Raw genomic sequence first — 57,671 nt, forward strand, 5'->3', positions numbered from 1 at the left:
TCTTCGCTGTAATAACCCAAAATTATTCCTTTTTTCTCTTTGTCTGAGCTTATCCTAATTTGCACAAGTTATTTATTTTTCATTCCTTACTAACTGAAGATTGGACTCTTACCTGAAAACAAAAGGATCGCGAATGACTATTTTGTTTACTTAAGCACTATGACGGTTGCTATGGTAGCGTTGCTACAGTTGAATAAAGTCAGTAGCATGGAGAACTCATGGAAGAGCGATCGCAAGCGCTGCTGAGCTTAGCAAAAGCAAAACTATCGCGACGAATTGCCTTTTGGATCTTTGTCAGCATTGTTGTTATCGAGGCGATTCTTCTGGTTCCGTCGTATTTTCGGCGTGAACAAGAATTGATCGATCAAGTAGAAAATGTCTCAGCTATTCAAGCGAGATTTTTTTTGCAAACCTCTAAATCTATGCAAACAGAGGCTGAATTCGCAGATTTAGCAAAATCAATCAAGCGAGAAACGAATGTCACAGGATGGGCAGTAGAAAATGCCAAAGGTCAACGCCTTACTCAAATGGGCGAAGTCCCAACCCTAACCTCTACCGATGTGCGCGATCAGCCAATCGCTCGGTTTCGCAGTGCCAATGGCAATCGCTACGATGTCGCATGGAATGGCAAACAGCTTGGCAGTGAATACATATTAATAATTCGCCACAATGTCGAGTTTATTCAGCAAGAACTAGTTAATTATGTATGGCGGATTATTGGTTTAGTTGCCATTATTTCCCTCTTTGTAACGGCAAGTACTTTGGTGATTTTGGGGGCGATCGTGATTTTACCCATCTTGAAATTGCGCGAAGATTTAGAACTGGTTGCCGACTCGATCAGTCAAGATCAAATGAATTTGCAATTTCATTCAATGGTGACATCGCGAACCGATGAAGTGGGCGATGTCATGACAGCTTTTAGTCAGATGTATGTACGGATTATCAAAGAGATATCAGAACGCAAACGCGCTGAAGCCCTGATTCAGCAGGAAAAGGATACTTCTGAAAATCTGCTGTTAAATATTCTGCCCTATGCGATCGCTGATCGTCTAAAGCTAGGAGAAAAGATTATTGCTGATGGCTTTAGCGAAGCTACAGTTTTATTTGCGGATATTGTTAGTTTTACAGAGCTCTCGGCAAAGGTTCCACCAGTTAAATTGGTTTGCTTGCTGAATGAAATTTTTTCTGAATTTGATGGTTTAGCTGAAAAATATGGCCTAGAAAAAATTAAAACCATTGGTGATGCCTATATGGTGGTGGGAGGACTACCCATGTATCGTCCCGATCATGCAGAGGCGATCGCCGATATGGCTTTGAATATGCAAGATGTGATTGGTAAATTTGCGAGTGATCTCGGTGAGCCTTTCAAAATTCGCGTTGGCATAAATACTGGGCCAGTTGTGGCTGGGGTAATCGGAATCAAGAAATTTATCTATGATCTGTGGGGAGATGCCGTTAATGTCGCGAGCAGGATGGAGTCTCATGGAATGCCTGACCATATTCAAGTCTCTGACTCGACCTACACAATTTTAAAAAACAAATATAACTTTACAGATCGTGGAAAGATTATGATTAAAGGTAAGGGAGAAATGCAAACATACTTTTTAATTAATAAGATAGGGGGCTAGCAAGAACTAGTTTTTTGTAGTGCGGCTTTACCCTGTCACAAAAAACTAGTTCTTGCATAATTCATATAAAACCAATTAAACAAGAAGTCTTTATTATTGCTCAATATTCATCAATCAAATGAAATGAGCGAATCACTCGCCTCAATAACTATGACAACCTTAGAAGAAACTAAATTTGAAACTTATACATTAGGAGCGGCAACTTTTGACTTAAGCGGGCTTCCTAAGGAATATTACACGCTTGTAGATGGTAGTCAAAGCCTCATTTGGGTACAACCAATTTTCCAAGCGCTAGGACTAAAGTCATTGTTAGCAGCTTCTTTACCTGTGGAAAATTTTACCCATGCAGTAATTCATGGAAAGGAATACACTGCAATTGTAGTCAAACAACATGGAAATTATTTAGCATTACTGATCGGGCCGCAAACCGAAATTATTGATGATAAATTTTTAAAATGGGCACAATGTTTTGATACGAATTTTCTAAAAAACAATCCAAGGTTTCAAGTAATTTAATATGTTATTTAATATGTTATTTAATTAGTTAGGCACAATTAAATATAAAAAGCCAGAATCTGTCTCACCTGTACAACGGGCAGTACAAATTTTGGCTCTGTTTTTTTTAATTATGCCAAGGCACTTAAAGGCGAGACACTGCTTCGCATTTACGCCTCGCCCTTGGGGTTTAATCGTTTTTGTAACAGAATAAATTTGCTCTAGAGATAGACTTAGAGCATGATTGAGGAAAGATAGCGCTATTGTCCGAGGATATCCGAGGCGAAATTATGAATTCTACCTATAAAGCATTTTGGTTAGAAGCTGGTGATCTGGTAGTGATTGACCAGACTCAACTTCCATTTCGTTCAGTAACTAAGACCCTGAAAACTAGTGCCGATGCTACCCTTGCGATTCAGGATATGACTGTGCGCGGTGCTGGCGTAATTGGGAATGTCGCCGCTTTTGGGGTGTATTTAGCCGCTAGAGAAAGTAACGGCGATCGCGACAAGATTAAGGCTCTCTCAGCCGTGATCCGTCGTGCTCGTCCAACCGCCGTAAATCTGATGTGGGCAGTCGATCGCATGATTGCGGTATTAGAAAAAGCATCCGCAAATCAGGATTTGGTAGAAATTGCTCTTAAAGAAGCGATCGCTATTGCCGATGAAGATGTAATTGGCACACGCAATATTGGCAAATTTGGCTGTGAACTAATTGAGGCGATCGCCAAGACTAAGCCCAAGGGCGAACCTGTAAATATTCTTACCCATTGCAATGCGGGATGGTTAGCGATTGTCGATCGCGGCAGCGCCTTAGCGCCAATTTATGAAGCTAGCGATCGCGGGCTGAATATTCATGTATGGGTTGATGAAACCCGTCCACGCAATCAAGGCGCAAATTTGACAGCATGGGAACTTGGACAATCGAAAATCCCGCATACGCTGATTGCTGACAATACGGGCGGATTGTTAATGCAATATGGCAAAGTTGATCTTTGCATTGTGGGAACCGATCGCACCACCCGTAGCGGTGATGTTGCCAATAAGATTGGTACATATCTCAAAGCTCTCGCAGCATTTGACAATAATGTTCCTTTTTATGTAGCCTTGCCAAGTTCCACTTTTGATATGCAAATCGCTGATGGAGTCAAAGAGATTGCGATCGAGACTCGCAGTGAGGATGAGGTGCTCTATATGCAAGGGCTACAAGATGATGGCAATATTGGGAAGGTGCGGGTCGCTCCTTTGGAAACTACGGCTTTAAATTATGGATTTGATATTACTCCTGCCAGACTAGTTACAGGTTTAATTACCGAACGCGGTATTTGCGACGCTGCTGAAACTGCGATCGCAGGTATGTTTCTCGATCTGATTCCATAAATTACAGCGCTTTGCGCTCAAACACAAACAAATAAATCCTTGGGAAGTGTTGCTTTGCAACGCTTCCCAAGGATTTATTATGGTGAAACTCGTAAAGCAATAAATTTTTAAAATTTATTGCTTTACGAGTTTCACAGGTTGCTCGTCAGCTTGTAGAGTTTTTCCATCTGCTAATAATGTGTAGGACTGAGTAGGAGGAAGTTGAGCAGGTTTTTTCCCATTTAGGGTTTCAACTTGAGACAAGACTTTTCCATTCTTGATCGAAACTTTTCCTGTTGTCCTGATGGTCTGTTTTTTGCCACTAGTAGAAGTAGCGTCGATAACAGCTTCAAATGAGCCATTGGGTTTGATCGTCCATACACCTGAAATTGATGCCAAGCCTTGTTTTTTTGCATTGGCTAAAAACTCAGGCGTAAAAACAGTTTTATAGGTTCCTGCAATTTTAACAACCTTTACGTCAGCCTGTTTTTGTTTTGTGATGACACTTGTATTTTCAAAAGCTTGGACTGGTTGTAACGTCTCCCAAACACCAACCGCAGAGAGCGTCATGGCAAGTGAAGCGATCGCGCCCAAGATTGCAAAATTCAAGTTATGCGGATGTAGATTCTGATACCTGTTGCTATTTGACATTGTAACCTCGCATAAACTACTTGCAAAATTAGAATAAATGATTCTACGCACTGTCTATCCTAATCTTTGAAAATCTTCAATTTCTATAACATCACCGATCACTGCCATTGTGAAAATATCATCTCGGACTTTGGCATTAACCGTAACTTTCAATCCCTCTTGCATAATCTCTTCAGGTGCAGGTTGCCAAATCTCATATTGCTCGTCAGTATCGGTAACAATCGCCCAAGCCCCTGTACCAATATCGATATATTCTACGGTTCCGACAATTTGGATATTCATATACTGTAGTAGTTTTCAAACAATCATAACCCAAAAAGGAAAGGCGGCGCGAAGCGCCGCCTTTCCTTTTTGGGTTATGGTTGAGCGCCTTACTCTATATGCTAGAAGTTTCTGATTTAATCGATAGATAGGCAAAACCAAAACAAAGTAGCGAGTTAACGCTGAGAAATGCGATCGCAGGCATTCCACTGCCAATCCACATCATTTGTGGAGCAAGTACCGCACTAGTTGCTAAGCAAGCGGAAGTGCCGATCGCTGAACCAATCGCAAACCATTTCCATTGTGGATGTCCTAACAGAACCAGCAATAAACCAAGCGGTACAAGCACACTTGCGGTAATTGGATTCAGTGCATTTGTATTAGAAAAAGCATTGCCTAATTCAGGGAGAGAACTCCCCGCAATACGAAAGGGAAGTTGGGTAATATCAAATAGATAGAAACCTCGTAAAAAGAATAAACCTGCACCGCCAAAGAAAACGCCATTAGTAAATGACCAATTCCAACGGAATGGGAACCAGCGATTAAGTAGCCATGCCAATAGATAGGAACCAATCATCATAATTAGTTTGGGAATAAGTGCGATCGCACCGCCATCAACCCAAAATCTGGGACTCAAGTATCCATTGTCCCGCGCCCAGCGCAAGAAATCGGGAATTCCCAATTGCCCCTGTGACGCAAGATTTACTGCTGCCGCCGCATTCAAATGTCCAGCACCATAATAGTTAAGCGTATCATCGGTAACTTTGCGCGAAGACTGTTTGAGGATTTGAAACACTTTCTCAGGATCTTTCACGCCCGAAGCTTCGATCAAAGCGACGACACCCGCAACGTGAGGAGATGCCATACTTGTTCCTTGGAAAGAACTAAATACGGATTGCTTCGTTTTCGGATCAATTGTGTTTTGCAAAATACCACCCGAATCATCACCTTTCTCGCCGTTTTTACCCCTTGTGATCGCACCACCTGGAGCCGCCACATCGATACCAGCGCCGTAATTAGAATAAGGGGCTTTTTCGCCTGTCGAACCTGTAGCTGATACAGCGATTACTTTGGGATAGCGGGCTGGATAAAAAGCTGCATTACGATTGGAATTACCCGCCGCTGCCACGATTACCACACCTTTTTTATAGGCATAGTCGATCGCATCTTGCATAAGTTTGCTTTCGCCGCCACCACCAAGGCTCATATTGATCACATTTGCGCCATTGTCAGCTGCAAAGATAATCGCTTCGGCAATATCGGAAACTGTGCCACCACCTGAACCTGACAGCACTTTGAGCGGCATGATGTTCGCTTCGTAGGCAATGCCAGCTACCCCAAAATTATTATTCGTCGATTGGGCGATCGTACCAGCGACGTGAGTTCCATGCCCATTGTCATCACTCGCATCTTCGCGATCATTAACAAAGTCGTATCCTTTGACAAAATTAGTGTTTTTGAGGTCTTCAACTTTGCTTACGCCCGTATCGATGACAGCAACTGTGATTCCCTTACCTTTAGTTTTTTGCCAAGCCTTTTCCACTTCGATCGCTTTTAAATTCCACTGCTCCTTATACATCGGATCATTGGGAGTGGAGTCACCGATAAATTCCATCGAATAGACATAATTGGCTTCGACATATTCGGTCAAGTTGCGAAGTTCTTCTGACTGTTTGAGCTTTTCGAGGACTTGAGCATCGCCTTTGACCACATACAGGTTTTCGGATTTAGAAAAGGGGCTATTAAATTTTGGCTCAATTCCATATTTTGCAGCGATCGCCTTTAGTTCGCGCTCGACTTGAGCGGGGGATAAGTTATCACGAAAGTTCAATACCATTGAGTCATATTTACCTTGGACTGCCAACCCTTGATAGGTTGAGAGCGCCCAAAATAAACCCACAAAAAACAAGCATGAGAGCAGAAATTTTTTCATAACCCTAAGACATTGATCTCCAGTCCTCAATAGCTTTGCAAAGATCAGGATAGGCGGCGCTTTGCGCCACCTGTCCTAAATGTTTAAATTATTATTTTAACTATTCCCATTTTGTTTGCGACAGCGATCGCTACAATATTTAACCTCATCCCAACACCTTTCCCATTTTTTGCGCCATGTAAATGGCTTGCCGCATACTACACAATCTTTGCTAGGTAAAAAAGATTTATTCCCTTTATGAGCCATATTTTTGAAAAAGTTTATGTTTGAAAAGTCATTATACTAAAAGGTGATTTTGGTGATTTTATAGCCGAGGATAGCCAGAAACCATGACCCGAACACCCTTCCCCCAACCCCAGCCTGATCGCACTCCAATCACCCTCGATCAGTACCACGAATATACACCCGATAAACTAGAGTTCATCAATGGCTACTATGGCTTTGCCTATCAAGATATGACAGGCTTTCATCTTGCGATATTAACCAATATGGGACTACGCACAGCCGTTAGCCATGTACCGATCGCTAAGTGGCTAGCCGCGTTCCAAGAGGTTGCTTTCCAAAATCCCAAACTTGACGATGCTTTGCACGATCGTTTAGTCAAAGGAATAGCAGAGTTGAATGCGATCGCAGAATGTTTGGAGGAGTAATTGTGAAAGAGGGCTTGGTCTCCAAGCCCAAATCTTTGCTTCCATGTAACATCACTTAACTAATTGGAATTATTCTTCAGTCTGCTTCAGCAGACTTGACCTTTTAGCCAAGAACTTGAGTTCTTAGTTACTTTTGACTTTGAATTAGGGTAACTTTCTGTTCAGCTTTTTCTAGATATTCACGGCAATATTGCGATCGCTTCATGCCTTCATCATAGAGGGCAAGCATCTCATCTAGAGCAGTTTCCCCATCGTCAAGAATTTCCACAATTTCTTCTAGGCGCTGCATTTGGGCTTCAAAGGGTAGATCTTTAGGTTCTTTTGGTTTCTTTGGTGATTTATTCGGTTCGGTCATATACTTTATCGATTACTTTCTCAATCTTGACATGCGCTATTTCTGCGCGTCGCACGATTTCCACTTTATCAAATTCAGTGAGCGAATCATCATTGCTAAGTATGCGATCGCCTGAACGCAACAAAGCAAAACCACGCTGTAATGGTGATAGTGGATGTAGCGATCGCAGATGGGCAGTTATACCGTCAAGTTTAGTTTTGGATTGATGCAAATGACGAACGAGAGACTTTTGCATTTCACGTTCTGCTTCATCTAACTGTTGGGCGCGATCATGCAGGCGATCGCTAAAATTCTGCAAAGCATAACTATTGGTAATCGTATTCAGTCGTTGATCGTAATTCTGGATTGCTAGTTGGGCAGAGCGATTTAGTAGATTTTCCCAAGTAATAATCTGTTGCCATAGGGTATCGCGATCATATTGAGATACCAGTTCTGCTGCTGCCGTTGGTGTGGCTGCGCGTAAATCAGCGACAAAATCCGCGATCGTAAAGTCGGTTTCATGTCCAACAGCGGAAATAATCGGAATTTGCGAATTATAGATTGCTTCGGCAACAGGTAAGGTATTAAACGCCCAAAGATCCTCAATCGAGCCACCACCACGACCGACGATTAGCACATCGGCATCGGTATTCTGTAAAGCTTTAATGGCTGACGCAATCTCTTCTGGGGCATTTTCTCCTTGAACGGTCGCGGGACATAGATAAATCTCGCAATGGGGCGATCGCCTATTTAATGTACTGAGAATATCCTGAATCACGGCTCCTGTCGGTGAAGTGACAACCCCAATTTTGAGCGGAAAAGCAGGAATACCACGTTTTCGGTCTGGGTCAAAATATCCCTGCTCAGCGAGTGCTTCTTTGAGTGCAGCAAAGGCAAGATAGAGATCCCCCTGCCCTGCGGCAGTCATGCGATCGCAATCAATCTGATATTTGCCACGGGGGGCATAAACTGTCAAACGACCTTGGATAACAACTTGCATTCCACTTTTTGGTCGAAATGATAAAGTGCGACTTGCCCACATCACACAATCGATCTGGGCTGACTCATCCTTGAGGGTAAAATAGCGATGACCAGAGGCAGCTGTCGTGAATCCTGATATTTCTCCTGTTACACGCACAATGCCAATTTCGTCCCGCAACAAAAGCGTAATCGCTTGCGTCAAATTAGCTACAGTCATCGCATCTTTAGAACTGTTCATAAACCCTGCTCATCCCGCAATCTCCTCATAATATGAATACTTGTTTAAATACTTTTTCTATCTCCCTGAAACATTCTATGCTGCTGCTCGCTGTCCTGCCAGTGGCATTATTGCCAGCCACCGCAGTCCAAGCTCAAGTTGCCATTCCAGATAGACAAGGCAACTACTACAGAAATGAAACTAACGTACAAGCCAAAAGATCATCTAGATATGGCACTGGTTCGCTCTGGCAGGTAATAGTTGACGGTCTCAATTGTCGTCAAGATCCCAGTCTAGATAGTCCCGTACATCGTACTTATTTAGCTGATGATCTTTTAGAAGTACAAATCTATAGAGGCGGATCTGATGAAGTTTTAATAAATCCCCTCGATCAAAATGGTAGACCTTGGATGCCTGTTCGTGATGGAAATTCATCGGAAGGAGCCTGTTATGTGAGGGCTAATAGTCGATTTATTCGACCAGTAGTTCAGTAAAACAAGATTTACGTTGCTTTGAACAACTCTTTTCCTGTTGATCATGACTGGCGATCGCTTAATAGACACGAGAAAGAAAACTAAAACCCAAGAAAGCACTTAGAGCATATTTGCTCTAAATTTACAGTGACATACCGTAGTATCATAGGACTCAGTTAAGAAAAATGTATTTAAACAAGAATTACGGTCTGCTGTGGAACTTTCTTTAAAGAGTGAATACGCAATCTTGGCTATGCTTGAGCTAGCTAACCATTTTGATATCGATCAGCCTCTCCAGATTCGTCAAATTGCGAACCAACAAAATATTCCAGATCGCTATTTAGAGCAGTTGCTAGCAACTTTAAAACGGCAGGGTTTAGTCAAAAGTCAGCGCGGCGCAAAGGGTGGATACATCCTAGCCCGAGATCCATGGGAAATCAGTTTATTAGAAATTATTCGTGGCATCGAAGGTTACGATCCGATCGCAGAAAAAAGCAGTAAATCGGGTAATGAAAGTGCTTCTCTTTCGGTAATTCATGAGGTATGGGAATCAGCGCAAAAGGCAGCTTCTAATGTGTTGGATGGCTGTACGCTGAAGGATTTATGCGATCGGCAACGTCAACGCCAAATCTCCACAACTATGTATTACATCTAGTCCATTATACCAATTCACAAAAGTGTGACAACACTTCTGTGAGTTAAAAACCAAACCCTATAAGGGTTTTAAAAACACAAAGTGGCTGCGCCACTTTATGTTTTGGTATTAAATCTAATAGACTTAAGTACTTGTATAAAATAAATCACCCAAATTTGTAGGGTTGTGCCCCCGAGTGGGGGCACAACCCTACAAATTTGGGTTTGTAATTAATTAAATCCAACTACTACAACCATCCATATTTTTAGTTAGCATTTTTTGCGATCGGCAATGGTTTGTCTTGAAAATTGATATTAGGCGATAAACAGAAAAAGCTAAGAATAAAAAGAGCCAAACTACCTAAATGTAGATATAGCAATGTAAGCTTTATGTCCTAGCTATCTCTTATACCAATTCACAGAAGTGTTGCCACACTTTTGTGAATTAAAAAGCAAACCCTGTAAGGGTTTTAAAAACACAAAGTGGCGTAGCCACTTTGTGTTTTGGTATTACATTGCTATAAAAGAGAAATATCCGTTCACAGTCATAATTATTTAGATATTTTGGGATTAACTATCGCCAATATAAAACCCTAAAAAGCTAATAGCGGCGCTAAGCTCTGCTATTAGCTTTTTAGGGTTTTATGCACCTAATATGGTTAGCGATCGCTATAACATGATTACTATACCTGCTACGATATAATGGATAAAATCACTAGAAAGCTTGCCTAGAATGCACTTTAATGGGGCTTTCCGAAAACCCTATAAAACATTTATTGCAAGAAGATTTCAAGACTTTTTGAGCTAATATCCCAACAGGTCTAAATATTGGAGTTGATGAAGTTATGCAACCGCAGTATTCAACTTATCGAACATTACTTGCCCCCGTTTCGGGGCAAGGAATTTCTGAAGCGGAAGCAAAGGATATCTTGCGGCAAATACTTCCTCATTTAAGCAAATTGCATGATTGCCAACAATCACATGGCTCCATCTCTCTAGATACAGTTGCATATGATTACAGCAGTATGGAGATTATACTGCTAGGTGCTAATGGAACAAATAATCCAATTTATTTAGCCCCAGAAGTTTTGCAAACGCAACAAGCTACACCCACAGCCGATATTTATGCGATCGGTGTAGTAATCATAGTGTTACTAACAGGCTTCCCCCCTCAAGCGCTAAAAGTACAAAACGGTACATGGAATTGGCAACAGCTTTGCAATGTAAGTGATAAGTTTACACAAATTCTAAATATTGCTCTTTTGGATGAGCCTGACCTGCGCTATGTCAATGCAGGACAAATGCTGAAATCTCTACAACCAATTATTAATCCTTCCGAACCTACGATCAGTTCACTAACTAACGATTATGGCACACTGTTATTTTCGCCTACCCTCCTTAAAGTCATCTCATCGAGACAATTTTCGTCGCCATTGCCGTTGTCTCCTGAATCACCTTCTTCAGAACCATTGAATTCAGAACAATTAAATTCAGAATCAAATTATAGTCATAGAACAAAAAAACTTAAGGTAAATTTTTCCAGCACCCAAATTTACAGAAAAGCAAATACTTCTAAAAATCAATCCCAAGCGACTACCAAAGACATAATGCGAAAATTACTTACCATAATGTTAGGTATTGGAGTTATTGTTAGTAGTACATTTGGAGCATACTTTTATGCACGATCCAAATCTGTGGATATTGCGAATAAAAATTTAGAACTTGCCAATGCCGCAAATCAATTAACAGAAAAAGAGATCGCGCTTACTAGTGAGATCGCGCTTACTGATGAGGAGAGAAAGGCAGATGATGACGTAGACAAATTAATCTCTTTAGCCAAAGAAAAATATGAAAATACAGGTGGTTTGATAGAATCAAAAACGATGTTACAAGCGATTCCTCTTGACAGTCGTATGCGCTCAAAAGCTGACCAACTCTTGGCTCAATGGGAGCAAGATATCAAGAAGAACAGTGATCTTATCAAAAAAGCGGAGAGAGCGACAAAAGATGAAAAATGGCAAATCGCGATCGATATTGTCAAAGGTCTTTCGCCGACTCCTTATTGGCAGTTGCGTGGCAAGGAAATTGCAGAAGAAGCGAAACAAAAGCTAGCCACTCCTACTATTGTTGCGCCATCATCTCAATCTGTCACATCTCCCTCGCCGAATGTAGATCCCCCTCGTAACACGCCTGCTGAAACATATACGCCTCCTGATGAAGCATATACGCCTCCTACTGAAAAGGAATCTCCACCCCTGCCACCAGCACCGCGTGTTGCTCAGTAAAATTTCTACAAGCCTAAAACTTCAAATCAAAATTTATCTGCTCAAAATTTATCTGCTCAAACAATAAAAATTATGGCTTCTCACTCTTTAATTCTTCGGTCATTAACTTATTGCTTGATTTTATCAGGTTGCACATTAGAATTTTTTTTTGCATTCACCGCTCAATCAGCTTATAGCCAAACACAGTCTTGTAATATTGGCTCAAATCCTAAGCATCCTGGTAATTACAAACTACTAGGCAGCATTTTTTTGGGCCAAAAACGATTTCAAAAAGCCCTCGATTGTTTTGAAATTGCTCTGCAAGATGAACGCGGAATTAAAGATCCAGAACTATGGAACAATCACGGTTTGGCGTTGGCTGGTCTCAAAAAATTTGATCAGGCGATCGCGTCCTACGATAAGGCATTGCAAATTAGTCCAGGGGCGACTTTTGTCGATCGCGTAGAGCCTCCATCAAAAGCAGAAGATTACTATCTGTGGTGGTTTAATCGCGGAACTGCATTAGTTGATCTCAAGCGCTATGAAGAGGCGATCGTTTCTTTAGATGAATCTATAAAGATTAAACCTAACTATAGTTTTGTCTGGTTTTTTAGGGGACTAGCGTTGTTTCGATTAGAACGCTATGAAGAATCTCGGGCTGCCTACCGTCGTGCAGTTTTACTCTCTCCCAATACTCCCTACATCGCGTCTAAAGACTTAATCAGCCTTCAAGACTATTTAGTTTACTACGGACAAGCTGAGGCAAAATCAAGACTAGGAAGCTATCAAGATACCATTCTAGCTTTTGAGCGTGGTCAAAAAATTCGGCGTAGCAACCCTCAGATAAAGCTCATTGAAGACAAGAGTAGTGAAAATTTCTATGAGGCTTTTATTGATGGCATTCGATTGCTCGATCAAGGCGAAAACAAAAAAGCGTTAATTGCCTTTGAGCAATTGATTACTCAAAAACCTGATTATACCAATGCTTGGTTTGGGAAGGCTGATGCATTAACAGCCTTGGGACTTTATCCAGAGGCAATATTAGCTTATGATCGGGTTATTGCCATCGAACCTGATGACTATGCCTCTTGGTATAAGAAGGGAAATGTACTGAGGAAAGTGAACCGTAAGGAAGAAGCGTTGCAAGCATACCAAACGGCTATAGAGTTATCAGGCGGATTCTCTGAAGTCTGGCACAATCGGGGCGTGATTTTCTACGATCTCAATAGAGATGCAGAAGCGATCAATGCTTATTCTCTCTCTCTAAAAGCAAACACTTTATGGGGAGGTATTGAAAGAATTGATACCCAATATGCATTAGCTGCGACCTTATACCGTGCAAAGCGTTATAGTGAGTCTCTTTTTGCTGTTGAGAAAGTACTACAAGAGCAGCCAACATACCAAGAAGCGCTGGAACTTCGTAAGTTGATCAAAAAAATCATGGGTTGCGATCGCACTAAAACACCATCTGAATGTAGCGTAGAACCTACTCCCTTGAAGTGAATAATTGGTGATGCACAGCAAATTCGCACATCATTAATTATTCACTTTATCCAAAAACCAAAAAGAGAGTTGCAGCGCAAAGCGCTGCAACTCTCTTTTTGGTTTTATACCAATTCACAAAAGTGTGACAACACTTCTGTGAATTAAAAACCAAACCCTGTAAGGGTTTTAAAAACACAAAATGGCTGCGCCACTTTGTGTTTTGGTTTTATTTCTTAGCAATGTAGGCGATCGCTACAAAACAAAAATCAAGCTAAAGACCTATTAAGTAAAAGTACTTAGTTGCGCTAATCTAGATGTAGATTTGTAAAGTAACTCATTCAGTATCCTAACCGCTTTGCCTGATGACAACCTTAAACCTCCAGAAAACGCCTGCTAATCTGTTTTGTCATTCCCCGCACCCCCTTAAAGTTACAGCTTTTGGTGATAGTTTAATCTACGGCTATGGAGATCCTATAAATGGGGGCTGGGTTGAGCAACTAAGGAGACAATGGATGGCTACAGAACCTAGCCATGTTCTCTATAACCTAGGAGTACGCGGCGATACGGCGGCAATGGTCAATCAAAGATTAGAGCAAGAATTTTTGCTGCGGGGAGAACTTCGCAATAAGCGCCCCGATTTGATGATCTTGTCTGTTGGGGTGAATGATTCACCACGAGTTGGCAAGCGATTGGGAAGAAACATGACGGATTGCGATCGCTTTACCTTAGAAATTGTCAATTTATTGGACAAAGCTCAGAGCCTCTGTCCAGTGATGTTTGTGGGGATGGTTCCTGTAGATGAGTTGAAAATGCCCTTTTTAGGTTGTATGCATTTCAATCATGAGGATCAATTCCGCTACAAGGAAATCACAAAATCAGCTTGTCAAGTGCGAGATATTCCCTACTTAGATGTATTCGATCTGTGGCAAGAGCGCGGACAAGATTGGATTTGCGATCGCTTATGTGAGGATGGATTGCATCCCAATTCTGAGGGTTATAGTGCGCTCTTTCAAGACATTCTCCACTGGCAATCACAGATTCAATTGGAACAACTTGTATCCATATCGTGAAAAGTCTATAAGATAAGATGTGGTGCTTTAAGCTACATCTCATCTTTTTTGTGGTGTAAAGCCAGATTTTATACGTGGTATGTTTAGATGTAGTATGGCGCAAAGGGTGAAGAATGGTCACTATAACAGCAAAACCTACGAGCTTAGAGTCGTTTCTCAGTCTGCCTGAGACTAAGCCTGCTTCTGAATTTATTAATGGGCAAATCACTCAAAAACCTATGCCTCAAGGTAAACATAGCCTATTACAAGGTGCGCTTTGCCAAGCTATTAACCAAGTAGCTCAATTTAAAAAGATGGCGATCGCTTTTCCAGAACTACGCTGCACTTTTGGAGGAGCATCGATCGTTCCAGATATATCAGTATTTCGCTGGGAGAGAATTCCGCGTGACAAGTCTGGTCAGGTATCTAACCGTTTTAAGCTTTATCCTGATTGGGCGATTGAGATTCTTTCTCCAGATCAAAGGCAAAACAAGGTTTTAGCAAATTTGTTGCATTGTATCGAGAATGGCACAGAATTAGGCTGGTTGCTTGATCCCAAAGATGAGAATATTTTGTTAATTTCTAGCGATCGCCGCATTCAGATTTTTAAAGGTGCAGATATAATACCTGTTCTTGATGGAATTAATCTGGAACTAACGGCTGAACAAATTTTTGGATGGCTGAAGTTTTAGGGCATATATGCAAAATCCTTGTAAGTATCTTGGCGTAACAGAGACTAAAGCCCAAAAATGTAAATTGCCCGCATAGCGGGCAATTTACATTTAAAGTATTTGCGGCAAAATCGTGGGATCTTTAATTTCTTTGTCCTTTGCGAGTAATAAAATCTTAGAAATTATTTCCGCAGTTTTCGGATCGTCGTCGGCAAAGGGAAGGAATAATCTACCTCGATGCTGACTGTGAACGGGAACAATACAAAGGGAGCCCCCTGGTTGGCGATGTACCACACCACTGCCAAGATGGACAGAATAGCTGCCGAGTTCACCTTCGATCAGGGCATAGTTATTTTGTAAATTGACATTGGTCAACTTCAATAATCGATTGGTTTCCCGAATCAGTGCCGATCGCATTTCCACCGTAGAAGCACTTGCCTCTGGATCGACCCCGCCTTGATGCGCCACGCTCACCACTAGGTCAAGATCGCGCATGACTTCGCTAAACACTATGGCAGGAACTTGATCGAGTTTGAGCGCATTGCCTCGACTGCGCTGTGAGAAGTAGACAGCATCAATAGTTAAACCTTCCACCTCGGCGGGAGTAGTCCAACCCCTATCAGTTTCGACAGAGACATAAATATCTTGGTCATAAAAAATGCGATGGATACTTGATTCGTAATCGTAACTATTCGCCACCCAGCCACGCTGTCCAAATAAAGCCAAAGCCTGTCTGGGATTCACTTGATGTCCAGCATAGCGGCGAGAACCTTTATGTTCAGTTTCTTCCGTAGGAATAGGAAGATAGAGTTCTCGAAAAATTTGTTTGAAAGGTTGCGATCGCTCGGTATGGAAACATTCTTGTTGCCAGAGATGCCATTCACCAGTTTTTACAAGATCGGCGGGATGGGCGATTCGGACTAGATCAGCAGAATTGAGTTGGGCGTAGGTGCTGTCATATTTTCGCAATCGAGAATCTTGCGGATAACCGATCGCCGTTTCACCAACAAAAATTAGCTGCTGCAACATCGGGCGCAGAATGGGATGAATTAGTAATTGTTGTAGTTCTGCCCCCGTAAAGCGATCGCCTCGACACATGGACTGTTCGAGAGACAACCTCATTCTTGAGGCTTGTTTGGTTAGTTTTTGCTTGCGCTCCTGAAAAGCCATAATTTCTGCATTCTTTTTGAGGGTCGCAGGAATCGTTTTTTGCGGTTTACCTTTTTTGACTACCGTTAAATTAGGAGCGCCGAGCGCGTCAAGACTGAGACTAACGGAAACATCGCCTTCTGTCACCGTGACTGAACCTTCTACTAAATCAGCGATCGCTTTGGCTTCCATTGCCCATTCTAGGCGTTGAGGATCGGCATATCCAGCCGTCCGCGATAGGTTTTCGAGGGCAATGCGGGCGGCTAGTTTTTCACTTGCCTGCCGTTGGGAACCAAATTGTTTAGTACCCTGCATAAATTCTTGAATAACTTCGTAGCGTTGCAAAATATCGGCTTCACGATTCTCTGACTCTAAGGGAATTAAGCCCAAGGCTCGCACAGAATCCTGATGGCGCTTTGTTTGAATGCGATCAATGGTTGCCGATTTCTCAACTTGTCCTAACATAGCATCCGCAAACAGACGCGCCCGAGTATGCCCTTGTCCGCCCGCCGCAAATTTTGCCGCTTCGTGGATTTCTTCCCATTGAGCAGGTGTCATGGCGCGATAGGCTCGCCAAAACCAAGCTACATCGACAGCACCATCTACTAAATCTTGGCTGGTGAGGGGAGTATGTTCACCAACTTGAGCGCTCCAACCTTCTCTAATCGATTGCTCGACTTGCCAATGGGAATCTTTGGTATGGGCATGGAACCACCATACGGCTTCGGCAAATGCGGGAGATTCCAGTAGATGCCCCACATAACGCGCCCATTGAGGAGCATAGACAGCCAGCTCGATCGCTTTGCGATTAGTAAGTCCAGAAGCGGTAAATTGCTGCGCGAATAGTTCGGGGGTATCGGTGGGCAGAGGGAAGGAAACGCGAATGAGATGGCTAAATATGGCGGCTTTACTAGCGCGATCGTAGCTCCATCCTCGGATAAACTGTTCTTTGCCTAAATTTTGCAAAAGTTTAATCACAGGGGCAATCCCTAATACAGACTGCAAGCTCAAGGCGGCTTCTGTCGCAGGAGTAGGTAAATCGCCGCGATCGCATTCTATTTCCACAATCCGCCGCCGACAGCGATCGACTAATTCTAATAAATACTGATAATCAGTTTCGGGTAAATTAGAGAACTCATTGCGGGTGCGATCGCGCTGAGTTAATGCGCTTAATTCTCTAAAACTATAGTAGTAGTTCCCTAACCGTTCGCCAATTAAACTGTCTAAAAGATCTGCCTCAGTAACTGCATTGGCTTTGAAGGCAACAATCATCTGGATTAAACTCGGACGACAACGCTTAATTTGTCCTTCGGACTGATTGCTAATGGGCAATATTAGATAGCTCCCCCTTTCATCCTGTAGATAGTGAGGTACGGTTCCTTTTGGCTCATCAATCCAGCGTATAAGTTGCCACAAGCGCTTAACCTGTGACTCTGTCCAGTTACTAGAATCAGAGGCATAGTTCTTACAAGCCATGAGCGTCCAAGCATTAATTTGACTATTTTCACGTCAATCGTATTTGTCTGATGGAGAACTTTGGCGCAGACCTTTCAAGTTCATCCCAGAATTAATTTGGGATAGAATTGTCGATACGTTGAGCCCCATCCCCGAAAACCCAGAAATATTGGCATTTAGGATGGCGAGCAGATCATTCTCCGAAGAGCTTTCTGTGAGATCTACTCCATCTTCAGGTTCAGTTTGAGATGGCTCTAAATCCTGTGCGATCGCCTTACGAATAGAAGCTAGGGAATATTGGGCTGCATCTAGAATGAAATCCACGCAATTAACAGGCGGAGCAATACTTAAAAACCACTCTATTAAATTAGAAATTAATTCATGATAATTAAGTTGCGGAACATCAATCACTAAGCTCTTTTGGCATTTTTTAACCCATTTAGGAGAGTTGTCAGCAAAATAACTCATCTGAAAAAAACTATGATCTTGGAAAATTTTTTCATGGAATAGTCCAGATAAAGAAGCAGCCGCTCGTAATAATTCATAGCCATCATCATCGCGCAGTTCGGCTGAACGTCCTTCCCACCAAGTTTGCCATACTTCTGCTAAGGGTAGGTCGTCTAGGCTTTTTGCCACAGATTTTTGCGGAATTCTCGCCCTCAGCCACCTAAGATTTCCCAGAAGCTTTTCTTCGGATTCAGTTCCATCTGAATTTAAGGAGTTAATAGGCGTATTTCGGTGTTCATGAATTAGCTCGTCGAGCGATCGCAAAATATTTTTAGCAGCTTCAGAAACTAATACAATTTCGCGATCGGGAAATTCGGGCGGAATCGCGGGAGTACGTTGACTGGGATCGAACAGCCCCAAGCCATTTTCGAGAGTAGCAGTTTGCTGCTTCTCAGGTTCAGAAAATTTTTGTAAAAGCTCTACTTCGGCGGCGGTGAGTTTTGGTCTTTGGTGATAGGCTTCCACTTTTTGATAACAGTCATCGCTCAGCCGTTTTGCCCGAATCATTTCATCTAATAATTCTAGCCCTGATAAGCGTTGACCCGCATCTTTACTGTTTAAAAGGCGATCGCTACTGACAAGAACATCATTATCAGATTGATTCAAGATTAAATTCAACACTCCCCGCCGCAGATCGCTACCTTTACGGGTGAGTAACCCCTCCATTTTGACAATCAATTCTGAGTTGAGAGGATATGGCTTAAGCAACTTGAAAATTTGTTCGCGCAAATGGGAAGAGCGATCGCGCATTGCCGCAAAAACTTGCTCCTGTATCTCATCATCCCAAGGTTGCTCTTTAAGCAATAATTGGATTACTTGAACCCGCAGCCAAACGTCCATCTCCGACAGATAAGGAATCATCCTTCTAGGAGAGCGATCGCCTAAACGATTATTTAAGGTACGAATAACCTCTGAACGGTTTAAGCTCAACAGCATCCATTCCCAAACTATGGGTTGTAGTTTCTTCTCATTGGCGGGAATTCGCTGTAAAAAAGATTCTAAACGCTCAAATAGATCGGTATTCGCTAATTTGTTTTGGATACTCCGAAAAGCCTGAGCAGCAACTCGCAAATCATCATCTTCTAAACTAGGTAATAGAGCTTCTTGGGCTAAGCCTAGATGCAATTGGTTCAACAAAAAAGCCGCCACAAAGCGAATTTCAACTTGAGAATGTTGGAGTAAGAGCGTCGCAGGGGCGATGGCAGCTTCAGCATTATCAAAGGCGATCGCCCATAGACAAAGATAAACTTCATGAGGATCGGTACTTTCTAAACCTGACTGCCTTAAATTCGCATCTTCAAGAAATCCTAATACTTGACGCAGCGATCGCTCGGCTATTTTCTTATGTTCGACAGTCCAACCAAAGCCAAACCACTGATCTACTGCTCGAATCGTGGCACTAAAGCGGATCAAATCCTGCTCTAAAATCAACCTCACCATGCGCCGAAAAGCTTGGGGATGCGCCTGAGCGATCGCTTCCAAAATTGTCTGCCGTAGTCCTTCCTGACGTTGGGCAGCTAGCAGCAAATTCTCAACAAATGTCCAACAATCTGGTCGATTCACAACCAATAGCGATCGCACGACATGATTGCCCATAGCCGCGATCGCATGTTCCCCCCTTGCCGAGTCTAGTAATATTTTTAATATTTCTTCCGAATGCTCATCTTCAGCTTCAATCGCCGCCGCGAACAGGATGCCAATATCGCTGTATTGATGAATATAAGCAACCCAAACTGCATACCAATCAATATCCTGTTCGTATTGCTGAACTATGTTCAGAATGCCCTGTACCCAATTAACTAAAGTGGTAGGGATAATGGAAGATGACAAGCGAAATGGCTGCCTTTGATAGCTATTCTGATAGGGTAGTCGCTGATGTAATTGCCAACCAGCTTCTACATATTTGGCAATTAATGGACATAGCGCTTCAAAGATTTGATATCTTTCCTGAGCATTAACTTCTCCCAACCGATTAGCTACTTTAGAAAGCTCATCCCAATTTCTTGTCTCCAATCCTTGGGAATCTCTTCGCAATAAAGCCCAAGCAATTTCTCTTAAACTATCTGGTAGAGATGCGATCGCCAATTGGTGGCGCTCCAACCAAGCATGGGGGAGGGTAGCAAATTTTTGTAGCTCCTGAGAAGCCTGTTCGCGTTTTAGCATATTAACCTCCTACCATCGCCACGAGACGCAAAAATAATACCTTGCTTTGGGGCTGGAGCGTCACTTGTTCGTCCAACGATTCATACTGGCGATCGTCAATAAAAACATAATATAAGCCATCGCTAAAAGCCTGAATCGCAGCCTCAAAAGCGGCTTGCAAATCGACAGATTGGGGCGCAAATTCGCGATCGCCTGAAGTTATCTTGCCTTTTTCCATTCCCCAAGCGATCGCGTCCTTAGTCAAAATTTGAGGCAATTTTTGTTGTTCTTGGCGATCGCGAAAAGCAGTCACTTCTGCATCCACAATATCCAAAATTAAGTCTCGTAATGTCAAACCTTCCTGCGAGATTGATACTTGCCACGGCGCTACTGGCGATCGCTTCCGTCCTATAACCTTTGCTTCAACCTCAATGATTTGCATAGTTTAGCCTATACGCTATTTAGAAAGTAGATAGTGGAGTGATTTTATCATCAAAAAGTTTGCCACCATCTAATCGAGCTAAAGAGTATCAATCTCAACTTTGCGATCGCGCAAATTTATCGAGGACTTACACTAACATAAGAAACTGAGTAGATGTAGCGACACATCTATATTTTCTGAATTGGTGCAAGCTTGGGATCGATAATTTTTTTGCCTTGCCCTGCGAAAGCAACAGCTAAATACATCTTGTCACCAGTGCCAAGCAAATTAGCAACTTGACCTTCACCAAACTTGTCATGCATCACGCGATCGCCTACTTGCCAATCAATACGAGGCTTGGGCTTAACAGCATTTACCTTGACGGGAGGCACAGACCTGAGCGAACCTTTAACACTAGTGGCTTCAGCCCGTTGACTTGCCTTACTGATAAACTTATCAATGCCATGTCCAGTCAGATACTCTTTGGGAAGCTCTGCAAGGAATTGAGAGGGAATAGCATATTCGCGATTGCCATAGAGACGACGAGCCTGAGCATGGCTAAGAAATAACTTCTCTTGGGCGCGAGTAATGCCCACATACATGAGACGGCGCTCCTCTTCTAAAGCCATCGGATCGTTAATGGAACGGAAGCTAGGAAATAAGCCTTGCTCTAGACCAACGAGGAAGACCACAGGGAATTCTAAACCTTTAGCTGCATGAAGAGTCATCAAGGTGACCTTATCGGCATTCTCGCTGCTGTCATCAAGACTAGAAGCAAGAGCCGCATTAGCTAAGAAAGCATCAAGGGAAGCATCTTCATTCTCTTCGGCAAACTGTAGCGCTGCGTTATACAGTTCTTGCAAGTTAGAAATGCGATCGTTGGCTTCATCATTACTTTGAGCTTTCAGTTCATCGACATAGCCAGATTCGGCGAGAATGCCCTGAATGATATCCGCTGCTGGCGTAACTGCTACTTTCGCTTGCCATTTTTGCATCAATTCCACAAAGGAGAGCACACCCCTAGCCGATCGCCCAGCCAGAGTCTTGACAGTGGTTTCATCGCTGATGATGTCCCAGATGGGGACGCTGAGTTCTTGGGCGGCTTGTTGGAGCTTATCGAGAGTTGCCTTACCGATACTGCGTTTAGGAACATTGATGATTCGCATCAAGCCGAGGGTATCGGAGGGATTGGACAGCAGGCGTAAATAGGAAAGAACATCTTTAATTTCTTTGCGATCGTAAAATCGTAAGCCACCCACAACTTTGTAAGGAATATTCCAACGCACCAGCATTTCTTCAAAGGGGCGAGACTGGGCGTTAGTGCGATAGAGAATTGCAAAATGTCCAAGATTGGCGCTAGGGGTTTTGGTCTTAACGCGGCGAATCTGCTCGATCACAAACTGTGCTTCATCAACTTCATCATCGGCACGGAATAGCTCGATCAAGTCTCCGTCGGGTCTAGTTGCTTTCAGGACTTTATCGATACGTTGTGTGTTATGGTCGATCAGTTGATTGGCAATTTCGAGGATATTAGCAACGGAACGATAGTTCTCTTCTAGCTTGATCATTGTGCCTGTATGGGCATCGGGCAAGCGATCGCCAAAAGCTTCTTGAAATTCCATCAAGATCGTAAAGTCAGCAGAGCGGAAACTATAAATCGATTGGTCGGCATCACCGACAACAAAAATGGAACGATTTTCCCAAGTCGGCTTTTTGTCATTAGTGGAGAGTAGCTGAATCAAATCATATTGAGTACGGTTTGTGTCTTGATACTCATCAACAAGAATATGCTTAAAGCGATTGTGCCAGTAGTTAAGAACTTCAGGATTTTGTTTGAATAGGCGCACTGGCAAAAAGATTAAATCATCAAAGTCGAGAGCATTATTGGTGGCTAGCTGATTTTGGTAAAGACTATAAACCTGTGCGATCGCACGCTTACGGAAAGACGAATCATCACTCTGAGCCTCATATTCTTCGGGAGTCCAGCCTTTATTTTTGGCATTGCCGATCGCAAAACGTACGGATTTTGGCTCAAATTTCTTTTCATCAAGGTTTAGCTGATTGATGACAATATCTTTAACTAAAGATTGCGCGTCAGAATCATCAAAAACCGAGAAGTTTTTTGCCCAGCTGCGACCATTACTATCTTTGTATTTATCAATATCAAGGCGCAAAATTCGACAGCACATACTATGGAAAGTTCCCATCCATAGTCCATCTTGCGCATAACTATTTATATATTGCTTATAAACTTTTTTGCGAAGTTTGTCCTGTTCCCAGTCAGGAATTTCGCTTAAAGTTTTACCTAATTCCCTTTGAACGACCTCTTGAGTTAACAAGGATTGAATTCGTTCATTCATTTCCTTGCCAGCCTTATTTGTAAACGTCACGGCTAAGATTTGCTCAGGTGCAACACCGTGATTGAGCATTAAGTTGGCAATACGATAGGTCAATGTCCTTGTTTTCCCTGAGCCTGCCCCTGCGACCACGAGCATTGGCCCATGCAAATGGCTTGCGGCTTTTTGTTGGGCTGGGTTGAGATGAAGCAAAAAATTGGAACTCATGGGCGAAGGAGGGAGAAACTTAGGTAGACTCTAATACAGTATGCCAAAAATACAGTACTAACGTGGATATTTACTGCACGCGCCCGAATTGTACCAAGCCTTTAAATTCTTTTGCCGATCTTGATAGTGGCAATACGCTCAAAACGATCACTCAAAAATTCTGCACGGCTTGCGGGATGCCTTTACTGCTTGGAGGACGATATATCGTTGAACGCCCGATCGCGCAGGGTGGTTTTGGTGCGACTTTTCTTGCTCGCGATCGCTATACTCCTGCGATGAAACGCTGCGTGGTGAAGCTGTTGCAGCCCGTGGGGTTAACTAGTTCTCAGATGGTAATCGCCAAGCAAATGTTTGAGCGTGAGGCTACAGTTTTAGAAGATTTGGGGACGCATCCGCAAATCCCTGACATGCTTGCCTACTTTGAGGTGCAGTCGGGACAGGATGAATTTTTTTATTTAGTGCAGGAATTTGTTGATGGCTTTACCCTAGAACAAATTGTGGAGCAGCATGGCGCGATCGCGGAGGCGGATGTTTTAGAAATCATGCAAAGTCTGCTGCCTGTGTTGACATTTATTCATGACAAAGGCTCGATTCATCGTGATATCAAGCCCTCAAATATCATGGTGCGCAAGCTCGACCAAACTTACTTTTTACTAGATTTTGGCGCGGTCAAGCAAGTTGCTGGAGCTGTCCAAGGTCAAAAATCCACGGGTATTTTTACCCCAGGCTATGGCGCACCTGAACAAATGCGGGGCGATACGGTATTTCCTGCTACCGATCTCTATGCCTTTGCAGTAACTTGCCTCTTTTTGCTAACTGGCAAAGATCCCGACGAATTATTTGATGTAAATTACAACACTTGGAAATGGGATCGCTTTGTTACGCTAAGTCCACATCTTAATAATGTTTTACATAAAATGTTAGAGACGGCTCCCAGCGATCGCTTTTCTTCGTCGGCTGATGTCCTCCAAGCCCTCAATTCTCAAATATCAGTACAGCCATCGATAAGCGCTCCAATACAAAGCACTCCAATACAAGCCCCACCAGTGCAATCAGCACATCAGACCAGTATCCAAGTCCCTCCACCTGCACCACTTCCTAATTTTGCACCTTCGGTTCCTAAGCCTGTAGCTCCGCGATCGCAGAAAACGCCTTGGATTTTAGCAGCGCCAATTAGTATTCAATTCATTGCAGCTTTTTTGCTCGGTGTCGAAACGATGCTGCTATGGCAAGTGAGCGCAACGGTCGGGCTAGCCTTAATCGGCTCTCCTGCCAATTTAATTACTTTTGCCGCCCTATTGCTGGGTGTAATTCTGCTCAGGATTAGTTCCATTCTTGATAATAAAGACCTATTTGTATTCGTAAATTTGTTGAGCTTTGCCGCAGTTTGGGGAGTGCAAACCTTTGGGAAACTCTCTCAATTTCAGAGCTTTCCTAACTGGATCGAGATTGCTCAATATTGCGGAGTCGCAGGTTTTAGTGCGATCGCACTGATGGCAGCCTTTCGCCTCATCTTCCAATTACTCTATTCCTTTCTCTAAATTTATAACAGTTTGCACTGTATCAATTTTTCCCTAAGTTAATCCCAAACAAATCATTTAAGCGATCGCGTACCCATGCCAGTGCAGCGTATTGCGATCGCTGTAATTCTTCTTCATTCAATAATCCGAGACTGATTAAAATCTGTTGACGTTCCGATAATTTCACGGCGATTTGTTCACCTAATTCCTTATGTTCACTTAAAAGTTTTTGCAATTGCCGACGCTCAACCACAAAAACAACTGTATTAGCCACCAAAGCTCGAACAGTTGCAGTCCGAGGCGTTCCAGTCAGAAGAGATATCTCTCCAAAAAAATCCCCTTCTCTTAAAGTTGCGATCGCTTGATTATTCCTTTCAGAAAAAACTTCTACTGCCCCAGACAAAATAATGTAGAACTCCTCACTAGGATCGCCTTCACCGCAAATCACTTCACCAACATCAATATATTTACGATAACCTCTTGCAATTAATGCAAATAGTTCTACTTCTGTGCTTCTCTCAAAGTAGGATATTTTTCGCAATAAATCACGCAGACTACTAGTGTCTATTTCATTATTAGCGGAAGATATTTTAGAGCTGGTTTGTTTTGTGGTTCGTAGATTTTGTATATGTTCATCATCTTCTGGAGCTTTCGTATTAACAATTTGACTGAGTACTTTAGGATTGTGCAGAATTAGCTCTCTAGTGGGGAAAGGAATTCTAATGCCTTTAGATCTAAACTCATAGGCAATCCGAAAATTAATCGAACTCCGAATTGGTTCGTTGGCATCAGGATCATCAATCCAGACTAATAGCTCAAACTCAAGTGAGTCTTTCCCAAATGATTTAAACCAAACTTCTGGTGGTGGGTTAGATAGTACACGGGGTTCATTTCGAGCCGCAGTTAGCAAAGTTTCAGTTAAGACTAATAGATCTGTGTCATAAGCAACACTAACAGGGATATGAATTCGGCAAGTATGACCTTGATAACTCCAGTTGACAGTATTATTTTCGATAAACCGTTGATTTGGCACAATCACAAATAAGTCATCTTCAGTACGAATAATTGTGGAGCGAATAGAAATTTTTTCAATTGTGCCTTTGAGTTCTCCGATTTCGATGTAATCACCAACTTTGATTGTTTGCTCGAATAGCAAGACTAGTCCGCTAATAAAGTTGCTAGCAATATTTTGTAACCCAAAGCCGATTCCAATTCCTACTACACCTGCAATTACAGCTAAGGAACTAAGATTAATTCCCGCCGTTTGTAAAATGATCACACTACTAAGAGTGATCAGTAAATATTTGATAAATACGGTAATAGCTTCTTGTAATCCGCGATTAATGCGAAGTCGAGTTAAAAGCGATCGCCGAATGATTTCGCTAATAAGTCTAGATACAAAAAAAGATAGGATGATTAGTCCTAGTAAAGAGGCGATTGTGGCGATCGAAAACTTAGTACCTCCGACATCTAAAATTTGGGCTGTGAAGATTTCATACAGTTTTGTTAATAAAACATCCATCTTTGCGACTATTTCTCCACAACTCAAGCCAAAGTAAGTTTAGACAATATTGCCTTGCGATATTGTCTAAACTTACTCATAACCTAATGATTTTCAAACCGCTATATAGCTTTTTCTGATCTAAATATAGCTGATACAAAACCTCAAATAGGAGTGGCAGAGCTTCGCTCTGCCACTCCTCAGCAATTCTCATTATGAAACCAATTTTTATAATGAGAACTGCTGGCCACTCCTATTTGAGGTTGACAAGCCTAGCAATTAGAGAGTTGCAAAGCCCTCTCTCTAATTGCTAGGCATTTTGTAGATGACTGTAGCAGTCGCTGATGGTATTTCTGAATTTTTAAGATTACTGTTGATCTTTCCTAATCCATCCTCAGTACCAACCCAGATCTGTTGATTGTGAACAAGTAAATTAATGACTGAACTGCTGGGCAAATTATAGATCGACGAAGTAATTGCGCCATTGTAGGTGTTAGCAAGCACTAAACCGTCTCTCATGCCTATCCACAATTCACCATTTTTACTACTTGCCAAAGCCACAATATCTCGTCCAGTTACAGAATTAATCCGTGCGATCGCTTGATTAGTATTCGGATTAATTTCAATCACATTACGTGGCGTACCTGCCCAAATCTTTCCCGACGGATCCACGGCGATCGCTTGGACAATTTGCCCTGATACATAGGGAATCTTTGCGGTGATTTTGGCGGTTCCAGGATTAAGTTTAAACAAGCCATTTAATGTGCCAACCCAAATATTGCCAGCATTATCAATCTGCATCACATTTGCGGCTGTCCCAGGAATATCGGGAAGTCTGGCATAGGTCTCAGCATTGTAGGGACTGATGCGAGTAATACCTTGATCAGTGCCAACCCAGATAAAGCCAGCCCGATCCATGGCTAAGCTTAGTATCCGACTAGAAGATAGTTGGATCGCAATATTTTCGATTTTGCCTGAGTCAGGATCGATTTGGTACAAGCCTGAAGTTGTGCCGACCCAGAAGTAACCACGACGATCTTCTAATAAGGCGGTGATAGTAGAATTTGGTAAAGATATGGAGGCGATCGCTTTTCCAGACCTTTGATCGATTTGCATTAAACCTTGCCAAGTTCCGATCCAAAGTCGGCCCTGTTCATCTACGAGGGTTGAACTAATTCGACCATCTAGACTTAATGATGGATTACGGGCAAGACGAATATTTTCAGGTATTACTAGGTTGTGGCTGTCAGGCTCAATCGCCTCTGCGTTATTAACGACTCCATAGCTCACAGCGCATAGACTAGCTACGTTAACCGTTATTGCCAATAGTACTTTTGGAAAAATTTTAGAGAAAGTTTTCGCGATCGCCCCAGATATCTTGTGTTTTGTCAACATCTTTATGTCCTCACTACACCCTATTTACACTCTTTTAAGCGTCAGATGTTAACACAAGAGATCGCGATCGCCACATCAATTTTAGACTTATAGCGCTTTGCGCTCAGACCCAAAAGAGAATGGCGGCGCAAAGCGCCGCCATTCTCTTTTGGGTTAGACTAAAAATGGCGCGTTGCGCTGCTTTTAGTTTATGGTTTTGGTGCTGGAGTTATGGGGGCAGGGGCAGGTATCTCGGGTTGAACTGGCTGTGGTGGTGGCTCTAGAGGAGCGGGCTGGGATGGTGGCGGTTCTACTGGTGTCGCCACAGTATTGGTAGTTACAGGAGCCGGAGTCGGATCATTTGTCCTAGCTGGTTCTATCGGATTGTTAGTAGGAGCTGGACTGGTTGGTTTTACTTCTGGAGTGGCTGTAGGGTCATTCTTAGCAGCTGTTTGGTCTCTTTGCTTGTTATCAGGTGGATCTTCACGTCGATCATTGCGATCGCTATTTGCAGTGCCTGAAGTATAAGTAACTTTATTCCGATTCTTGTTTTCACTAGTCTTGGGTAAGTCAGAACGGCGAAACTCGATTGTCTTCGCTTCTTTAAACGATGCTGTCACACCAAATTCAGAGCTAATTTGAGGCAAGCTTGCTAACTGAGAGCTAAATCCAAAAATTAGTGAGTTATTGGCAATCCGCTTGTCAATACTTTCTTTGTCAATGCGTTTTGGTGCAGAAGCTTTGCCATCAGCTTGGATTCTAATTTCTTCACCTTTGCCAAGGGTAACAATCTCTGATGTGCTTTTTAGCAAAACCGTAACAGTGCCATCGAGAGCAATCACTCGACGCTCTTCAGAAGCCTTGTCGGGAATTTCTAGATATACAGTGCCATCATTACTTGAAATTTCGCCAAAGGGTGTTTGGACTTGGGCTGGAGATTTGAGATCTTTAGCTGCCCAAGCTAATAAGCGCCCAGAGGTAAATTCAACTTGGTTTTGCGGCTTGAGGGTTAAAGTCGATTTTCCACCAATTCTGATAATTGCACCACTGCGTAATGTCACTTGAGCAGTTGAGGAGTCCTCGGTGCTAATACTTTCATTAACCTTAAGTGGCACACCAATAGTCGCAGGTCTGGAGGATGTGGCATTGATATACTTAACACGCACAGGATAGCTGCGGATTTCACTAATTTCGGCGATCGCCTCTGTTGGTACAGCCTCAGAACTAAACGGTTTAGGAGGCTGATAACCTGAACAACTAGGTAGCCCTATGGCTACTAGAGATAGGAACAAAAGTGGCAAAATTTGCCCAGATATTTTAGATAACTGCCAACGCTGCATCGTAAATTTTTTGTAGAGTCTACAAAGCCAGTTTTTTCGCTATACTAGAAAGTCTGGTTAAAACCGTAAATTCTAATGTATCTATATTAGTTCTAACATCGTGGTTTGACCATAGATATCAGTAATTCTCATGATGATTAATGAAAGAGTGCTGACGGTACACTTTCATAGATCCCAATCTATATTTTAAACGAGTAAGAGTCAAAAGCACATGGCAAAGAGTAATTTGCAGGTCATGCTGACCAAAAATGTTACAAAATTAGGTAAACTCGGCGACTTAGTATCTGTAGCGCCAGGTTATGCCCAAAATTTCCTCATACCTCAAGGTATGGCTATTCGTGCCACCACAGGTGTTGTTAGAGAAGTTGAAAGACGCAAAGAAGTTGAGCGTCAACGTTTGATCGCGATTCGCCAAGAAGCAGAAAGCCGTAAGACTGCACTCTCGACCATTGGCGGCTTTATTATCAAGAAAAAAGTTGGCGAAGGTAATGCAATTTTCGGTACTGTTACCGATCGCGAAGTTGCTCAGTTGATTACAGCGAAGTCGATGTTAGAAATCGATCACCGCGACATTACGATTCCTGAAATTAATCAAACAGGTACTTTTGATGTTTCGATCAAGCTTCATGCTGAAGTCACTGCAACCATCAAAATCCAAGTTATTGCTGAATAATCTCCAAAAGTAGGCGGCGCAATGCGCCGCCTACTTTTGGAAACTAAGGAACCAAGTTTTGTGTGGCGCGGCGAAGCCGCGCCACACAAAACTTGGTTCCTTAGTTTTACGGCGATTCCCTACGTATTTTTGTGAGTTCTACAGCTAAAGCGATCGCTTCGATCGTACTAGCAGGATCAGCTATACCTTTGCCTGCAATATCAAAGGCAGTACCGTGATCGGGTGATGTCCTCACGAAGGGTAAACCAATCGTCGTATTCACAGCCCGATCAAAAGCTAAAAGCTTTACGGGAATTAGACCTTGATCGTGATACATGGCGAGATAGGCATCATGACCAAGTGAAACCCGATCGCGATCGCTCCAAGCTCTCGCTGGATTGATCCACATGGTGTCGGGCGGAATTGGATTAGTGAGTTGCACATTAGGATGCTGTTGACGATAACTATCAATTAAAGGCTGTAACCAGTCGCGCTCCTCATGTCCCAGTTGCCCCTGTTCACCGCTATGGGGATTGATTCCTGATATAGCAATACGTGGATTCGTGATACCAAAATCTTGTAACAGCGATCGGCGTAACAACTCTAATTTTTGCTCAATTAACTCTGGCGTAAGTTGCGTTGTCACTTCGCTCAAAGGAATATGCACCGTCGCTAGCAAAGTCCTTAATACCCAGTCTGTATGAGGAGATTTGCCCACAAACAACATGCCAAAATCATCGACTTGGCTACGCTCGGCTAGCAACTCAGTTTGTCCAGCATAGTCATGCCCCGCTTGTTTCCAAGCTGACTTTGCGATCGGGGCGGTGACGATCGCGTCAAAATCTCCTGCCAGAGTTGCGGCGATCGCGGCATCTAGATAAGCAAAACTTGCTGATCCACTAGCCCTATTGCCAATTCCCAATGAAATCGCCTCATTGGTGCAGATATCAGCAATCTCTAGGCGATCGGGATCGGTAATTAGTAGGTTGCCATGATTTCTTAACAAATCATAGGTGTCTTTGAGATACCGATGATCGCCAAACACCGTAAACTCAGCATCTAGAGCTAGTAAAGTGCGATCGGCAAGAGATTTCAAAATGATTTCTGTCCCAATTCCTGCGGGATCGCCTATAGTGAGAGCTATTCGCGCTCTAGAATTAGATTGAGATTTTAATCTGGAGCTTGTGTGGGGATTTTGCAGAATATTCATTAAGTCAGTTAATTTAGATGTACATAACTAATTACAAACCCAAACCCGTAAAGTTGTGCTCCTGTGGGGGGCAACTTTACGGGTTTCGATAATTTATTCTGCACAAGTAGTTAAGTAATTCTCCAAAATTTTAATCCACGCGATAAGATCGTGATCCGCTGTTAGCCCTCCTGACTAAAACCAACGATGTCTGTTGATATTTCCTTAGAAACCCTCTGGAATCAAGTTCTCGAACTGCTTGAAAGCCAACTTAGCCGTCCTACTTACGAAGGGTGGATTAAAACAGTTGTGGCTGATGAGCTTACGGCTGATCGCTTGACTATTCGCACGCCCTCAATTTTCGCTAAAAATTGGCTGCATAAATATTATGTTCAAAATATTACAGATGCTGTAACAGAGATCCTCGGTTATCCCGTGGAAATTCATATTGAGGCGGCTCCAAGTAGTGAACCTCCCACTGGTCAACCAGAACTAAATCTCAATCTCGACGGTGTTGAAATTAGTCAAGATGGGATGCTAGAAACAGCGATCGCGGCGGAAGCAGTCCAAGCCATGTCAGCGGCAATTCCAAATACGCTTAATACTCCCATCATCCCCCAGTCCGAAACCCACAGCAATACACCCCGTCCTAGTAATCTCAATTCTAAGTATAATTTCAATCGTTTTGTAGTTGGCTCTACCAATCGCATGGCACATGCGGCAGCGCTGGCGGTGTCCGAGTCCCCTGGGCGCGAGTTTAACCCTTTATTTTTATGTGGCGGTGTGGGTCTAGGCAAGACGCACCTGATGCAAGCGATCGCCCATTATCGTCTGGAAATCGAACCGAAAGCTAGAATTGCCTATGTATCGACGGAGCAATTCACTAACGATCTGATTTCGGCAATTCGTAAAGATAGTATGCAGAGATTTCGGGAGCTATATCGCGAGATCGATATGCTGATTGTTGATGATATTCAATTTATCGAGGGTAAGGAATACACTCAAGAAGAATTTTTTCACACCTTTAATACACTCTACGAAACTGGTAAACAAATCGTCATAGCAAGCGATCGCCCACCTGCTCAGATTCCGCGTTTACAAGAGCGACTTTGTTCACGGTTCTCCATGGGATTAATTGCGGATATCCAAGTTCCCGATCTAGAGACGCGCATGGCAATCTTGCAAAAGAAAGCGGAATACGATCATCTCAAAATCCCTCCTGATGTCCTCCATTACATCGCTGCGAGTTACACTTCTAACATTCGTGAATTGGAAGGAGCGTTAGTGCGTACTGTTGCCTATATTTCCATCTCAGGACTACCGATGACGGTAGAAAATGTTGCACCTGTTCTCAATCCTCCTAAAGAGCCTGTAGAAGTATCTGCGGAGATGGTTTTGAGTGTAGTTACAGAAATGCTGAATATTGATTTAGCGGATCTATTAGGAAATTCTCGGCGCAGAGAAATTAGCCAAGCTCGTCAGTATGTGATGTATCTCATGCGTCAACATACTAATCTCAGTTTGCCAAAAATTGGTGAGGCTGTTGGCGGTAAAGATCATACGACGGTGATGTATAGCTGCGAAAAAGTTGCTCAACTACAATCAACTGATGGTGATATCGCCCAGTTGTTGAGGCAGTTAAGCGATCGCATCTATCTCGTCGCTCAAACTAAAAACTAACGAAATAGAAGCAAAACGCCGTCCACCCATACCACAATAAAAAACTATGCAGATGATTGATTTTGCCGTAAATGGAACTTTAATGCGAGGGCTAGAGTTAAATGGTAACTTGCAGAAGGTTGGTGCGATATTTGTCAGAGAAGAAGTAACTGCGCCTATCTATCGGCTTTGGACGATCTCAGATCGCCATCCTGCGATGCTACGAGTTAGCGAAAATGGTCATGCGATCGCCTTGGAGATCTGGTCAGTTACTCCTGATGCTTTGGGTGCAATTTTATTGTCTGAGCCTGCTGGTCTATGTATTGGCAAAATTGTTTTGTCTGATGGACAAGAGGTTTTAGGCGTTCTCGGCGAACCATTTTTATGTGAAGGTCAAAAGGAAATTACTTCCTATGGTGGTTGGCGAGCTTACACCGCAAAGCGTTAAAAAATGTAGGGGCAATTCATGAATTGCCCCTACATTTTTTGTGTCACACTGAATTGAGAACTGCGTATACCAATCAAATAAAAAAGGCGCTTCGCACCTTTTTTATTTGATTGGTAGTTGTAAATGGGAAGGATATTCAACATCATAAAAAATTTGCTGTGTTGCTTCTACTAAATCACTGACAGTTGCTTCAGATGGCAATTTCTGCGTATTAGAATGACGCTCGATCGCAGGAAAAGCCGAACTTGCGATCGCTACGCCAATGCGATGGCCTTGAGCGAAGCTCTGACAGGTTGGACGCAATTTAATATGATATTCATTTACCACATCAGATTCAATCCATTCAGGCTCAGTCCATGATTTACGGAACTTCGCTCGTAACACACCCATCGACACCAGCATTTGCTTACCATCGGGATAAATATCTAAGAGTTTAATTACCCAATCAGTATCAGGGGCAGTAGTAGCTGCATAAAGAATAAATTCGGGAATACCTGCGATCGCGATCTCTTGATCCAATTCTGAACTCTCATAAACTAATACATCCCAACGATGATGCACATGACGCTGATCGTAAAATCCATAGGGTGTAGCAGGGTTAGGATTACGAGGATCGTAAACGAAGATGTCTGGTAATTCGTAATTCGTAATTCGTAATTCGTCACTCAGTTGTTTTTGGGAAGAGAGATAGAATATTTTTGTACGAGTATCTTTGGGGAATTCTGGTAAATCTAGCCAGTGATTTTTGCCCATCAAGAACATCTGCACAGGAGCGCGATCGCAGATTCCATTCTCAATTCCTTTTAACCAAAAATCAAACCAATCAACCTGTAATTGATCAATTTTAGAAACAGCAGCTTCGCCAAAATCAATCTCGCCTACTTTCGGCAGCCAAGGCATATGCTGCCAAGGGGCAACCACTAAATGCTGTGGCTTCTGCGTTGCGGCTTTAGCTTGATGATATGTGTTAATCGTTGCCTCAATAAAAATATCTGCCCATCCAGCAATATGTAATGCAGGTAAATCATAGCGATCGAAATAACTCAGAGGATTTAGCTTTTGCCAATAATCATCATCAGCTTGCTGATTCCCAATCCAATCAAAAAAGAATTCACCAAAATCTCCAAAGGATTCATTCTTAAATAGTTCTATTTCACTTAGTGGCGTAGTAGCTAGCCATTTAGACATTTGCTTTTGGGCATCAAAAAGGTTCGTGGCTTGAGGCTCTTGTTTTAAATACCATGCTCGATTTTGCGCCAATTGCAAAGCCCAGCCCAAGTCAAAATCTAGACAAAGTGCACCACCAAAATAAAACCAACCATGATATAAATCCGCCGTTGCCATAGTCGGACAAATTGTAATTAGCCCTTCAGGCTGTTGCACAGCAGCTTGAAATTGGGTCACCCCCTGATAGGAAAATCCATACATTCCCACCTTACCGCTACTGCCTTCTAGTTCTTTTGCACACCATTCCACTGTGTCATATCCATCATCATATTCATTACGAAATGGATAGAACTCACCCTCAGAAGTACCACAACCGCGTACATCTTGGATAACTACAATATAACCTTGGCTGGCATACCAACTCGGATGCGCATAGGTGCAAGTCGATGCGATCGCCCGACCATAGGGTAAGCGCATCAATAGTACTGGTAAAGTACTATCAACTTTTTTGGGTCGATAAATATCAGCGGTCAAATTAATGCGATCGCGCATGGGGATTTTGACTTGGCGCTGGACATTAACTTGAGAATGGAATGCAGTTATTTTAGGAGGCATCAAAATATTCTAGGAGTAATTTAGTAGCGTGGCTTCGCCGCGCTACTAAATGTTATTAATTCTGCTGCCAATCAGGAAAGACTTTTCTGATTTCAATTAGTAAATCATCAAGCTCTTCTAGGGCTTGGATTACATCTATGCTCAAGCTACCCAAATTATCTTTGAGAGACAACTGCACCAATAATTCACGCTTGCTAGCGATCGCCACAAATCTTTCTTTTAGAGCTTCAGGAGTAGACATATCTATGGTTTTAGTAAGTTATTTAGGCTTGTGCCATTTAGTTTTTTATGGCGCGGCTTCGCCACATCACAAAAAACTGGTTCCTTAGCTATTTTACAGCGCTTTGCACTGAAGTAAAAATGGCACAGTTGCTCTAGATGACAAGAATTCAGGATAAACTTTACCTAAAAGAAATTTTAAAAGGCTTATGCACGGCAAATTCACATTGCATCCCCCCATACGCTTTGGGACTGACGGCTGGAGAGGCATCATTGCCGATGACTTTACATTTGATCGCTTAGCAGCAGTTGCGCCGATCGCAGCACATATACTTCGCGAAACCTTTGGTGAATCTGGCAGCAACACAATTATTGTTGGATACGATCGCCGTTTCATGTCCGATGCTTTCGCCAAACGCACCGCCGAAGCCATTGCCGCGATCGGATTTGATGTCTTACTTGCCGAAGAATTTGCACCAACACCTGCTTTTAGCTGGGCAGCCTATGATCGCAAAGCTTTGGGCGCATTGGTAATTACCGCTAGCCATAACCCTGCCAACTATTCGGGATTAAAAATCAAGGGTGCATTTGGTGGCTCAGTATCGCCCGATGTGACTGCAAAAGTTGAAGAAATCTTAGAACGTGGGGACTTTGTTTACGAAAATCCTAAAAAGGGGAAAATCGAAACTTTTGATGCATGGACAAGCTATTGCCAAGCTTTACGGAGCAAAGTGAATATCGAGGCGATCAAAGAGGCGATCGCTATGGGAAAGTTAACCATCTTTGCAGACGTGATGCATGGAACCGCCGCAGGTGGTTTAGCGAAAGTTTTAGAATTGCCATCCACAACCCAAGCCAGTCTTATTGAAATCAACAGTGATACCGATCCTCTCTTTGGTGGTGGCGCACCCGAACCACTCCCCCGCTATATTGCCGAGCTATTCCGTCAAGTCAAAACCTATCATCATGACCATCCCGAAAAAACTCTAGTAGGATTTGTGTTTGATGGGGATGCCGATCGCATTGCGGCTGTGGATAGCGAAGGTAATTTTCTGAGTTCTCAAATCCTGATTCCGATCTTGCTAGAACATCTTGCTAAGTATCGCGGATTTAAAGGAGAACTGATTAAAACGATCAGTGGCTCTGACTTAATGCCCAAAGTCGCCGCTCTTTTCGATCTGACCGTTTACGAAACTCCTGTTGGCTACAAGTATATTGCCGAAAGAATGCTTTCAGGAATTCCTTGTCTATTGGGTGGCGAAGAGTCGGGCGGTATCGGCTATGGCAATCATATTCCTGAGCGTGATGCTTTGCTTTCGGCTTTGTATGTGCTAGAGGCGATCGCACAATCAGACAAAGATTTGAGCGTTCTGTACAGCGATTTGCAAAAGCAAACTAATTTTGTCTCCCATTACGATCGCATTGATAAAAAGCTATCTGGTATGGCAGCGCGTGAGAAGCTCGTCTCTACTCTTCAGCAATTCTCTCTGACCGAAATCGCTGGACGGAAAGTAATCGATGCTAAGTCTCCCGATGGATTTAAGTTCCGTTTAGACGATGGAAGTTGGCTTTTAATTCGTTTTAGCGGCACTGAGCCTTTGTTGCGCCTCTATTGCGAAGCATCAACGCCTGAGCTTGTGCATAAAACTCTCAACTGGATTTCCAATTGGGCAGAACAATTCAATTAAACACGTAGGGGCAATTCATGAATTGCCCCTACGTGTTTGTAATCTATCTATTAAAACTTTGGGCTAATTCCCGCTTGCTTGCATATAGCATTAGCTGTAATTCGATACTTCCACAGGAATCTGCTCCAGCAAAGATTTACCCGTAGGAATCTCTTTACTTTGTTGCTTATAAGCCGCAATCATTTGCTGTAAGGCATCTAGGAGGGATTCACGACATAGCTCAAGAGTATCTCCCTCTGTAATTACTTCTTGCCATTCTATAAGCTGCCCCATATAACCTGAGTCAATTTTTGTATAATTCGCTGTGAATGTAGTTAGCATAGCAACTTGTCCAGAGTTTATTTACTGTAAGTAATTATATAGCGATCGCTTACTGAGCTAAAATATAAAAACCAAAAAAGAGATGCGGCGCTTTGCGCCGCATCTCTTTTTTGGTTTTTAAAAATATGAGGGGATTTTAGCAAGCTTCAGCTTCTAATACACAACGTAAAGTTGACAAACCTTTTTTGAGTTGACGAGAAATTGTCACTGCGCTCACCCCTAGCATTTTAGCGACTTCTCTTTGAGGTAGATCTTCAATAAACACAAACTCCACGATTTCTCTAGTGCGTTGTTCTAGAACTGCTAAAGCCTGTTGTAGACGGAACTTCTCATCTTGCTGTAATTGCATATTGCTTTTAGGATCAGCAACTAAATCTCCAATGGAAGCAGCATCTTCTTCTTCAGAACGAATAGGTGCATCAAGACTTAAGGGAGCGCGATTTTGACAGGCGAGTTTCGCTTCTTGCCATTCGATAAGTGTCACTCCGAGGGCATTCGCAACTTCCTGCACCGAAGGCTCTCTTTGCAAAGTATTACGTAACTTTTGCATCACCCGCACTGATTGCTGTTGCAAATCCATCCAGCGGCGAGGGATGCGGACTGACGAACTTTTATCACGTAAATAATGTTGAATCTCACCGCGAATGTAGCGGACAGCGAAAGAACTAAATGCATAACCACGATTTAGCTCAAAGCGATCAACGGCTCCGATTAGACCAAGTGCCCCCACTTGCAATAAATCATCGTATAGCTCAGAGTTACGATCTGCCCAAAAATGTACTTCTTTTTTGACAAGACCGATATTTAAACGCACAAGGCGATCGCGTAGATATGTTGATGGTGCTTTGCGATATTGCTTGAGTAGTTCGAGGGTTGTGGTTTTATCTTCAGCCGAAAACTCACGGACTTTGTGAGTATAGGTGTTGCCATAGTGATCAGAAATATTGGAGTTAACGGCGAATGTTGCGGTGGTCATAGTTTTGCCCTGAACTAATCAAGCCCATTGATCAAGTCATTTAAGAAAGCTACTTGTTTGATGTACTTAGATTAGTTGTTACAGGGGCGATCGGTCACCTTGCAAGCTGTTAGGGATTTTCAAGTATAAAAAATAGCCAACACCTAACAGGTTGTTAGGTGTTATCAATAAAGAGGGAAATTTGTGCAATCCCTCTGTTGAAATAAGCCGCAGCTACTTTAATTAATAAAAGGGTTTTAAAAACACAAAATGGCGTAGCCATTTTGTGTTTTGGTATCAGCCATTGAGCAAAAATTTTTATGAGATAATTTAGAAAGATAAGTCAACGTTAATGCAATAAGTATAAATACTATAAATGACTGATCAACTCTTGCGGACTGCTATAACCCTGTTGATAGTCGATGATGCTGAGACCGATCGCGCCACGTACTCGCTTTATCTGCAATCAGACACAGAAAGCACCTATCGCATTATCGAAGCAGCAACCCTAGAAGAAGGTTTAGAACTGTGCCGATCGCGTTCACCTAACATTGTGTTGCTCGATCTGAGTTTGCCTGATGGCGATGGGCTGGAATTTCTAGAAACAATCAATATCGATCGTGTAGAAGATCGAGTTCCTGTGATTATGTTGACGGGGCAGGGAAATGAAAAAACGGCTGTAAGTGCTATGAAATTGGGGGCGGCTGACTACTTGCTGAAAGGGGATCTCACGGCAAAATTACTCACTACTACGGTTAATCATGTACTGAGGGAAACTGCTCTCAGTCGTCAACTTTGGCGATCGCAGCAACAGCAAATATTAACCTCCGAAATCGCACTGCGGATTCGCGAATTTACGGACTTAAACGATATCGCGAATGCAATTGTTAAAGAGGTGCGTCAATTTATAAGTGCCGATCGCGCCACTATTTATAAATTCAACCCAGCAGATATGAGTAGCAAAATTGTTGCCGAAGATATCGTCTCACCTTGGCGGCCTTGCTTAAATGTGCAAGTTAACGATACCTGCTTTCTCGAAAATCTCGGTGGTGCATATTGCGAGGGCAGGATTTTCGTTGCTAATGATATTTATGCGGCTAATTTGACAGCTTGCCACATTCAACTGCTCGAAAGATTTCAAGTACGCGCCAATCTGGTAGTACCGATCCTATTGCCCAATGCTAACAAACGCATTTTATGGGGTTTGCTGATTTTGCATCAATGCGCGGCTCCAAGGATTTGGCTAGAGTCAGATGTTCAGCTAATTCAACAGCTAGCGGTGCAGCTATCGATTTCTATTAAACAAGCGATCGCTTATCAACAGTTGCAAACTGAACTGACAGAACGCCACCGAGTTGAGGCTTTACTCTTAAATCAGCGAGAAGCGCTAGAAGATCGCAATGAATTATTAGAGAAAATCAGTGAGGAATTGCAATGTACTGTGGAGGAATTGAGGGTTATTACTGAAGAGCAGATAGAGCAACATCGACTACTACAATGCGAAGAGGAGCGCTACCAAAATTTATTTAACTTTGCACCTAATGGCTATCTGGTGACGGACTTATCTGGCAAGATACTAGAGGCAAATCAAGCTATTTTAGAATTGCTTGCGATTAGCCGTGAGTTTGTTGTAGAAAGGCCATTGGTCGTGTTTGTTACCTCTGACAACAGAGATTTTTTCTACACCCAACTCAATCGGCTTTCAACCGCAACCTATGCCAAAACAACTTGGGAAATTACGCTGAGAAATCATCAGCGAGATCCTTTCCCTGCCGAAATTACCGTAACCCAAAATATCAATCTTGTTAATAATCAGCCTCAACTATTCTGGATGGTTCGTGATATTAGCGATCGCAAACGAGCCGAGCAAGCATTGCAACAACTCAATCAATCCCTAGAAACAAAAGTCACAGAACGCACTCAAGAAATACAACTGCAAGCGCAAATGCTGGAGCAGATTCATGATGCAGTAATTTCTACTACGATGGATGGCACGATCCAAACTTGGAACATTGGGGCTGAGAGACTCTATGAATACAAGTCTAATGAGGCGATCGGGCAGAACGTTAGTATGCTTTACCTAGAGGAAGACCTTCCTATCATGGAACCCGAAGTCTTTCGCCCACTAATGAGAAATGGAACTCATGAAGTTGAGATACAGAATCGGACAAAATCAGGAAAAATAATTTATATAGGCTTGCGTCTTTCGCTCGTTCGGGATGCACTGGGAAATCCCATTCGCTTAATTGGTTGCTCTGACAATATTAGCGATCGCAAACAAGCTGAAAAAGCCTTAAAAGAAAGCGAACGTCTTTTCTCAACATTGGTCTCTACTTCCCCTGTTGCCATTACTCGCTTCGATCGCCCATTAAACTGTATCTACGTCAACGAACGTTGGTGCGAAATGACAGGAAGATCCGCCGCATCAGCAATGGGGAGAGGATGGCTCGACGCAGTGCATCCCGATGAGCAAGATATGATCAGAGGAATGATAGAACATGAGTTCTTCTCGCCTTCATCCCGACAACTTATGCTGACTGGGGAAGGCAGACATCTTCGCCCAGATGGCACTATTAATTGGTGTTTTATTCAACTCGTCAAAGAATTCAATGAGAGCGGGAAAGTCACTGGCTACATCGGATCGTTAACCGATATTGGCGATCGCAAACAAGCCGAAAATGCCTTGCGAGAATCTCAAGTACTATTACAAACTGTCCTCGATGCCTTCCCTTTGTCTGTATTTTGGAAGGATAGAGAATCAGTCTATTTGGGATGCAACCAATTTTTTGCCCATACAACTAGCCTGAACTCTGTGCAAGATATTGTTGGCAAAACCGATCTTGATTTTTCTAATAGTGAAACCCAAGTTCTTGCCTATCGTGCCGATGATCTCCAAGTAATAGAATCAGGCATAGCCAAAATCAACTTTGAAGAAATGGTTACCACACCTACAGGTGAACAGATATGGGTGCAAACCAACAAAATCCCTTTGAGAAATGCAGAAGGGAATGTGATAGGCGTGATGGGGACTTTTCAGGATATTAGCGATCGCAAACGAGCAGAATTAGCATTAGCTCAAAAGGAACAGCAATTCCAAGAATTAGCCAATGCTTCACCAAGTGTGATTTATAGCATAGTTCAATCTTTGCATGGAGCACCTTACTTTGAATACATCAGCCCTGCCGCTGAGAAAATCCATGAACTGACCGTCGCTGAAGCTTATCAGAATTCTGCAATCATTTTTGAACAGATGCATCCAGATGATCTCCAAGGCTATGGGGATGCAATCGAACAAAGTCTAAAAACATTACAACCTTTCTCTCATGAATGGCGAATTATCACAAATTCTGGCACTAAATGGCTGAGAGGCAACTCCCTTCCCTCACAGCGCAAAAATGGTGACGTTGTCTGGCAAGGGGTCGTTACTGAAATCAGCGATCGCAAACAAGCAGAATTAGAACTACAGAAAACAACTGATCGCCTAGCTTTGGCGCTTAAGTCTGGAGCGATCGGTTATTGGGAATGGAATATCCAGCAAAATATTGGTTTTTGGGATGATCGGATGTATGAACTTTACGGGTTATGTAAAGAAACTGACTCACAGATCGTCTGCGAAATTTGGTCTAATTCACTACATCCTGATGATCTTGCTACAAATGAAATGCTACTTCAACAAATTGCCACGGGACAAATAGATGAATATGATACTGAATTTCGTGTTGTGTATCCTGATGGGAGTATTCACTTTAACAAAGCCTATGGAAAACTCGAACGGGATGCAGACGGTAAGCCTCTGAGCATTACTGGGATTAATTTTGATATTAGCGATCGCAAACAAACAGAAATTGCATTACAAAGTAGCGAAGATCGTTTTCGCAGAGTATTTGATTCTAGCGTCGTCGGTATGCTCTTTGCTGATTTTCAAGGGAATATTATCGATGCCAATGATCGCTTTTTAGAGATGGTTGGCTATACCAGAGAAGATTTCCAAACTGGGGCAATTGATTGGCTAGCGATGACTCCACCTGAATACATAGAGCAAGACTATGCCAGCATGGAATATTTGCTCAAACATCGTCAAATCGCTCCTTGGGAGAAGGAATACTATCGCAAAGATGGTAGTCGTGTTTCTATCTTGATTGGGGCTGCATTACTGCAAGATAAAAACAATGAAACCATTTGTGTGATTCTAGATATTAGCGATCGCAAAAATGCCGAAGCAGTCTTGAGAGAAAGCGATCAACGTTGGCAATTTGCCTTAGAAAGCGTTGGTGATGGCATTTGGGACTGGAATACTCAAACCAATGAAGTCTTCTTCTCCCAGCAATGGAAAGCCTTGATGGGATATGCAGATGATGAAATTGAGAATAAATTTGAGTCATGGGAAAATCTCGCCCACCCCGACGATATCGCCCAATCCTACGCGGATATCAATAAATGCCTAAATAGGGAAACTCTCTTTTATGAAAACGAGCATCGGCTACGATGTAAAGATGGTAGCTATAAATGGATCTTAGCCCGTGGCAAAGTGTTTGAGTGGGATGTCAATGGTCGTGCCTTGCGAATGATGGGTACACATACCGATCTAAGCGATCGCAAACAAGCTGAAGCCCAACTAAAACATATTAACGAGGAACTTCTCCTCGCCACAAGGCTCAAGGACGAATTTCTCGCTAATATGAGCCACGAACTCCGCACGCCGCTAAATTCCATCTTAGGAATGTCAGAATCTCTCAAAGAAGAGGTTTTGGGCTCACTAAACGAAAGGCAATTAAAGGCGATCTCTACAGTCGAGTCAAGCGGCGAACATTTGCTATCACTGATCAATGACATTCTCGACCTATCCAAAATCTCATCAGGAATGATGGAACTATATATTGAATCAGTCTCAGTCAAAAATCTCTGTAGTTCCAGTCTAGTTTTCGTCAAACAGCAAGCATTTAACAAGAGAATCCAAATCTATAGCCATATTCCGACCCATATAAACAATATCAATATCGATGAACGTCGCATCAAACAAGTATTGATTAACCTGCTCACAAATTCCGTCAAATTTACTCCCAATGAAGGAAACATAAGTCTCCTCGTTGCGATCGGTAGCGGCGATACATGGCAAGGTGAAGCGACAATTCCCCAACAACTTAGAGAAATGAATTCGCCGAGGATCGTATTTCAAGTAGTAGATACGGGCATTGGCATTGCCCCCAACGATCTACCACGACTCTTTCAGCCCTTTATACAGGTGGATAGCGCTCTCAACCGTCAGTACGAAGGTACTGGCTTAGGACTCGCCCTAGTCAAGCAGATTGTCGAGCTGCATGACGGTCAGGTCATGGCTGAGAGTGAAGTTGGCAAAGGCAGTCGCTTCTCAGTTGTGCTACCCTACGATATGTCTCTGTCTAGCGCTTCAGAATCGGAACCAACCGCCACAACTTCATTGCCACAAGACGTAAATCCTGAAAATGCGATCGCGCCACTTATTTTACTCGCCGAAGATAACGAAGCAAATATTCAAACCTTCACTTCCTATCTGACCGCCGTCAATTACCGTATCATCGTCGCCAAAAATGGAGAAGACGCTGTTGCCATGGCGAAAGCAAATTCCCCAGATATCATCCTCATGGATATTCAAATGCCAATCATGGATGGTATCGAGGCAACTAAGCAAATTCGCCTCGATCTTAACTTGATTAATACTCCCATCATTGCCTTAACTGCTCTAGCGATGGAAGGCGATCAAGAAAGATGTCTAGCGGCAGGAGCCAATTCATATATAGCTAAACCTGTCAAGCTGCGACAACTTAACTTCTTAATTCAGCAAGCTTTAGAAACCATTTAAGAATTCACTAGATCCCCCCCAGCCCCCCTTAAAAAGGGGGGAGAATTTAATTCTTCCCCCTTTTTAAGGGGGATTGAGGGGGATCTCTTAGAGTTTTTGACCGCAGAAAGTAATTCTTAAATGGTTTCTTAGATTCCGTAAATTGAGACAAGGCTCTATAGCTGTCGCCAAACGTACTACTCCAGTGAAGAATTAGCGTTGCGGCGCGAAGCGCCGCAACGCTAATTCTTGGTTTTTGATGTATATTTTTTTGGTGGGAAGAGAGTAAGACATAAAACCCAAGGATTGATTTGTCCTAAGACAAGTAATACCAATTCACAAAATCACACTTTTGGTAACTGGTACTGAGCAATGATCCGCTTGGCGAATTCAGGGACATGAGCCTCTAGCTTTTTAGGATAGTTACGGCGCACATAAAGAAAATTACGGACAAAGTGCGAATCGATCGAAAATCTGCCATATTCCAAACCTTTTGGCCCGACTTTATTGACGACAAAACTAATAATCCAAGCTAGCCAAATCGGAATTGTCATCGCATTGTCATATGCCGAGATACCTTGCTGCACCGCTGCACGGCGATCGCCACTGGATATGACTGGCTGAGTCTGCAATTGATCTTTGATCAGTTCCAGCATCTCTTTGCCAGTCTCGTTTCGCACCACGATCCATTGCCAGCCAAAGGTTGCGCCCATGTAGCCAACAACGATATCAGCGAGAGCATTAGTGTAGTCAAAGCAGGTCATACAAGAAGGTGCAAATACATCCTTGAGTTCTTTAGTATTTAGTCCAAAGAAAGGCACTTGCTCAGTGGAGCCATCGGAATGTCTGAAATGCACATTAAAGTCCTGCATGAATTCATAATGCACGACGGTTTCAGGCGATCGGCTCGTGGTATCCAGAAATTTCTGTAATCCCGATCGCGTCACATTATCTGTACAAGGCGTACCTAATACATAGAGCTTTTCTAGACCAAGTTCTTTCTCGACCGTTCGTAATGCTTGAATCTGGCAACCAACCCCGATCGCTAATAATCTCTTAATACCCGACTGCTCGATTTGCTCTAATACTGAAAGGTTTGGCGAAAGGGTGGGTTTATTGACCCTTGCTGCCAAGATTTCCTCGCGGGTACGAGCGATAATTGGCTGAGGCTTAAAGCGATCGTCTTTACTAGATTGCACACAGACCACACCTTCAACTAAGCCACGCTCTAGCATCTCGATCGCTAGCGTTGAGACAATTCCTGTCCATTGTGCGCCCTCGATCGGCTCAGTTTTACGGGCAGCGATCATTTCTTGATGTACGCCAAAATATAATTCTTGTTCGTTATCGAGATCACGCGATCGCCCATGTGACTGCGTTTCGAGTTCGTCAATATGTTGTGTGATAAATGCACAAGCCTCTTTGACGTAATGAATATAATAGGTGTCACAGAGACCACATTCACTGCACAGTTCTTTGGCAGGGCGACGCTGGACATCTCCAAGAGCTTTTGCCTTGCGATGGGATGGGACAACCGACATTTTGCTATTTCTGACTAGATGGATCTAGCTAGATCATATCTTTTTTGGGTGATTGGCTAACTAATCAATGCGATGTACCAGCAATTCTCATTATGAAACCGATTCTGGTGTTTCCAGCGTCTTTGGCGCTAGAAATACCAGAATCGGGTTTTTGAAAACCAGCCTAAGCTGGTTTTCAAAAACCCGATTTTCATAATGAAAGAGGAATTGAAATACAAAGATTTGTGCCCATATTTTCTTGGCTTTTAATCTCAAGATTACCGCCATAAAATTCAACTAAAATCTTCGCTAGCGATAAACCTAGTCCCATACCTTGCTGTTCATAAAATTGGCGCTCAAACTGCATAAATGCACCAATATTTTTAACCTGCTGCTCAGTCATGCCTCGACCGCTATCTCGGATATTAAATATCCATGCTGTATCAGTAACCTTACTACTGAGAACTACCTTGCTACCATTTGAGGAATATTTGAAGGCATTATCGATTAATTCCTCAGCAATTTTAGATAAGTCTTCTGACGAAATGGCAAGATCAACTTCTACAAGATCTAGTTCTAGATCATCTAGGCGATCGCATGATTTTGCCCTGCGATCGCCTAGATTGCTAATAATCGTTTGGCTATCGCACGGATATGTTGAGTTAAATCTAGTCATCCCTTGCGATCTCATCACTATTAAACGACTGTAGAGCAAATAGTTTTGGATCAATCGATAGAGACGATCAGCAGATTTGTGAATACCATCAGCATATTCATGAACTTCAGAGGGGAGCAACTCTTCGCTTTGCATCATCATCAATTCTGACAGTCCCATAATTCCAGAAAGAGGAGTCTGTAACTCATGGGGCAGAGATAGAGTGATACTAGTCCGCAAAGCTTCCATCTTTTCTTCAAAGCGTTGTTCTATAGCTTTTTGTTTACCTAAACGGACAGCGATCGCTTCTAGCAATTCATCTTTGGTGCAGGGCTTTTCTAAATAATCATCAGCACCTAAAGACATACCCCTGCGAGTACTGCGCCGATCTATCAGCGAAGTCAAAAACAGAAAAGGGACAGTACTCAAAGTTTTATCTTGCCGTAATTGTTCGAGGACTCCATAGCCATTAAGTACAGGCATCATTACGTCACAAAGAATCAAATCAGGATGTCTTTGGCTTGCCAGACTTACTCCTCTTTCCCCATTTTCGGCAGTAATTACCTCAAAACCCTCTACAGAAAGCAAGTCTTCTAAGGACTCGCGAATTAGGTCTTCGTCTTCGATGACTAATATGCATGTCATACTTTTCTTTTGTTTCGTTTTTACTTAGATTACCCATTTATTGCTAATAGGCAATCGTAATTGTTTATATGGACAGTCTGAGCGATCTACAGTTAATGGTTTAACACAATTTTTTTGTTACAGCTGTATTCAGATTGGTTAATACATAAAATCTAAGAAGGAGAGAACGGCGCAAAGCGCCGTTCTCTCCTTCTTAGATTTTATCCCAAATCACAAAAGGCGTAGCCATTTTGTGATTTTAAAACCCTTACTGGGTTTAATTTATACCAATTCACGAAAGTGTCGCCACACTTTCGTGAATTGGTATAAATTAGCTAATATGCTCACGATCCAACAAAATTGTAAAAATTGCACCTTTCGGTTGATTACTGGTTACTGAGATAACCCCTTTATGAGCTTCAATCATCATTTTACAGAAAGAAAGCCCTAAGCCAATTTGAGAGATACCCAGCACAATATTGCCAACTTCATACTTTTCAAAGATCACCTGTTTTTGCTCAGAGCTTATGCCCACACCACAATCAATTACTTCAATCTTGATTAAATCTTGGCGATCAGGATTTTTGGGCAAACATTCAACCCTGAGAATAATAGAACTCTGCTGCGGAGAAAATTTGATCGCATTATCAAGTAAATTATTTAACACACGGCGAATTAAATACTTATCACCAAATGTATAAGCTGGTTCCGAGGCAAATTCACCTAAAATTTGAATTTGTTTACTGGTGGTGAGAGTCTCAAACTCAGCGATCGCTAATTTTGCTATTTCATTTATATCGAACTTAGTGCGATTGAGAATCAGTTTATTAGCTTCGATCCTACCGATGGTCAAAATATCATCAATAAGAAAACGCATTTGCTCGATTGTTTTGCCAATTTGGTCAATTCTCTTTCTGGCACGATCAGGCATCTCTAATACTTTGAGAGAATCACAGCCCAACATGATCCCAATCAAAGGATTGCGAAGATCGTGAACTATAGTTTGCATCATTTCTTCACGCAACATCATCGTCTCTTGAATGCGATCGTATTGCGACTTGATCCGCAACATCGATCGCACACGGGCGCGGAGTTCGTTGCTGTTAATTGGCTTGCTAATAAAATCATCGGCTCCAGCATCCAGACAACGGGCAAGATCTTCTTTGTCCGATAGGGCAGTGACGAAAATAATCGGGATATGCTGCCATTGACGATCATTTTTAAGTTGCTGGCACACCTCAATACCATCCATGTCTGGCATCATCACATCTAATAAAATAAGGTCAGGCTTAATGGTGGCAAGAGAGGCGATCGCATCTGCCCCATTGTCTTGATGATGAAGCTCATAGCCCTCTTTAAAAAGCAAAATTTCGATTACATCAAAATTAGCTGGCTCATCATCTACGACCAAAACGACTTGTTTATTTCCCATACTTTACATATATAAGCTTGAAGCGCCTCATAATATAGACAAGGTTAACTGAATGCACCTTCTATTCTGACAGGTTTTCAATTACCATGACTTAAGTACTTGTACAAAATAATTTACCTCAATTTGTAAGGTTGTGCCCCGCAGGAGCGCAACCTTACAAATTTGGGTTTGCAATTAATTTCGCGGAAACAGCCCATGACTTCAGATGTCAAAACCTTAGCAGCGATCGATGTTGGCACAAACTCCATTCACATGGTAATTGTGCAAATTCAGACTTCGATCCCTAGTTTTAGCGTAATTGAATCAGAAAAGGCAACAGTGCGGCTAGGAGAACGTTGCGCTCAAACAGGAAATTTGACCGAAGATGCGATGAAGCGATCGCTGGAAGCTCTGAAGCGATGTCAGGAAATCTGCCATACTTTTAAAGTTGAAGAGATTGTAGCTGTAGCAACTAGTGCCACCCGTGAGGCTCCTAATGGTCAGGATTTTATCCGCCGCATTTATGAAGAGTTAGGCTTGCATGTTGAAGTTATCTCAGGACAAGAAGAAGCCAGACGCATCTATTTAGGTGTCATCTCCGCGATGGAACTCAACGATGAGCCGCATCTGCTGATTGATATTGGTGGCGGTTCGACAGAGATGATTTTGGGGGATGGTCGCGATCCGTTACATCTTAGTAGTACTAAAATTGGGGCAGTCCGATTAACTGATTTATTTATTAAAACTGACCCTATTTCGCAACCAGAATATGATCGATTATTGGGTTACATTCTTGGTTCAATTGAGCGTCCTACCGATGACTTGCGATCGCTACTTAAAGATAAGCTTGAGGACAAGACATTAAAGGCGATCGGCACATCAGGTACGATCGAGACTTTGATATCTCTACATGCTAAAGAAAAACTGGGGCTAGTTCCTAATCCTCTCCAAGGTTATGAGCTTCCCTTTGCGGATTTAGAAAATATTGTTTGGCGCTTACGCCGTGCAAATTTAGAAGAACGCACAGCTATGGTGCGCCAAAAGCGAGCCGAAATTATTTTAGCTGGTGCAATAGTTCTCTTAGAAACCATGCGTTTATTGGGAATTCCCAAAATCATGCTATGCCAGAGAGCCTTGCGAGAAGGCTTGGTGGTGAATTGGATGATCCGTCATGGCTATATCGAGGATGGTTGGCGCTATCAAAGTACGGTTCGCGATCGCAGTATTCTCAAGCTTGCTGATAAATATGGCATTGATACTAAATATGCGAAGCAAGTCGCTGAACATGCCTTAAGTTTATTTGATCAGACCAAGGGGATTTTCCATGAATGGGGTGAAGATGAAAGACATTTGCTATGGGCGGCGGCGATGCTACATAACGCGGGACATCACATCAGCCACGATGCGCACCACAAACATTCCTATTATTTAATTCGTAATGGTGAGTTGTTGGGCTATACCGAGTCAGAGATTGAGGTAATCGCTAATCTTGCGCGTTATCACCGCAAGAGTGAGCCGAAGAAAAAACATGATAATTTCCAACGCTTGGATAGTGAGCAGCTGAAATTATTTGTGCGTCAAGGCAGTACATTTTTGCGAATAGCTACAGCCCTCGATCGTCGTCAGATTGGTGCGATCGACTCAATTCGGGTGGTTTGTAATCCTCGGACTCGCGCTTGTGGATTACAACTTACACCTAGACAAACCAATGATCCCTGCACCCTAGAGCTGTGGAGTCTTGACTATAAGAAGCAGCCCTTTGAGGCTCAGTTTAACGTTACGCTGTCAGTATCTTTAGAGTAGAAAGGGTTGGCGCTAAGCGTCATCCCTTTCTACTGAGATTTATCTTATGGAAGGCTCTCTCTCTTTACTAATAATTATTGCGATCGCCGCAGGTGTATTTGCTCGTGTCATCGCGAATTTTTTTCGTGTGCCTAGTATCGTTTTTCTGTTGATTTTTGGCGTAGCTTTGGGAGGGAGTGGATTAAATCTAGTGCAACCACGTCTATTAGGAGATGGGTTAGAGGCGATCGTATCGATTTCTGTTGCTCTAATTTTGTTCGATGGTGGACTGAACCTACAGCTAAAAGAGCTTGGCAAAGTATCGGCTAGTTTGCGCAATTTAATCACAATTGGAACTTTGATTACCTTAATTGGTGGCGGGATTGCTGCCTATTGGTTGAGTGAATTTCCTTGGACAATCGCCTTTTTATATGCGGCTTTAGTGGTGGTGACGGGACCAACGGTCGTTAATCCGATTATTGAAGAGGTCGGACTCGATCGCCGTCTTGCCACGATCCTTGAAGGGGAAGGCGTATTAATTGATGCGATCGGTTCAGTGCTTGCCGTTGTCGTCCTCGATGTCGCTTTAAATCCGACATCTGGAGCTTTTGCGGTTGTTAGTGATCTAGGATTGCGGCTAGGTGTTGGCGGATTGCTGGGTGCGATCGCAGGTTGGTTATTGGGCAAATTTTTGCAACGTGCCGCATTTCTTGCGGAAGATACTAAAAGCGCGGTGGTAGTGGCGGCGGTATTAGGACTATTTGGAATTGCTCAAGAAATTCAAAGCGAATCGGGACTAACAGCGGTTGTCTTGATGGGAATTGTTCTACGTGCTTCCGAAATTCCCAATAGTCGAGCTTTACTTAAATTTAAGAGCCAACTCGTGGCTCTCATAGTTTCAGTTCTATTTATTTTACTCTCAGCAAATCTTTCCATTCCAAGTATCTTTGCCCTTGGTTGGGGAGGTGTGCAGACAGTTCTCTTTCTGATGTTTATTGTCCGTCCGATCAATGTGATTGTTAGCACATGGAATAGCAGCTTCACTTGGCGGCAAAAAGCTTTTTTGTCATGGTGTGCACCTAGAGGAATTGTGGCTGCTTCTGTAGCTTCGCTCTTTTCGATTTTATTAACAGAACGGGGAGTTAATGGCGGTGAATCGATTAAGGCTTTGGTCTTCCTCACGATCGCGATGACTGTTTTTTTGCAAGGGTTATCCGCCAAATTTGTGGCGAAACTCTTAGGGCTCAATCAACCTGATATTTCAGGATTGGTGGTTGTGGGTAGTAATCCGATTGGAATTTTGGTGGCAAGGCTATTTCAAGCGAATGGTCAACGTGTGGCTCTTATCGATACTAGTGCCGAGCTTTGCAAACAAGCTGCTGAGTATGATATTCCTGCTTTTGTGAGTAATGGCTTGGATGCAAAATCTTTGGCTGAAGCTGGATTGGACTCGGTGGGAACCTTTGTAGCCCTGACCGTTAATACCGATGTGAATATCGTCATCGCTCAAATTGCAGCGAAGGAGTTCAATCCGCCTAAAGTATTTGCTGTTTATATTAAAGAGGCTGAAGGCGATCGCAATGGAGAGGCTGAAGTCCAGCAAGCTTTTAGTGCTCGTGTTCCAATTAAAACTTGGAATCAATATATTCTGCAACGGGAAGTGAGAGTTGGGGAATTCCTACTCATCGAAGAAGAACTTGAAGAACAGTTAAATCGTTTTAATATGATGTTTAATGCAGGAATATTACTGCCACTATTGTTTGAGCGCAAAGGTCAATTACAAATAGTATCTGCGGATATGTTATGGGAAAAAGGCGATCGCATTTTATATTTGCTATATACCCCCAAAGCCTTATCTCCTGCTCAATCCGAAGTTCTGCCTCCCAACACCTTAGACATAACGCCCGTAGTTCTTTCGGATCTCGATATTGCTCAAAAGACAAATGAATCTAATGGAGTTAGTTCACGCAGCAACAAAAATAAAGATGCTGATATTGCTGCTAGTCCAGATTATTTCTTAAAAATGGCAAAGGATATTTTAAATAGGCGATCGTAGAAGTTTTGATGAGTTTTTGGATTCTCAAAAATGGCAACACCATTTGAGAATTGGCATAAGGCGATCGCCTATTTCTCTATCTAAGATTACTCCTTTGCGAGAGAATAATCACTCTTGTGTTAGAAGCTCTTTTATTTTGTGATCATTGTAAGATACTTTATTCTCTGAAATTTTGATAGCACCCCGTGTAGTTAGCAACTTAAAAACTTCTTCTGCTAACTGAGGAGACTCTTTGAACCTAGTTCTAATGGTATTGAAGAGAGCATCTTTAGTTGCTGGTCTATTTTGGTTATAGGTAACAAGTTGCGTACAATATACCTTGATTGCTGAGACTAAAGCTGTAGATTCAACTGTAGTTTTAGGGACTGTAGTAGTTTTATTCTCTTCTTTTTTGGTGCTTATACGTTCCGCTGAACGTCCCTGACTTTGAAGCAAGTTTACAACGTGATCTAAATCAGTATCATTTGAAATAATTACAAAATGTGTTTGCTTGTGCAGCTGTTGCATCAAAATACCAGCAAAAAAACAAATACCAAAATCTGCTGCATTTTTACCCCCATTTGTCATTTTAAAAATTTTTAGCTTGTTTGAACTGACCGTTCCACTAAGTGGAATAAGCCAATCAAGAGGTATTTTTGCTCCAGTTTGTGCATAGCAAATTACAACTTGTGAGAACTGCTCTAATTTTTCTTGTAGCTGAGAAATCTGATCAGGACAGTTTTCTAAGTCAATCAATAATACTCTACCTATCTCATCATCATCATTTTGATTAATGCTGTGATTATCTTCAATCATCATTCTTCATAAATATAAGTTGAACAGCAGCCTCGTAAACTTTTGAATCGTCTACGAGACTGCACTAGAAAAATTATTTTATTCTTGGACTTTAACCGCGATCGCCTTCGCAATCTCCCTTAAAGCCTTAGCAGATGCAGACCCAGAATAACCTAACACAATTGGTACATCGCGATCTCTTCACCAAACAGCGATCGCGCTAACATACAGATGATAGAAAAATTGCGTTAATCATTCGTGATACATAGATGAAAAGTCACATCAAACTTCAGCAAAACATCAAATCATTTATTCGATCAAATTTAGAAGGTGGTTATGTTGCCGAATGCTTGGAAATATCAGTGGTCACACAGGGAAACACCCTAGATGAAGTTGTCGAAAATCTTATAGAAGCAGTTGGGTTACATCTAGAAGACGAAAATCCTGAAGACTTCGGTTTGGTTGCCAACCCATCAATTTTTGTCACCTTTGAGCTACAACCCGAATATGTCAAAGCTTAAACGACTCTCTGGTGCAGATGCGATCGCCATTTTCAAAAAATTTGGTTTTGACGTGCATAGTCAGAAAGGGAGTCACATTAAGTTGCGCCGCATCACTCAACTTGGTAAAGAAACTCTCACTATTCCTAACCATCGCGAATTAGCCACAGGAACTTGTCAGGCAATCTTTCGGCAAGCTACCCGCTATATTCTCGAATCAGAACTGTTTCCTTACTTTTACGAGTAAATCAACCTGCGTTCGGGTTGATTTACTCGTAAAAGTCAACATCTAATCTAAAATTAACCAGAACTTAATTTTTAGTTGTCCTGTTCTTGGACTTTAGCTGCGATCGCCTTCGCAATTTCTCGTAAAGCCTTAGCCGAAGCAGACTCAGGATGACCTAACACAATAGGCACACCGCGATCGCCACCTTCGCGCAAGCTGATTTCGAGCGGCACACAGCCAAGTAACTCCACCCCAAGCTCCTCAGAAGCTTTCTTACCGCCGCCAGAGCCAAAAATGTCGTATTGCTTATCAGGCATATCGGGCGGAATGAAATAACTCATATTTTCGACAATGCCCAAAACAGGAATACCCATATTTTGGAACATCTTCAAACCCTTGCGAGAATCCAAAAGCGAAACCGTTTGTGGTGTCGTCACGATTACGGCTCCAGCCAGTGGCACAGACTGCGTAAGCGTCAACTGCGCGTCACCAGTCCCAGGAGGCATATCCACAATCAAATAATCAAGTTCGCCCCAGTTTGCTTGGTATAAAAACTGACGAATTACACCATTCAGCATTGGACCACGCCAAACCACAGGCTGATCCTTGGCAATTAGAAATGCCATCGAGATCATTTTTACACCATAGTTAAAGGCTGGCTCGACTACATCCGCGCCATTTTCAGCCTTGACCACCTTTACTTGCGCCGACTCCATACCCAACATCACAGGCACATTTGGTCCATAGATATCAGCATCAAGAATGCCAACCTTTGCACCCATGTCCGCAAGAGCAACAGCGACATTTACTGCGACCGAAGTTTTGCCTACGCCGCCCTTACCACTGGAAATTGCAAGGACGTATTTAACGCCGTCAATACCTTTTAATAAGCTTGTGGGAGCCTCTGGTGTTGCGATCGCAGGAGTGTTGGCGATTACCTTTACCCAAACATCGCTGACGGAGGCGATCGCCTTAATGGCAGTTTTACATTCTTGGATTAAAGGATCGCGATTAGGACTATTAGGATCCTTTAGTAATAACGTGAAACTGACCACCCCATTGGACTTGATGGCAATATCACGCACCATATCCAGCTCGATAATACTTTCTTGGCGATCAGGATCGATAATTGGTGCTAGTGCATCCTCAATCGCTTGTAAATCAGGTAAATCAGCCATAGATTTAGAGAATTTATAAATTAAAACAATTGCTTAACAGTGACAAGATTTCATTAAAGCCCAAATAAGAGCAAAAAAAATCGATTAAAGATTTATGCTTATGTTGATGCGTCCAATTTAAACTTGATAACTAATCAGTATTCCTGCAATTATTAAACTAAATCTTTGAGCCAAGAAAAAATTCATGAGTAATCAAGTAAAAGTTATCCAACCTTCAGGAAGATTAGATGTCACGACTGCGGCTGATTTTCGCCGCCAAGTTAATGACATTGCCTCAGTCCCAACTCCTCCCAAATATTTATTAGTTGATCTTCAAGAGATTACTTTTATGGATAGTTCTGGATTAGGAGCATTAGTATCAGCTCTAAAGGCGATCCGCAATAGTAGTGGTGACATGGTGATTTGTGGCGCTAACGATCAAGTGCAAATGCTATTTGAGCTTACTAGCATGACTAAGATTTTTAAAATCTACCCGACAGTTGACGAATTTAATGCAACCTTGAATTAATTTTAAAAATGGAGAGGGACGCTTTGCGTCCCTCTCCATCTTTTTATATATGAAATTCGATTTCTAATAGAGACAAATCATCTTCAAAAGGACGATTATTGGCTGCGGCTTTAACGCAAGTTAATATATGCTCAATGCGTGAACTGCGATCGCTGGGAATCCTAATAAATGTATCAATAAGAGCATTAAATCCCCAAATATTGTCATTCTCTTGAGGAATTTCGTAAACCCCATCGCTAAATAGATATAGCCTGCTACTAGTATCAATCTCACAAACTTGCTCTTGATAATTAATATCAGGCATCATTCCAATGGGAAGACCAGCAGTTTTGAGTAACTTAATTTTAGGAATATCTTCATTGGAAATTAGAACAGCTGGAGGATGCCCTCCACTTGCATAAACTAGCTTGTGGGTTTGTTTGTTATAAACGCCATACCAGATCGTGAAGTACATCTCATTATGCACAGACATCTGAAAAGTATTGTTGAGATCACTTAATACTTCGCTGGGTTTATAAAAATCAGTCGTGTCCTGAGATGTTCTACTATGTCTTAAGCTACGGGTACGCATCAGATTTAAAACTGATACAGACAAAAGGGCTGATCCAACCCCATGTCCAGAGACATCCAGTAAGTAAAGCGCTAAGTTATCATCATCTAGCCAAAAATAGTCAAAACTATCTCCCCCAAGCTGGGTTGATGGCAAAAAGCTAGATTGAATAGAAACTTCACCTTCAAAAGGCTCAGGCAAAAGCGATCGCACATATTGCGAAGCCTGAGCTAGCTCTTGCTCAATTAACCGTTTCTGTCTTTGGATTTCCTCAGTTGCTTGATAAAGTCTTAGCCCTGCTCTTACCCTTGCCCTTAGCTCATTAATGCGTGGAGGCTTACCTAAAAAGTCATCTGCCCCCATTTCCAAACCACGCACCAAGTCACCCTCTTGGTCACGCGCAGTTAGCAAAATCAAGTAGATATTTGCTAGATCTGGGTTGCTCTTAATCTGGCGACACACCTCCAAACCATCAATGATGGGCATCATCCAGTCACAAATAATTAAAGATGGGTGGATTTCTTTAGCCTTAGCTAATCCTTCTTCTCCATCCTTAGCTACAATTGCATCATAGCCTTGACTCTTAAGAAATCTCTTAAGAGTCATTCTGATTGTAGGATCATCATCAATGACGAGAATTTGAAGCATATTGATATCGCAGGCTTACAAAGATTTTTACTTGTTTCTATTCGCCAATACTGAAAGATTTGGCAACTCTAGCAAATAAATCTTTGACTTTATCCCAACGTCTTTCAGAGCTAGAAATACTGAGGGTGTAAAGGTTACCACGATTTGTAGATACCGTTACGAGGTCATGACGGGGTTCACCTTGTAGACGCTGAACTGCATATTCAAAAATGTAATATTTGCGATCGCCTGATTCTCTCTGATTCGCGCTAAGCAACTTTGCTTGACGACCAGAACCTTCGGGAGCGACAACACGTTGCTGCACACGCAATCCGATCGCTTCAGGCTCGCCAATTTCTTCAAGATTTTTTACTGTTTCTAGCTTGCTAATGGCAACAGATACATTTTCTGAAGGCTCAATAATGTCGTGAAACAAAATATCGATCGCTGAATTACCTTTTGTCTCTGTCCAGCCATTGGGATATAAAAATCGGTAGCTATCTTTACTATCTGAAAATGGCACGAGACCACTCGTAGGAGTATTAGCACAACTGGTAAGAAATAGGGCAAATACGACAAGTATGGTAGAAACGGCACGTTTAAGCATGATTAAAGGAATTAAATTAAAGAAAGCAACAAAAATTTTCACGAAAATATTGAGATATCTTATCAACCAAGTAGTTAGAACAACCTATTACTAACAGCCGTATAAGACCTGTCAATACTAGAATACAGTACTGCCGCAACCTCTAGAGATATCAATCCAAAAGCTAAAGGATAGATTCATCTCTCAGTATCGTTAACTTTTGAATTGTTTGGATTGTTAAGTATTGCGTCAAAAGATTACGCTTCGTATCTAGGCATATCTGCTAAGAACACCTGTATGATAAGTTCTATATCAAAAGTTATAGAAATAACTTATCTAATCTCAATCAGACGAGAGATTAGTCTTTAAAAAATCATATCTAGTTTACATTCACATAATTAAATGAGAGGTAACGCGGTGACTAGCAATAAATCTGTAGCGCTCAAACAAATTGATGTTCAAGGCGATCTGAGTGAATACGTCGCACATTTACAGTTACATATGGCATTGCAAGCCCGTAACCTCGTCCCGAATTTAAGTGGCGATCGCAATTCAGATAGCCGTAGCAGGATGCTATCAAGTACCCAAGCTGATTTTGAAAGATTAGCTTCTCGCTTGTAATTAAAAAAAGGAGGTGCATCGCACCTCCTTTTTTAGCGAAACAAGGGGATTAAGCCCCTTGTTTTTTAATTTTTTGGCACAATAGAAAAGTATTATCAACAACGAGTCATCACTGGACTTACAGCAATTTCCGATCAAACGAACCACAAGAAATTTTTTAAAAGTGTTGCGAAGCAACACTTTTAAAAAATTTCTTGGTTCGGGTTTGATCGCTGGATGTTGACGAATAAAAAGCTATTTTGAGGTGTCATGCAAGCTGAGACGTT

47 protein-coding genes and 3 pseudogenes (1 of these 50 running past the window's edge) are annotated in these 57,671 nt (G+C 42.4%); 25 read left to right on the plus strand and 25 right to left on the minus strand.

All coding sequences use genetic code 11. From position 1 onward, the window contains the following. The first annotated feature begins 218 nt into the window (after window positions 1-218). The 3 genes from CQ839_RS07275 to mtnA all read left to right on the plus strand — a co-directional run bounded on the left by CQ839_RS07275 (window position 219) and on the right by mtnA (window position 3,502). Window positions 219-1,628, plus strand: a complete 1,410-nt coding sequence (locus CQ839_RS07275) for an adenylate/guanylate cyclase domain-containing protein (protein ID WP_103667619.1) — start codon at window positions 219-221, stop codon at window positions 1,626-1,628. Between the two features lie 123 nt (window positions 1,629-1,751). Beyond that, complete coding sequence (locus tag CQ839_RS07280; protein ID WP_103667773.1) at window positions 1,752-2,144, plus strand: hypothetical protein; 393 nt, start codon at window positions 1,752-1,754, stop codon at window positions 2,142-2,144. A 269-nt stretch (window positions 2,145-2,413) separates the two neighbouring features. Beyond that, the gene (gene mtnA, locus CQ839_RS07285; protein WP_103667620.1) at window positions 2,414-3,502 is read left to right on the plus strand and encodes an S-methyl-5-thioribose-1-phosphate isomerase; all 1,089 of its coding nucleotides are present in this window, start codon (window positions 2,414-2,416) and stop codon (window positions 3,500-3,502) included. 114 nt (window positions 3,503-3,616) lie between these two features. Here the strand turns inward: mtnA and CQ839_RS07290 are convergent, their stop codons facing one another. The 4 genes from CQ839_RS07290 to CQ839_RS07305 form a co-directional block, all read right to left on the minus strand. Beyond that, window positions 3,617-4,132, minus strand: coding sequence for a hypothetical protein (locus CQ839_RS07290; protein ID WP_103667621.1), 516 nt, complete (start codon window positions 4,130-4,132; stop codon window positions 3,617-3,619). A gap of 54 nt (window positions 4,133-4,186) precedes the next feature. Continuing rightward, window positions 4,187-4,414: a hypothetical protein gene (locus tag CQ839_RS07295; protein ID WP_103667622.1), complete on the minus strand. Its 228-nt coding sequence runs from the start codon at window positions 4,412-4,414 to the stop codon at window positions 4,187-4,189. Between the two features lie 94 nt (window positions 4,415-4,508). Next, complete coding sequence (locus tag CQ839_RS07300; RefSeq protein ID WP_103667623.1) at window positions 4,509-6,326, minus strand: S8 family peptidase; 1,818 nt, start codon at window positions 6,324-6,326, stop codon at window positions 4,509-4,511. A 96-nt stretch (window positions 6,327-6,422) separates the two neighbouring features. Then, the gene (locus CQ839_RS07305; protein ID WP_103667624.1) at window positions 6,423-6,572 is read right to left on the minus strand and encodes a DUF2256 domain-containing protein; all 150 of its coding nucleotides are present in this window, start codon (window positions 6,570-6,572) and stop codon (window positions 6,423-6,425) included. 83 nt (window positions 6,573-6,655) lie between these two features. Between CQ839_RS07305 and CQ839_RS07310 the strand changes: the two genes are divergently transcribed. Next, entirely contained in the window at window positions 6,656-6,976 is a 321-nt protein-coding gene (locus tag CQ839_RS07310; RefSeq protein WP_103667625.1) for a hypothetical protein, read from the plus strand. A gap of 127 nt (window positions 6,977-7,103) precedes the next feature. On the opposite strand, the gene xseB is transcribed toward CQ839_RS07310, so the two are convergent. Together xseB and xseA are read right to left on the minus strand one after the other, a co-directional pair. Beyond that, window positions 7,104-7,331, minus strand: coding sequence for an exodeoxyribonuclease VII small subunit (gene xseB / locus CQ839_RS07315; protein ID WP_103667626.1), 228 nt, complete (start codon window positions 7,329-7,331; stop codon window positions 7,104-7,106). Continuing rightward, window positions 7,315-8,529 carry an exodeoxyribonuclease VII large subunit gene (gene xseA, locus CQ839_RS07320; RefSeq protein ID WP_103667627.1) on the minus strand — a complete coding sequence of 405 codons (1,215 nt, stop codon included), beginning with the start codon at window positions 8,527-8,529 and terminating at the stop codon, window positions 7,315-7,317. The genes xseB and xseA overlap by 17 nt, the downstream gene beginning before the upstream one ends. Window positions 8,530-8,606: 77 nt before the next feature. On the opposite strand from xseA, the gene CQ839_RS07325 reads away from it, so the two are divergent. From CQ839_RS07325 to CQ839_RS07350, 6 genes are all read left to right on the plus strand, one after another. Then, window positions 8,607-9,002: a hypothetical protein gene (locus CQ839_RS07325; RefSeq protein ID WP_103667628.1), complete on the plus strand. Its 396-nt coding sequence runs from the start codon at window positions 8,607-8,609 to the stop codon at window positions 9,000-9,002. 193 nt (window positions 9,003-9,195) lie between these two features. After that, entirely contained in the window at window positions 9,196-9,636 is a 441-nt protein-coding gene (locus CQ839_RS07330) for an Rrf2 family transcriptional regulator (RefSeq protein ID WP_103667629.1), read from the plus strand. An 823-nt stretch (window positions 9,637-10,459) separates the two neighbouring features. Beyond that, window positions 10,460-11,899: a serine/threonine-protein kinase gene (locus CQ839_RS07335; RefSeq protein WP_103667630.1), complete on the plus strand. Its 1,440-nt coding sequence runs from the start codon at window positions 10,460-10,462 to the stop codon at window positions 11,897-11,899. A 72-nt stretch (window positions 11,900-11,971) separates the two neighbouring features. Continuing rightward, window positions 11,972-13,381, plus strand: a complete 1,410-nt coding sequence (locus tag CQ839_RS07340; RefSeq protein WP_103667631.1) for a tetratricopeptide repeat protein — start codon at window positions 11,972-11,974, stop codon at window positions 13,379-13,381. A 344-nt stretch (window positions 13,382-13,725) separates the two neighbouring features. Then, window positions 13,726-14,433 (plus strand): GDSL-type esterase/lipase family protein, encoded by a 708-nt coding sequence (locus CQ839_RS07345; protein WP_103667632.1) that lies wholly within the window; start codon window positions 13,726-13,728, stop codon window positions 14,431-14,433. Window positions 14,434-14,546: 113 nt separating this feature from the next. After that, complete coding sequence (locus CQ839_RS07350) at window positions 14,547-15,104, plus strand: Uma2 family endonuclease (RefSeq protein WP_103667633.1); 558 nt, start codon at window positions 14,547-14,549, stop codon at window positions 15,102-15,104. 90 nt (window positions 15,105-15,194) lie between these two features. On the opposite strand, the gene CQ839_RS07355 is transcribed toward CQ839_RS07350, so the two are convergent. The 4 genes from CQ839_RS07355 to pcrA form a co-directional block, all read right to left on the minus strand. Further along, complete coding sequence (locus CQ839_RS07355) at window positions 15,195-17,708, minus strand: DUF4132 domain-containing protein (protein WP_103667634.1); 2,514 nt, start codon at window positions 17,706-17,708, stop codon at window positions 15,195-15,197. A 33-nt stretch (window positions 17,709-17,741) separates the two neighbouring features. Next, window positions 17,742-20,357, minus strand: a complete 2,616-nt coding sequence (locus CQ839_RS07360) for a HEAT repeat domain-containing protein (RefSeq protein WP_103667635.1) — start codon at window positions 20,355-20,357, stop codon at window positions 17,742-17,744. Between the two features lies 1 nt (window position 20,358). Next, window positions 20,359-20,778, minus strand: coding sequence for a hypothetical protein (locus CQ839_RS07365; protein WP_103667636.1), 420 nt, complete (start codon window positions 20,776-20,778; stop codon window positions 20,359-20,361). Window positions 20,779-20,945: 167 nt separating this feature from the next. Beyond that, window positions 20,946-23,321 (minus strand): DNA helicase PcrA, encoded by a 2,376-nt coding sequence (gene pcrA / locus CQ839_RS07370; RefSeq protein ID WP_103667637.1) that lies wholly within the window; start codon window positions 23,319-23,321, stop codon window positions 20,946-20,948. Window positions 23,322-23,383: 62 nt separating this feature from the next. On the opposite strand from pcrA, the gene CQ839_RS07375 reads away from it, so the two are divergent. Beyond that, window positions 23,384-24,862 carry a serine/threonine-protein kinase gene (locus CQ839_RS07375; protein WP_103667638.1) on the plus strand — a complete coding sequence of 493 codons (1,479 nt, stop codon included), beginning with the start codon at window positions 23,384-23,386 and terminating at the stop codon, window positions 24,860-24,862. A 22-nt stretch (window positions 24,863-24,884) separates the two neighbouring features. Here the strand turns inward: CQ839_RS07375 and CQ839_RS07380 are convergent, their stop codons facing one another. From CQ839_RS07380 to CQ839_RS25885, 3 genes are all read right to left on the minus strand, one after another. Next, complete coding sequence (locus tag CQ839_RS07380) at window positions 24,885-26,363, minus strand: mechanosensitive ion channel domain-containing protein (protein WP_103667639.1); 1,479 nt, start codon at window positions 26,361-26,363, stop codon at window positions 24,885-24,887. Between the two features lie 282 nt (window positions 26,364-26,645). Beyond that, window positions 26,646-27,737, minus strand: coding sequence for a two-component regulator propeller domain-containing protein (locus tag CQ839_RS07385; RefSeq protein ID WP_103667640.1), 1,092 nt, complete (start codon window positions 27,735-27,737; stop codon window positions 26,646-26,648). A 188-nt stretch (window positions 27,738-27,925) separates the two neighbouring features. Further along, a complete protein-coding gene (locus CQ839_RS25885) occupies window positions 27,926-29,056 on the minus strand; it encodes a FecR domain-containing protein (RefSeq protein ID WP_103667641.1) in 1,131 nt (376 codons plus the stop codon). Window positions 29,057-29,267: 211 nt separating this feature from the next. On the opposite strand from CQ839_RS25885, the gene rplI reads away from it, so the two are divergent. Continuing rightward, on the plus strand, window positions 29,268-29,729 hold the full coding sequence (gene rplI, locus CQ839_RS07395) for a 50S ribosomal protein L9 (protein ID WP_103667642.1): 462 nt from the start codon (window positions 29,268-29,270) through the stop codon (window positions 29,727-29,729). Between the two features lie 106 nt (window positions 29,730-29,835). Here rplI and pdxA read toward each other — a convergent pair whose 3' ends face one another. Continuing rightward, window positions 29,836-30,918 carry a 4-hydroxythreonine-4-phosphate dehydrogenase PdxA gene (gene pdxA, locus CQ839_RS07400; protein WP_103667643.1) on the minus strand — a complete coding sequence of 361 codons (1,083 nt, stop codon included), beginning with the start codon at window positions 30,916-30,918 and terminating at the stop codon, window positions 29,836-29,838. 186 nt (window positions 30,919-31,104) lie between these two features. On the opposite strand from pdxA, the gene dnaA reads away from it, so the two are divergent. Both dnaA and CQ839_RS07410 read left to right on the plus strand, forming a co-directional pair. Beyond that, complete coding sequence (gene dnaA / locus CQ839_RS07405; RefSeq protein ID WP_103667644.1) at window positions 31,105-32,577, plus strand: chromosomal replication initiator protein DnaA; 1,473 nt, start codon at window positions 31,105-31,107, stop codon at window positions 32,575-32,577. Window positions 32,578-32,623: 46 nt separating this feature from the next. Further along, window positions 32,624-33,004: a glutamyl-tRNA amidotransferase gene (locus CQ839_RS07410; protein WP_103667645.1), complete on the plus strand. Its 381-nt coding sequence runs from the start codon at window positions 32,624-32,626 to the stop codon at window positions 33,002-33,004. 102 nt (window positions 33,005-33,106) lie between these two features. On the opposite strand, the gene CQ839_RS07415 is transcribed toward CQ839_RS07410, so the two are convergent. Together CQ839_RS07415 and CQ839_RS07420 are read right to left on the minus strand one after the other, a co-directional pair. Further along, a complete protein-coding gene (locus CQ839_RS07415; RefSeq protein ID WP_103667646.1) occupies window positions 33,107-34,786 on the minus strand; it encodes a CocE/NonD family hydrolase in 1,680 nt (559 codons plus the stop codon). A gap of 55 nt (window positions 34,787-34,841) precedes the next feature. Beyond that, window positions 34,842-35,027: a hypothetical protein gene (locus CQ839_RS07420; protein ID WP_103667647.1), complete on the minus strand. Its 186-nt coding sequence runs from the start codon at window positions 35,025-35,027 to the stop codon at window positions 34,842-34,844. Between the two features lie 187 nt (window positions 35,028-35,214). Here CQ839_RS07420 and CQ839_RS07425 point away from each other — a divergent pair, with 187 nt between their 5' ends. Then, window positions 35,215-36,693 carry a phosphoglucomutase/phosphomannomutase family protein gene (locus CQ839_RS07425; RefSeq protein ID WP_181016134.1) on the plus strand — a complete coding sequence of 493 codons (1,479 nt, stop codon included), beginning with the start codon at window positions 35,215-35,217 and terminating at the stop codon, window positions 36,691-36,693. A 90-nt stretch (window positions 36,694-36,783) separates the two neighbouring features. On the opposite strand, the gene CQ839_RS07430 is transcribed toward CQ839_RS07425, so the two are convergent. Both CQ839_RS07430 and CQ839_RS07435 read right to left on the minus strand, forming a co-directional pair. After that, on the minus strand, window positions 36,784-37,014 hold the full coding sequence (locus tag CQ839_RS07430; protein ID WP_103667648.1) for a type II toxin-antitoxin system HicB family antitoxin: 231 nt from the start codon (window positions 37,012-37,014) through the stop codon (window positions 36,784-36,786). Window positions 37,015-37,150: 136 nt separating this feature from the next. Continuing rightward, window positions 37,151-37,990 (minus strand): sigma-70 family RNA polymerase sigma factor, encoded by an 840-nt coding sequence (locus CQ839_RS07435; RefSeq protein ID WP_103667649.1) that lies wholly within the window; start codon window positions 37,988-37,990, stop codon window positions 37,151-37,153. 355 nt (window positions 37,991-38,345) lie between these two features. On the opposite strand from CQ839_RS07435, the pseudogene CQ839_RS07440 reads away from it, so the two are divergent. From CQ839_RS07440 to CQ839_RS25990, 3 pseudogenes are all read left to right on the plus strand, one after another. Further along, window positions 38,346-42,770, plus strand: a pseudogene (locus tag CQ839_RS07440) (PAS domain S-box protein); the annotation flags it as partial. A gap of 258 nt (window positions 42,771-43,028) precedes the next feature. Further along, a pseudogene (locus tag CQ839_RS25985) lies at window positions 43,029-43,352 on the plus strand (ATP-binding protein); the annotation flags it as partial. Between the two features lie 108 nt (window positions 43,353-43,460). Beyond that, a pseudogene (locus CQ839_RS25990) lies at window positions 43,461-43,808 on the plus strand (response regulator); the annotation flags it as partial. Window positions 43,809-44,131: 323 nt separating this feature from the next. Here the strand turns inward: CQ839_RS25990 and CQ839_RS07445 are convergent. The 3 genes from CQ839_RS07445 to CQ839_RS07455 all read right to left on the minus strand — a co-directional run bounded on the left by CQ839_RS07445 (window position 44,132) and on the right by CQ839_RS07455 (window position 48,018). Then, window positions 44,132-45,328 carry a Coenzyme F420 hydrogenase/dehydrogenase, beta subunit C-terminal domain gene (locus CQ839_RS07445; protein ID WP_103667651.1) on the minus strand — a complete coding sequence of 399 codons (1,197 nt, stop codon included), beginning with the start codon at window positions 45,326-45,328 and terminating at the stop codon, window positions 44,132-44,134. Between the two features lie 190 nt (window positions 45,329-45,518). Then, window positions 45,519-46,607: a response regulator gene (locus tag CQ839_RS07450; RefSeq protein WP_103667652.1), complete on the minus strand. Its 1,089-nt coding sequence runs from the start codon at window positions 46,605-46,607 to the stop codon at window positions 45,519-45,521. A 310-nt stretch (window positions 46,608-46,917) separates the two neighbouring features. Then, window positions 46,918-48,018 carry a hybrid sensor histidine kinase/response regulator gene (locus tag CQ839_RS07455; RefSeq protein WP_103667653.1) on the minus strand — a complete coding sequence of 367 codons (1,101 nt, stop codon included), beginning with the start codon at window positions 48,016-48,018 and terminating at the stop codon, window positions 46,918-46,920. Between the two features lie 195 nt (window positions 48,019-48,213). On the opposite strand from CQ839_RS07455, the gene CQ839_RS07460 reads away from it, so the two are divergent. Together CQ839_RS07460 and CQ839_RS07465 are read left to right on the plus strand one after the other, a co-directional pair. Further along, on the plus strand, window positions 48,214-49,800 hold the full coding sequence (locus CQ839_RS07460; RefSeq protein ID WP_103667654.1) for a Ppx/GppA phosphatase family protein: 1,587 nt from the start codon (window positions 48,214-48,216) through the stop codon (window positions 49,798-49,800). Window positions 49,801-49,846: 46 nt separating this feature from the next. Beyond that, entirely contained in the window at window positions 49,847-51,835 is a 1,989-nt protein-coding gene (locus CQ839_RS07465; protein ID WP_103667655.1) for a sodium:proton antiporter, read from the plus strand. Between the two features lie 108 nt (window positions 51,836-51,943). On the opposite strand, the gene CQ839_RS07470 is transcribed toward CQ839_RS07465, so the two are convergent. Beyond that, complete coding sequence (locus CQ839_RS07470; protein ID WP_258040653.1) at window positions 51,944-52,633, minus strand: PIN domain-containing protein; 690 nt, start codon at window positions 52,631-52,633, stop codon at window positions 51,944-51,946. Window positions 52,634-52,878: 245 nt separating this feature from the next. Between CQ839_RS07470 and CQ839_RS07475 the strand changes: the two genes are divergently transcribed. Both CQ839_RS07475 and CQ839_RS07480 read left to right on the plus strand, forming a co-directional pair. Further along, window positions 52,879-53,130, plus strand: coding sequence for a type II toxin-antitoxin system HicB family antitoxin (locus CQ839_RS07475; protein WP_103667656.1), 252 nt, complete (start codon window positions 52,879-52,881; stop codon window positions 53,128-53,130). Beyond that, complete coding sequence (locus CQ839_RS07480; RefSeq protein ID WP_103667657.1) at window positions 53,117-53,356, plus strand: type II toxin-antitoxin system HicA family toxin; 240 nt, start codon at window positions 53,117-53,119, stop codon at window positions 53,354-53,356. The genes CQ839_RS07475 and CQ839_RS07480 overlap by 14 nt, the downstream gene beginning before the upstream one ends. A gap of 71 nt (window positions 53,357-53,427) precedes the next feature. On the opposite strand, the gene CQ839_RS07485 is transcribed toward CQ839_RS07480, so the two are convergent. After that, complete coding sequence (locus tag CQ839_RS07485; protein WP_103667658.1) at window positions 53,428-54,513, minus strand: Mrp/NBP35 family ATP-binding protein; 1,086 nt, start codon at window positions 54,511-54,513, stop codon at window positions 53,428-53,430. Window positions 54,514-54,697: 184 nt separating this feature from the next. Here CQ839_RS07485 and CQ839_RS07490 point away from each other — a divergent pair, with 184 nt between their 5' ends. Next, window positions 54,698-55,021, plus strand: a complete 324-nt coding sequence (locus CQ839_RS07490) for an STAS domain-containing protein (protein WP_103667659.1) — start codon at window positions 54,698-54,700, stop codon at window positions 55,019-55,021. Between the two features lie 43 nt (window positions 55,022-55,064). On the opposite strand, the gene CQ839_RS07495 is transcribed toward CQ839_RS07490, so the two are convergent. Beyond that, a complete protein-coding gene (locus CQ839_RS07495) occupies window positions 55,065-56,219 on the minus strand; it encodes a PP2C family protein-serine/threonine phosphatase (RefSeq protein WP_103667660.1) in 1,155 nt (384 codons plus the stop codon). A 37-nt stretch (window positions 56,220-56,256) separates the two neighbouring features. Further along, a complete protein-coding gene (gene psbP, locus CQ839_RS07500) occupies window positions 56,257-56,805 on the minus strand; it encodes a photosystem II reaction center PsbP (protein ID WP_103667776.1) in 549 nt (182 codons plus the stop codon). A gap of 381 nt (window positions 56,806-57,186) precedes the next feature. On the opposite strand from psbP, the gene CQ839_RS07505 reads away from it, so the two are divergent. Together CQ839_RS07505 and CQ839_RS07510 are read left to right on the plus strand one after the other, a co-directional pair. After that, entirely contained in the window at window positions 57,187-57,405 is a 219-nt protein-coding gene (locus CQ839_RS07505; RefSeq protein ID WP_181016135.1) for a hypothetical protein, read from the plus strand. A gap of 249 nt (window positions 57,406-57,654) precedes the next feature. Then, a protein-coding gene (locus CQ839_RS07510; RefSeq protein ID WP_103667662.1) for an endonuclease MutS2 crosses the window boundary here: on the plus strand, window positions 57,655-57,671 show its 5' end (the start). Its footprint extends 2,032 nt past the window's final position; only the first 17 of its 2,049 coding nucleotides appear in the window; the start codon lies at window positions 57,655-57,657; its stop codon lies beyond the right edge, outside the window.

Source organism: Pseudanabaena sp. BC1403 (assembly GCF_002914585.1).
GTDB lineage: Bacteria > Cyanobacteriota > Cyanobacteriia > Pseudanabaenales > Pseudanabaenaceae > Pseudanabaena.

Excerpts from the sequence above, each read along its gene's own strand:
- CQ839_RS07275 (WP_103667619.1), top strand. The coding sequence starts at position 219 with ATGGAAGAGCGATCGCAAGCGCTGCTGAGCTTAGCAAAAGCAAAACTA.
- CQ839_RS07280 (WP_103667773.1), top strand. The coding sequence starts at position 1,752 with ATGAGCGAATCACTCGCCTCAATAACTATGACAACCTTAGAAGAAACT.
- mtnA (WP_103667620.1), top strand. The coding sequence starts at position 2,414 with ATGAATTCTACCTATAAAGCATTTTGGTTAGAAGCTGGTGATCTGGTA.
- CQ839_RS07290 (WP_103667621.1), bottom strand. The coding sequence starts at position 4,132 with ATGTCAAATAGCAACAGGTATCAGAATCTACATCCGCATAACTTGAAT.
- CQ839_RS07295 (WP_103667622.1), bottom strand. The coding sequence starts at position 4,414 with ATGAATATCCAAATTGTCGGAACCGTAGAATATATCGATATTGGTACA.
- CQ839_RS07300 (WP_103667623.1), bottom strand. The coding sequence starts at position 6,326 with ATGAAAAAATTTCTGCTCTCATGCTTGTTTTTTGTGGGTTTATTTTGG.
- CQ839_RS07305 (WP_103667624.1), bottom strand. The coding sequence starts at position 6,572 with ATGGCTCATAAAGGGAATAAATCTTTTTTACCTAGCAAAGATTGTGTA.
- CQ839_RS07310 (WP_103667625.1), top strand. The coding sequence starts at position 6,656 with ATGACCCGAACACCCTTCCCCCAACCCCAGCCTGATCGCACTCCAATC.
- xseB (WP_103667626.1), bottom strand. The coding sequence starts at position 7,331 with ATGACCGAACCGAATAAATCACCAAAGAAACCAAAAGAACCTAAAGAT.
- xseA (WP_103667627.1), bottom strand. The coding sequence starts at position 8,529 with ATGAACAGTTCTAAAGATGCGATGACTGTAGCTAATTTGACGCAAGCG.
- CQ839_RS07325 (WP_103667628.1), top strand. The coding sequence starts at position 8,607 with ATGCTGCTGCTCGCTGTCCTGCCAGTGGCATTATTGCCAGCCACCGCA.
- CQ839_RS07335 (WP_103667630.1), top strand. The coding sequence starts at position 10,460 with ATGCAACCGCAGTATTCAACTTATCGAACATTACTTGCCCCCGTTTCG.
- CQ839_RS07340 (WP_103667631.1), top strand. The coding sequence starts at position 11,972 with ATGGCTTCTCACTCTTTAATTCTTCGGTCATTAACTTATTGCTTGATT.
- CQ839_RS07345 (WP_103667632.1), top strand. The coding sequence starts at position 13,726 with ATGACAACCTTAAACCTCCAGAAAACGCCTGCTAATCTGTTTTGTCAT.
- CQ839_RS07350 (WP_103667633.1), top strand. The coding sequence starts at position 14,547 with ATGGTCACTATAACAGCAAAACCTACGAGCTTAGAGTCGTTTCTCAGT.
- CQ839_RS07355 (WP_103667634.1), bottom strand. The coding sequence starts at position 17,708 with ATGGCTTGTAAGAACTATGCCTCTGATTCTAGTAACTGGACAGAGTCA.
- CQ839_RS07360 (WP_103667635.1), bottom strand. The coding sequence starts at position 20,357 with ATGCTAAAACGCGAACAGGCTTCTCAGGAGCTACAAAAATTTGCTACC.
- CQ839_RS07365 (WP_103667636.1), bottom strand. The coding sequence starts at position 20,778 with ATGCAAATCATTGAGGTTGAAGCAAAGGTTATAGGACGGAAGCGATCG.
- pcrA (WP_103667637.1), bottom strand. The coding sequence starts at position 23,321 with ATGAGTTCCAATTTTTTGCTTCATCTCAACCCAGCCCAACAAAAAGCC.
- CQ839_RS07380 (WP_103667639.1), bottom strand. The coding sequence starts at position 26,363 with ATGGATGTTTTATTAACAAAACTGTATGAAATCTTCACAGCCCAAATT.
- CQ839_RS07385 (WP_103667640.1), bottom strand. The coding sequence starts at position 27,737 with ATGTTGACAAAACACAAGATATCTGGGGCGATCGCGAAAACTTTCTCT.
- CQ839_RS25885 (WP_103667641.1), bottom strand. The coding sequence starts at position 29,056 with ATGCAGCGTTGGCAGTTATCTAAAATATCTGGGCAAATTTTGCCACTT.
- rplI (WP_103667642.1), top strand. The coding sequence starts at position 29,268 with ATGGCAAAGAGTAATTTGCAGGTCATGCTGACCAAAAATGTTACAAAA.
- pdxA (WP_103667643.1), bottom strand. The coding sequence starts at position 30,918 with ATGAATATTCTGCAAAATCCCCACACAAGCTCCAGATTAAAATCTCAA.
- dnaA (WP_103667644.1), top strand. The coding sequence starts at position 31,105 with ATGTCTGTTGATATTTCCTTAGAAACCCTCTGGAATCAAGTTCTCGAA.
- CQ839_RS07410 (WP_103667645.1), top strand. The coding sequence starts at position 32,624 with ATGCAGATGATTGATTTTGCCGTAAATGGAACTTTAATGCGAGGGCTA.
- CQ839_RS07415 (WP_103667646.1), bottom strand. The coding sequence starts at position 34,786 with ATGCCTCCTAAAATAACTGCATTCCATTCTCAAGTTAATGTCCAGCGC.
- CQ839_RS07420 (WP_103667647.1), bottom strand. The coding sequence starts at position 35,027 with ATGTCTACTCCTGAAGCTCTAAAAGAAAGATTTGTGGCGATCGCTAGC.
- CQ839_RS07425 (WP_181016134.1), top strand. The coding sequence starts at position 35,215 with ATGCACGGCAAATTCACATTGCATCCCCCCATACGCTTTGGGACTGAC.
- CQ839_RS07430 (WP_103667648.1), bottom strand. The coding sequence starts at position 37,014 with ATGCTAACTACATTCACAGCGAATTATACAAAAATTGACTCAGGTTAT.
- CQ839_RS07435 (WP_103667649.1), bottom strand. The coding sequence starts at position 37,990 with ATGACCACCGCAACATTCGCCGTTAACTCCAATATTTCTGATCACTAT.
- CQ839_RS07445 (WP_103667651.1), bottom strand. The coding sequence starts at position 45,328 with ATGTCGGTTGTCCCATCCCATCGCAAGGCAAAAGCTCTTGGAGATGTC.
- CQ839_RS07450 (WP_103667652.1), bottom strand. The coding sequence starts at position 46,607 with ATGACATGCATATTAGTCATCGAAGACGAAGACCTAATTCGCGAGTCC.
- CQ839_RS07455 (WP_103667653.1), bottom strand. The coding sequence starts at position 48,018 with ATGGGAAATAAACAAGTCGTTTTGGTCGTAGATGATGAGCCAGCTAAT.
- CQ839_RS07460 (WP_103667654.1), top strand. The coding sequence starts at position 48,214 with ATGACTTCAGATGTCAAAACCTTAGCAGCGATCGATGTTGGCACAAAC.
- CQ839_RS07465 (WP_103667655.1), top strand. The coding sequence starts at position 49,847 with ATGGAAGGCTCTCTCTCTTTACTAATAATTATTGCGATCGCCGCAGGT.
- CQ839_RS07470 (WP_258040653.1), bottom strand. The coding sequence starts at position 52,633 with ATGATGATTGAAGATAATCACAGCATTAATCAAAATGATGATGATGAG.
- CQ839_RS07475 (WP_103667656.1), top strand. The coding sequence starts at position 52,879 with ATGAAAAGTCACATCAAACTTCAGCAAAACATCAAATCATTTATTCGA.
- CQ839_RS07480 (WP_103667657.1), top strand. The coding sequence starts at position 53,117 with ATGTCAAAGCTTAAACGACTCTCTGGTGCAGATGCGATCGCCATTTTC.
- CQ839_RS07485 (WP_103667658.1), bottom strand. The coding sequence starts at position 54,513 with ATGGCTGATTTACCTGATTTACAAGCGATTGAGGATGCACTAGCACCA.
- CQ839_RS07490 (WP_103667659.1), top strand. The coding sequence starts at position 54,698 with ATGAGTAATCAAGTAAAAGTTATCCAACCTTCAGGAAGATTAGATGTC.
- CQ839_RS07495 (WP_103667660.1), bottom strand. The coding sequence starts at position 56,219 with ATGCTTCAAATTCTCGTCATTGATGATGATCCTACAATCAGAATGACT.
- psbP (WP_103667776.1), bottom strand. The coding sequence starts at position 56,805 with ATGCTTAAACGTGCCGTTTCTACCATACTTGTCGTATTTGCCCTATTT.
- CQ839_RS07505 (WP_181016135.1), top strand. The coding sequence starts at position 57,187 with ATGAGAGGTAACGCGGTGACTAGCAATAAATCTGTAGCGCTCAAACAA.